General features: G+C 67.3%; 59 protein-coding genes, 2 tRNA genes and 2 pseudogenes. 34 read left to right on the plus strand and 29 right to left on the minus strand.

Features of this window, described 5'->3' with window-relative positions; genetic code table 11:
* The first annotated feature begins 217 nt into the window (after nucleotides 1–217).
* A complete protein-coding gene (gene lysA, locus A5733_RS01715; RefSeq protein WP_076238844.1) occupies nucleotides 218–1,558 on the plus strand; it encodes a diaminopimelate decarboxylase in 1,341 nt (446 codons plus the stop codon).
* Nucleotides 1,559–1,564: 6 nt separating this feature from the next.
* Here the strand turns inward: lysA and A5733_RS01720 are convergent, their stop codons facing one another.
* From A5733_RS01720 to A5733_RS01730, 3 genes are all read right to left on the minus strand, one after another.
* The gene (locus A5733_RS01720) at nucleotides 1,565–1,888 is read right to left on the minus strand and encodes a metalloregulator ArsR/SmtB family transcription factor (RefSeq protein WP_076238845.1); all 324 of its coding nucleotides are present in this window, start codon (nucleotides 1,886–1,888) and stop codon (nucleotides 1,565–1,567) included.
* Entirely contained in the window at nucleotides 1,881–2,330 is a 450-nt protein-coding gene (locus tag A5733_RS01725) for an SRPBCC domain-containing protein (RefSeq protein WP_076238846.1), read from the minus strand. The genes A5733_RS01720 and A5733_RS01725 overlap by 8 nt, the downstream gene beginning before the upstream one ends.
* 84 nt (nucleotides 2,331–2,414) lie before the next feature.
* On the minus strand, nucleotides 2,415–3,008 hold the full coding sequence (locus tag A5733_RS01730) for a TetR/AcrR family transcriptional regulator (protein ID WP_067776753.1): 594 nt from the start codon (nucleotides 3,006–3,008) through the stop codon (nucleotides 2,415–2,417).
* Nucleotides 3,009–3,093: 85 nt separating this feature from the next.
* Between A5733_RS01730 and A5733_RS01735 the strand changes: the two genes are divergently transcribed.
* The 8 genes from A5733_RS01735 (at nucleotide 3,094) to pth (ending at nucleotide 9,204) form a co-directional block, all read left to right on the plus strand.
* Nucleotides 3,094–3,165: transfer RNA gene (locus A5733_RS01735), tRNA-Gln, on the plus strand.
* 155 nt (nucleotides 3,166–3,320) lie between these two features.
* Nucleotides 3,321–4,766, plus strand: coding sequence for a bifunctional UDP-N-acetylglucosamine diphosphorylase/glucosamine-1-phosphate N-acetyltransferase GlmU (gene glmU / locus A5733_RS01740; RefSeq protein ID WP_076238847.1), 1,446 nt, complete (start codon nucleotides 3,321–3,323; stop codon nucleotides 4,764–4,766).
* Between the two features lie 150 nt (nucleotides 4,767–4,916).
* Nucleotides 4,917–5,897, plus strand: a complete 981-nt coding sequence (locus A5733_RS01745) for a ribose-phosphate diphosphokinase (RefSeq protein WP_076238848.1) — start codon at nucleotides 4,917–4,919, stop codon at nucleotides 5,895–5,897.
* Nucleotides 5,897–6,235 (plus strand): arsenate reductase (glutaredoxin), encoded by a 339-nt coding sequence (gene arsC / locus A5733_RS01750; protein ID WP_067776744.1) that lies wholly within the window; start codon nucleotides 5,897–5,899, stop codon nucleotides 6,233–6,235. Before A5733_RS01745 ends, arsC begins: the two co-directional genes overlap by 1 nt.
* A complete protein-coding gene (locus A5733_RS01755; protein ID WP_076238849.1) occupies nucleotides 6,232–6,876 on the plus strand; it encodes an LpqN/LpqT family lipoprotein in 645 nt (214 codons plus the stop codon). The genes arsC and A5733_RS01755 overlap by 4 nt, the downstream gene beginning before the upstream one ends.
* Nucleotides 6,877–6,914: 38 nt before the next feature.
* Nucleotides 6,915–7,787, plus strand: a complete 873-nt coding sequence (locus A5733_RS01760; RefSeq protein ID WP_076238850.1) for an oxidoreductase — start codon at nucleotides 6,915–6,917, stop codon at nucleotides 7,785–7,787.
* Nucleotides 7,788–7,956: 169 nt separating this feature from the next.
* A complete protein-coding gene (locus A5733_RS01765; RefSeq protein ID WP_076238882.1) occupies nucleotides 7,957–8,607 on the plus strand; it encodes a 50S ribosomal protein L25/general stress protein Ctc in 651 nt (216 codons plus the stop codon).
* A 21-nt stretch (nucleotides 8,608–8,628) separates the two neighbouring features.
* Nucleotides 8,629–9,204, plus strand: coding sequence for an aminoacyl-tRNA hydrolase (pth, locus tag A5733_RS01770; RefSeq protein ID WP_076238851.1), 576 nt, complete (start codon nucleotides 8,629–8,631; stop codon nucleotides 9,202–9,204).
* Nucleotide 9,205: 1 nt separating this feature from the next.
* Here pth and A5733_RS01775 read toward each other — a convergent pair whose 3' ends face one another.
* Nucleotides 9,206–10,291 carry a hypothetical protein gene (locus tag A5733_RS01775; protein ID WP_076238852.1) on the minus strand — a complete coding sequence of 362 codons (1,086 nt, stop codon included), beginning with the start codon at nucleotides 10,289–10,291 and terminating at the stop codon, nucleotides 9,206–9,208.
* Between the two features lie 158 nt (nucleotides 10,292–10,449).
* Here A5733_RS01775 and A5733_RS01780 point away from each other — a divergent pair, with 158 nt between their 5' ends.
* Complete coding sequence (locus tag A5733_RS01780; RefSeq protein ID WP_076238853.1) at nucleotides 10,450–10,977, plus strand: DUF6611 family protein; 528 nt, start codon at nucleotides 10,450–10,452, stop codon at nucleotides 10,975–10,977.
* Nucleotides 10,977–11,120 carry a hypothetical protein gene (locus tag A5733_RS27395; protein WP_158070580.1) on the plus strand — a complete coding sequence of 48 codons (144 nt, stop codon included), beginning with the start codon at nucleotides 10,977–10,979 and terminating at the stop codon, nucleotides 11,118–11,120. The genes A5733_RS01780 and A5733_RS27395 overlap by 1 nt, the downstream gene beginning before the upstream one ends.
* Before the next feature lie 81 nt (nucleotides 11,121–11,201).
* Here the strand turns inward: A5733_RS27395 and A5733_RS01785 are convergent, their stop codons facing one another.
* The 4 genes from A5733_RS01785 to A5733_RS01800 form a co-directional block, all read right to left on the minus strand.
* Complete coding sequence (locus tag A5733_RS01785) at nucleotides 11,202–11,429, minus strand: hypothetical protein (RefSeq protein ID WP_231965857.1); 228 nt, start codon at nucleotides 11,427–11,429, stop codon at nucleotides 11,202–11,204.
* A gap of 74 nt (nucleotides 11,430–11,503) precedes the next feature.
* Nucleotides 11,504–11,938, minus strand: a complete 435-nt coding sequence (locus A5733_RS01790) for a DUF4189 domain-containing protein (RefSeq protein WP_067776723.1) — start codon at nucleotides 11,936–11,938, stop codon at nucleotides 11,504–11,506.
* Nucleotides 11,939–12,125: 187 nt separating this feature from the next.
* Nucleotides 12,126–13,763, minus strand: a complete 1,638-nt coding sequence (locus A5733_RS01795; protein ID WP_067776719.1) for a fatty acyl-AMP ligase — start codon at nucleotides 13,761–13,763, stop codon at nucleotides 12,126–12,128.
* A 463-nt stretch (nucleotides 13,764–14,226) separates the two neighbouring features.
* A complete protein-coding gene (locus tag A5733_RS01800; RefSeq protein WP_076238883.1) occupies nucleotides 14,227–15,195 on the minus strand; it encodes a 4-(cytidine 5'-diphospho)-2-C-methyl-D-erythritol kinase in 969 nt (322 codons plus the stop codon).
* A gap of 55 nt (nucleotides 15,196–15,250) precedes the next feature.
* On the opposite strand from A5733_RS01800, the gene A5733_RS01805 reads away from it, so the two are divergent.
* Nucleotides 15,251–16,114, plus strand: a complete 864-nt coding sequence (locus A5733_RS01805) for a serine/threonine-protein kinase (protein WP_076238854.1) — start codon at nucleotides 15,251–15,253, stop codon at nucleotides 16,112–16,114.
* A gap of 98 nt (nucleotides 16,115–16,212) precedes the next feature.
* On the opposite strand, the pseudogene rsmA reads toward A5733_RS01805, so the two are convergent.
* The 3 genes and pseudogenes from rsmA to A5733_RS01820 all read right to left on the minus strand — a co-directional run.
* Nucleotides 16,213–17,111, minus strand: a pseudogene (gene rsmA, locus A5733_RS01810) (16S rRNA (adenine(1518)-N(6)/adenine(1519)-N(6))-dimethyltransferase RsmA); the annotation flags it as partial.
* The gene (locus tag A5733_RS01815) at nucleotides 17,108–18,235 is read right to left on the minus strand and encodes a resuscitation-promoting factor (protein ID WP_076238856.1); all 1,128 of its coding nucleotides are present in this window, start codon (nucleotides 18,233–18,235) and stop codon (nucleotides 17,108–17,110) included. The pseudogene rsmA and the gene A5733_RS01815, both read right to left, overlap by 4 nt.
* A 96-nt stretch (nucleotides 18,236–18,331) precedes the next feature.
* On the minus strand, nucleotides 18,332–19,186 hold the full coding sequence (locus tag A5733_RS01820) for a TatD family hydrolase (RefSeq protein WP_076238857.1): 855 nt from the start codon (nucleotides 19,184–19,186) through the stop codon (nucleotides 18,332–18,334).
* A gap of 24 nt (nucleotides 19,187–19,210) precedes the next feature.
* Between A5733_RS01820 and metG the strand changes: the two genes are divergently transcribed.
* From metG to A5733_RS01850, 6 genes are all read left to right on the plus strand, one after another.
* A complete protein-coding gene (gene metG, locus A5733_RS01825; protein ID WP_076238858.1) occupies nucleotides 19,211–20,770 on the plus strand; it encodes a methionine--tRNA ligase in 1,560 nt (519 codons plus the stop codon).
* 1 nt (nucleotide 20,771) lies between these two features.
* On the plus strand, nucleotides 20,772–22,121 hold the full coding sequence (gene gdhA, locus A5733_RS01830) for an NADP-specific glutamate dehydrogenase (protein WP_076238859.1): 1,350 nt from the start codon (nucleotides 20,772–20,774) through the stop codon (nucleotides 22,119–22,121).
* Nucleotides 22,122–22,217: 96 nt separating this feature from the next.
* Complete coding sequence (locus tag A5733_RS01835; RefSeq protein ID WP_076238860.1) at nucleotides 22,218–23,399, plus strand: NAD(P)/FAD-dependent oxidoreductase; 1,182 nt, start codon at nucleotides 22,218–22,220, stop codon at nucleotides 23,397–23,399.
* The gene (locus tag A5733_RS01840) at nucleotides 23,399–24,313 is read left to right on the plus strand and encodes an RNA polymerase sigma-70 factor (protein WP_076238861.1); all 915 of its coding nucleotides are present in this window, start codon (nucleotides 23,399–23,401) and stop codon (nucleotides 24,311–24,313) included. The genes A5733_RS01835 and A5733_RS01840 overlap by 1 nt, the downstream gene beginning before the upstream one ends.
* Nucleotides 24,314–24,415: 102 nt before the next feature.
* Nucleotides 24,416–25,663, plus strand: a complete 1,248-nt coding sequence (locus A5733_RS01845) for an aminodeoxychorismate synthase component I (RefSeq protein ID WP_076238862.1) — start codon at nucleotides 24,416–24,418, stop codon at nucleotides 25,661–25,663.
* The gene (locus A5733_RS01850) at nucleotides 25,660–26,031 is read left to right on the plus strand and encodes a DUF1330 domain-containing protein (RefSeq protein ID WP_076238863.1); all 372 of its coding nucleotides are present in this window, start codon (nucleotides 25,660–25,662) and stop codon (nucleotides 26,029–26,031) included. The genes A5733_RS01845 and A5733_RS01850 overlap by 4 nt, the downstream gene beginning before the upstream one ends.
* Here A5733_RS01850 and rsmI read toward each other — a convergent pair.
* Complete coding sequence (gene rsmI, locus A5733_RS01855; RefSeq protein WP_076238864.1) at nucleotides 26,021–26,863, minus strand: 16S rRNA (cytidine(1402)-2'-O)-methyltransferase; 843 nt, start codon at nucleotides 26,861–26,863, stop codon at nucleotides 26,021–26,023. The two genes, A5733_RS01850 and rsmI, sit on opposite strands and share 11 nt — an antisense overlap.
* Nucleotides 26,864–26,887: 24 nt before the next feature.
* On the opposite strand from rsmI, the gene A5733_RS01860 reads away from it, so the two are divergent.
* Nucleotides 26,888–28,438 carry a dolichyl-phosphate-mannose--protein mannosyltransferase gene (locus A5733_RS01860; RefSeq protein WP_076238865.1) on the plus strand — a complete coding sequence of 517 codons (1,551 nt, stop codon included), beginning with the start codon at nucleotides 26,888–26,890 and terminating at the stop codon, nucleotides 28,436–28,438.
* A gap of 114 nt (nucleotides 28,439–28,552) precedes the next feature.
* Here A5733_RS01860 and arcA read toward each other — a convergent pair whose 3' ends face one another.
* A complete protein-coding gene (arcA, locus tag A5733_RS01865) occupies nucleotides 28,553–29,761 on the minus strand; it encodes an arginine deiminase (RefSeq protein ID WP_067771327.1) in 1,209 nt (402 codons plus the stop codon).
* Between the two features lie 33 nt (nucleotides 29,762–29,794).
* Here arcA and soxR point away from each other — a divergent pair, with 33 nt between their 5' ends.
* Both soxR and A5733_RS01875 read left to right on the plus strand, forming a co-directional pair.
* Nucleotides 29,795–30,226, plus strand: coding sequence for a redox-sensitive transcriptional activator SoxR (soxR, locus tag A5733_RS01870; protein ID WP_067771330.1), 432 nt, complete (start codon nucleotides 29,795–29,797; stop codon nucleotides 30,224–30,226).
* Nucleotides 30,227–30,260: 34 nt separating this feature from the next.
* On the plus strand, nucleotides 30,261–30,857 hold the full coding sequence (locus A5733_RS01875) for an alpha-ketoglutarate-dependent dioxygenase AlkB (RefSeq protein WP_067771332.1): 597 nt from the start codon (nucleotides 30,261–30,263) through the stop codon (nucleotides 30,855–30,857).
* 3 nt (nucleotides 30,858–30,860) lie between these two features.
* On the opposite strand, the gene A5733_RS01880 is transcribed toward A5733_RS01875, so the two are convergent.
* Nucleotides 30,861–31,535: a DUF5642 family protein gene (locus A5733_RS01880; protein WP_067771334.1), complete on the minus strand. Its 675-nt coding sequence runs from the start codon at nucleotides 31,533–31,535 to the stop codon at nucleotides 30,861–30,863.
* A 29-nt stretch (nucleotides 31,536–31,564) separates the two neighbouring features.
* The gene (locus A5733_RS01885) at nucleotides 31,565–32,227 is read right to left on the minus strand and encodes a DUF5642 family protein (RefSeq protein ID WP_076238866.1); all 663 of its coding nucleotides are present in this window, start codon (nucleotides 32,225–32,227) and stop codon (nucleotides 31,565–31,567) included.
* A 180-nt stretch (nucleotides 32,228–32,407) separates the two neighbouring features.
* On the opposite strand from A5733_RS01885, the gene A5733_RS01890 reads away from it, so the two are divergent.
* Complete coding sequence (locus A5733_RS01890) at nucleotides 32,408–33,118, plus strand: LpqN/LpqT family lipoprotein (RefSeq protein ID WP_076238867.1); 711 nt, start codon at nucleotides 32,408–32,410, stop codon at nucleotides 33,116–33,118.
* A gap of 8 nt (nucleotides 33,119–33,126) precedes the next feature.
* Here the strand turns inward: A5733_RS01890 and A5733_RS01895 are convergent, their stop codons facing one another.
* From A5733_RS01895 to A5733_RS01905, 3 genes are read right to left on the minus strand one after another with little or no spacing between them, the layout of a single operon-like run.
* A complete protein-coding gene (locus tag A5733_RS01895; protein ID WP_076238868.1) occupies nucleotides 33,127–34,128 on the minus strand; it encodes a GNAT family N-acetyltransferase in 1,002 nt (333 codons plus the stop codon).
* A gap of 34 nt (nucleotides 34,129–34,162) precedes the next feature.
* The gene (gene modA, locus A5733_RS01900; RefSeq protein ID WP_076238869.1) at nucleotides 34,163–34,936 is read right to left on the minus strand and encodes a molybdate ABC transporter substrate-binding protein; all 774 of its coding nucleotides are present in this window, start codon (nucleotides 34,934–34,936) and stop codon (nucleotides 34,163–34,165) included.
* On the minus strand, nucleotides 34,933–35,340 hold the full coding sequence (locus A5733_RS01905) for a molybdopterin-binding protein (RefSeq protein ID WP_067771344.1): 408 nt from the start codon (nucleotides 35,338–35,340) through the stop codon (nucleotides 34,933–34,935). The genes modA and A5733_RS01905 overlap by 4 nt, the downstream gene beginning before the upstream one ends.
* 142 nt (nucleotides 35,341–35,482) lie before the next feature.
* On the opposite strand from A5733_RS01905, the gene A5733_RS01910 reads away from it, so the two are divergent.
* A complete protein-coding gene (locus tag A5733_RS01910; RefSeq protein ID WP_076238870.1) occupies nucleotides 35,483–36,940 on the plus strand; it encodes an aldehyde dehydrogenase in 1,458 nt (485 codons plus the stop codon).
* Between the two features lie 25 nt (nucleotides 36,941–36,965).
* Here the strand turns inward: A5733_RS01910 and A5733_RS01915 are convergent, their stop codons facing one another.
* The 3 genes and pseudogenes from A5733_RS01915 to A5733_RS01925 all read right to left on the minus strand — a co-directional run.
* The gene (locus tag A5733_RS01915; protein WP_231965747.1) at nucleotides 36,966–37,520 is read right to left on the minus strand and encodes a hypothetical protein; all 555 of its coding nucleotides are present in this window, start codon (nucleotides 37,518–37,520) and stop codon (nucleotides 36,966–36,968) included.
* Entirely contained in the window at nucleotides 37,517–37,732 is a 216-nt protein-coding gene (locus A5733_RS01920; protein ID WP_231965748.1) for a hypothetical protein, read from the minus strand. Before A5733_RS01920 ends, A5733_RS01915 begins: the two co-directional genes overlap by 4 nt.
* A 210-nt stretch (nucleotides 37,733–37,942) precedes the next feature.
* Nucleotides 37,943–38,149, minus strand: a pseudogene (locus A5733_RS01925) (SDR family oxidoreductase); the annotation flags it as partial.
* Nucleotides 38,150–38,182: 33 nt separating this feature from the next.
* Between A5733_RS01925 and A5733_RS26905 the strand changes: the two are divergent.
* Complete coding sequence (locus A5733_RS26905; RefSeq protein ID WP_231965749.1) at nucleotides 38,183–38,344, plus strand: hypothetical protein; 162 nt, start codon at nucleotides 38,183–38,185, stop codon at nucleotides 38,342–38,344.
* 176 nt (nucleotides 38,345–38,520) lie between these two features.
* Complete coding sequence (locus A5733_RS01930; protein WP_076238871.1) at nucleotides 38,521–38,742, plus strand: YlcI/YnfO family protein; 222 nt, start codon at nucleotides 38,521–38,523, stop codon at nucleotides 38,740–38,742.
* Nucleotides 38,743–38,758: 16 nt separating this feature from the next.
* Here A5733_RS01930 and A5733_RS01935 read toward each other — a convergent pair whose 3' ends face one another.
* Nucleotides 38,759–39,589 (minus strand): helix-turn-helix transcriptional regulator, encoded by an 831-nt coding sequence (locus A5733_RS01935; protein ID WP_076238884.1) that lies wholly within the window; start codon nucleotides 39,587–39,589, stop codon nucleotides 38,759–38,761.
* Between the two features lie 86 nt (nucleotides 39,590–39,675).
* Here A5733_RS01935 and A5733_RS01940 point away from each other — a divergent pair, with 86 nt between their 5' ends.
* Complete coding sequence (locus tag A5733_RS01940) at nucleotides 39,676–40,605, plus strand: SDR family oxidoreductase (protein WP_076238872.1); 930 nt, start codon at nucleotides 39,676–39,678, stop codon at nucleotides 40,603–40,605.
* 49 nt (nucleotides 40,606–40,654) lie between these two features.
* Here A5733_RS01940 and A5733_RS01945 read toward each other — a convergent pair whose 3' ends face one another.
* Nucleotides 40,655–41,314, minus strand: coding sequence for a TetR/AcrR family transcriptional regulator (locus A5733_RS01945; RefSeq protein ID WP_076238873.1), 660 nt, complete (start codon nucleotides 41,312–41,314; stop codon nucleotides 40,655–40,657).
* Between the two features lie 52 nt (nucleotides 41,315–41,366).
* On the opposite strand from A5733_RS01945, the gene A5733_RS01950 reads away from it, so the two are divergent.
* Both A5733_RS01950 and A5733_RS27805 read left to right on the plus strand, forming a co-directional pair.
* Nucleotides 41,367–42,791: a cytochrome P450 gene (locus A5733_RS01950; protein WP_076238874.1), complete on the plus strand. Its 1,425-nt coding sequence runs from the start codon at nucleotides 41,367–41,369 to the stop codon at nucleotides 42,789–42,791.
* A gap of 121 nt (nucleotides 42,792–42,912) precedes the next feature.
* On the plus strand, nucleotides 42,913–43,956 hold the full coding sequence (locus A5733_RS27805) for a hypothetical protein (protein ID WP_233152593.1): 1,044 nt from the start codon (nucleotides 42,913–42,915) through the stop codon (nucleotides 43,954–43,956).
* 96 nt (nucleotides 43,957–44,052) lie between these two features.
* Here the strand turns inward: A5733_RS27805 and A5733_RS01965 are convergent.
* The 5 genes from A5733_RS01965 to A5733_RS01985 all read right to left on the minus strand — a co-directional run bounded on the left by A5733_RS01965 (nucleotide 44,053) and on the right by A5733_RS01985 (nucleotide 48,471).
* Nucleotides 44,053–44,125: transfer RNA gene (locus A5733_RS01965), tRNA-Ala, on the minus strand.
* Nucleotides 44,126–44,179: 54 nt separating this feature from the next.
* Nucleotides 44,180–45,319 (minus strand): gephyrin-like molybdotransferase receptor GlpR, encoded by a 1,140-nt coding sequence (gene glpR / locus A5733_RS01970; protein ID WP_076238876.1) that lies wholly within the window; start codon nucleotides 45,317–45,319, stop codon nucleotides 44,180–44,182.
* A 224-nt stretch (nucleotides 45,320–45,543) separates the two neighbouring features.
* On the minus strand, nucleotides 45,544–46,197 hold the full coding sequence (locus A5733_RS01975) for a GNAT family N-acetyltransferase (protein ID WP_067771364.1): 654 nt from the start codon (nucleotides 46,195–46,197) through the stop codon (nucleotides 45,544–45,546).
* 46 nt (nucleotides 46,198–46,243) lie between these two features.
* Nucleotides 46,244–47,482 carry a gephyrin-like molybdotransferase Glp gene (gene glp / locus A5733_RS01980; protein ID WP_076238877.1) on the minus strand — a complete coding sequence of 413 codons (1,239 nt, stop codon included), beginning with the start codon at nucleotides 47,480–47,482 and terminating at the stop codon, nucleotides 46,244–46,246.
* Between the two features lie 59 nt (nucleotides 47,483–47,541).
* Nucleotides 47,542–48,471, minus strand: a complete 930-nt coding sequence (locus A5733_RS01985) for a UTP--glucose-1-phosphate uridylyltransferase (RefSeq protein WP_067771367.1) — start codon at nucleotides 48,469–48,471, stop codon at nucleotides 47,542–47,544.
* Nucleotides 48,472–48,498: 27 nt separating this feature from the next.
* Between A5733_RS01985 and A5733_RS01990 the strand changes: the two genes are divergently transcribed.
* From A5733_RS01990 to mscL, 6 genes are all read left to right on the plus strand, one after another.
* On the plus strand, nucleotides 48,499–49,098 hold the full coding sequence (locus A5733_RS01990) for a 5-formyltetrahydrofolate cyclo-ligase (RefSeq protein WP_142253755.1): 600 nt from the start codon (nucleotides 48,499–48,501) through the stop codon (nucleotides 49,096–49,098).
* A 61-nt stretch (nucleotides 49,099–49,159) separates the two neighbouring features.
* Nucleotides 49,160–50,989, plus strand: a complete 1,830-nt coding sequence (locus tag A5733_RS01995) for an amino acid permease (protein ID WP_076238878.1) — start codon at nucleotides 49,160–49,162, stop codon at nucleotides 50,987–50,989.
* Nucleotides 50,986–51,864, plus strand: coding sequence for a universal stress protein (locus A5733_RS02000; RefSeq protein ID WP_076238879.1), 879 nt, complete (start codon nucleotides 50,986–50,988; stop codon nucleotides 51,862–51,864). The genes A5733_RS01995 and A5733_RS02000 overlap by 4 nt, the downstream gene beginning before the upstream one ends.
* Before the next feature lie 105 nt (nucleotides 51,865–51,969).
* Nucleotides 51,970–52,305 (plus strand): FmdB family zinc ribbon protein, encoded by a 336-nt coding sequence (locus tag A5733_RS02005; RefSeq protein WP_076238880.1) that lies wholly within the window; start codon nucleotides 51,970–51,972, stop codon nucleotides 52,303–52,305.
* Between the two features lie 101 nt (nucleotides 52,306–52,406).
* Nucleotides 52,407–53,066, plus strand: coding sequence for an SAF domain-containing protein (locus A5733_RS02010; protein ID WP_076238881.1), 660 nt, complete (start codon nucleotides 52,407–52,409; stop codon nucleotides 53,064–53,066).
* A 95-nt stretch (nucleotides 53,067–53,161) separates the two neighbouring features.
* The gene (mscL, locus tag A5733_RS02015; protein ID WP_067771372.1) at nucleotides 53,162–53,635 is read left to right on the plus strand and encodes a large-conductance mechanosensitive channel protein MscL; all 474 of its coding nucleotides are present in this window, start codon (nucleotides 53,162–53,164) and stop codon (nucleotides 53,633–53,635) included.
* An 89-nt stretch (nucleotides 53,636–53,724) separates the two neighbouring features.
* On the opposite strand, the gene A5733_RS02020 is transcribed toward mscL, so the two are convergent.
* On the minus strand, nucleotides 53,725–53,850 hold a 126-nt coding region (locus tag A5733_RS02020; RefSeq protein WP_198938711.1), incomplete at its 5' end, for an MspA family porin.

Consider the following 53,850-nt stretch of genomic DNA (forward strand, 5'->3'; position numbering starts at 1 on the left):
CAGTGATCACTCTCCAATCGAAGGGTGCTCACTTTTCAACCGGAACTACCTGCTCACTTTTCGACCGGAGCCGACACTGCTATCTCACCGCTGAGAACAAACGCCAGGCTCGTGAGGCCGCACCGAAGTAACTGGACCTCGTCAGGATCGGCCCCATCGGCGTCAAGGAACTGTCAAGACCGATGACGCCGGGGCCGCCGGCGCGGACGGTGAAATCATGACATTGCTGGACATCCTGCCGTCACTGCGAGCGACCACCCGACCACGACTCGACCCCAACATCTGGCCGCTCACCACCGGCGTCGACGAACTCGGCCGGATCACCGTCGGCCGGGTGGCCCTGACCGATATCGCCGATCAGTACCGCACGCCGGCCTATGTGCTGGATGAGACCGATTTCCGCACTCGCGCCCGCCGCTACCGGGCCGCCCTGGGCCAGGCACAGGTGGTGTACGCCGGTAAGTCGCTGTTGACGACGGCAGTCGCCCGATGGGCTGCTGAAGAAGGACTGGGCGTCGACGTGTGCTCGGCGGGTGAGTTGGCGACGGCACTGGCCGGCGGGGTCGACCCGGCGCGGATCGTGCTGCACGGCAACGCCAAATCCTGCGACGAACTGCGCGACGCGATCGACGTCGGGGTGGGCCGGATCGTCATCGACTCACCGATGGAGATCACCTACCTGGCCGGGCTGGTGCGTCGGCCGCAGCCGGTGCTGATCCGGGTCACCCCGGACATCGACATCTGTGGGCACCGTGCCGTCACCACCGGTGTGACCGACCAGAAGTTCGGCTTCGCACTGGCCGATCGACGGGCCGCCCGCGCTGCCGCCCGCATCCTGGCCACACCGAACCTCGACCTGATTGGCCTGCACTGCCATATCGGTTCGCAGATCACCGATCCCGCGCCGTATGGCGAGGCCGTGCACCGGCTGATCGGCGTGATGGCCGACATCCGCGCCGAACACGGCGTGCTGCTCACGGAGCTCAACATCGGTGGCGGACATGGGGTCCCGTATGTGCGCGGTGACGCGGCCCTCGACATCACGGCGTTCGCCAACGTCGTCGACGATGCCCTGACCACGGCATGTGCAGCCGAGAGGTTTCCCCGCCCGCGGCTGGTCGTCGAACCCGGACGGGCCATCAGCGCCCGGGCCGGTGTGACGCTGTACCGGGTGCACGGAGTGAAGGCCCAGCCCGACGGGCGCACCTTCGTCGCGGTGGACGGCGGCATGAGCGACAACCCTCGAGTCGCGCTCTACGACGCGAAATACACTGTCGCCCTGGCCAATCGACACCCGCTCGGGCCATCCATGGTAGCCACGGTAGTCGGTAGGCATTGCGAGGCCGGCGACGAGATCGTGCGCGATGTAGAACTGCCCGCCGACATCCACGCCGGCGACCTGTTGGCCGTGGCTTGCACCGGGGCCTATCAACACAGCATGGCCTCGACCTACAACATGGTGGGCCGCCCACCGGTGGTAGCAGTCCGCGACGGGGCCTCGCGGCTGTTGGTACGACGGGAGACGACGGCCGATCTGCTGTCGCGGGACCAGGGATGAGCGCCGTCAGCCGTCGCGCTCGGCAACATCCTTGATCCGGGCCAGGCGGCGTTCCCAACCCGCCGCGATACCGTCGAGCCGTCGCGCCACCTCACTGAGCCGAGCCCCCACCGCCTCGTACTTCACCTCGCGCCCCACCCGCGTGGCTACCACCAGGCCGACATCGGTGAGCACCTTCAGGTGTTTCGCGATGGCCTGGCGGCTGATCGGAAGCTCCTCGGCCAGCGCCGAGGCCGACGCGGGCCGACGCCCGAGCGCCACCAGGACCTGCCATCGGCTGTCGTCGGCAAGTGCCGCGAAAACCTGTACAGGCGAAGCATTTTCAGGCATCGGCGGCAGCCCCCACCAGGTACTCGCGGGCGAGTCCGAGCTCGATCGCCCAGCCGCCACAGTGATCGTCGAACCGGGAACGGCGGTCAGCCTCAGGCTCGTCGAGCGAGGCGAAACCGCTCTCGACAACACGCAGCACCACACCGGATTGCGCCGGGGTGATCCAGAATTCGACAAGGGTGGAGGAGCTGCCCAGGTCGTCGGCGTCGACGTACCACCGGAAGGCCGCATAGCGCGGCGCATCGAGCGCGACAGTCCGCAACGCGAACTTCCCGTGGGTGGGGTCGGTGACGATGGCGATGTCGCCGTCACGATCGATCTGATGCTCGGCGATCTGCTCGTCGTTGATGTACCAACCGGGTTCGCTCACCAGATCCCAGACTCGTTGCGCCGGTGCGTCGATGGTGATCTCACGTTCGATGCGGTCGTAGTCGGTGGTCATGTCGGGTTCCTCTCGGGCCGGATTACTGCAACCCCAGAGTTGCACATGAGGGCCCGTTACTGCAACCCTATGGTTGCAATAGTTCTACTCCTCGTGCAGCACCGGATCGGATTCCAGGTGCGTCAGCCCGTTCCAGGCCAGGTTGACCACGTGCGCAGCCACCACTTCCTTCTTGGGCTCGCGCACGTCGAGCCACCACTGCGCGGTCATCGACACCGACCCGACCAGGGCCTGGGCGTACAGCGGCGCCAGGTCGGGATCGAGGCCGCGGCGGGAAAAGTCGCCGGCCAGGATCGAGGACACCTGGTTGACCGCGTCGTTGAGCAGCGTCGCATAGGTGCCCGAGGTGATGGCGGCCGGCGAATCCCGGATCAGGATGCGGAAGCCGTCGGTGTGTTCCTCGACATAGGTCAGCAGCGCCAGCGCCACCCGCTCGACCCGCACCCGCGACCGGTTGTTGGTCAGCGACGAGGTGATCCCGTCCAGCAGCGCCGACATCTCCCGGTCGACGACGACGGCGTACAGGCCTTCTTTGCCGCCGAAGTGCTCGTAGACCACGGGTTTGGAGACACTGGCGCGCTGGGCGATCTCTTCGATCGAGGTGCCCTCATAGCCCCGTTCGGCGAACAACGACTTGGCGATCTCGATCAGCTGCTGTCGCCGTTCACTGCCGGTCATCCGGGCTCGAGGGGCCCGAACTTCCTTCTCGGGTGCTGCCACGCATATCAGGCTAGACCGTTCGACTAGAGTCTCTCCCGAACATTCCGTCGTGGTGTAATCGGCAGCACCTCTGATTTTGGTTCAGATAGTTCAGGTTCGAGTCCTGGCGACGGAGCGAGGCTTGCGGAGCGACCCGGCAGCACGGAGCGAGGCTTGCCGAGCGACCCGACAGCGTGAGGGCAATTGTCGTCGCCCAGCGTGCACACGATGCGCGCTTGCGACGGCGTGTCTCGAGCAGACACGCACGCTCGCGGAGAGAGGGGAACCCCCGTGTCGACCACCGAGGCCGCAGTCGTCGTACTGGCGGCAGGTGCCGGAACCCGAATGCGCTCGGACACCCCCAAGGTGCTGCATACATTGGGCGGCCGCAGCATGCTCAGCCACGCCGTTCACACCGTGGCCAACGCCACCGCCCGCCACCTGGTGGTCGTCCTCGGCCATGATCGGGAGCGCATCGCCCCCGCGGTCGACGAGCTTGCCGGCAAGTTGGGCCGCACCATCGACGTCGCGATCCAGGACCAGCAGCTCGGCACCGGCCATGCGGTGGCCTGCGGGCTGAGCGCGCTGCCTGACGAGTTCACCGGCACGGTCGTGGTCACCTCGGGCGACGTCCCGCTGCTCGACACCGACACGCTGGCCGGGCTGATCGACACCCACAGCGCGGAAACCGCCGCTGTCACCATCGTCACCACGACGGTGCCCGACCCGACCGGATACGGCCGCATCCTGCGCACGCAGGACAACGAAGTCATCGGCATCGTCGAGCAGGCCGACGCCACTGACTCGCAGCGGGCCATCCGCGAAGTCAACGCCGGGGTCTATGCCTTCGACATCGCCGACCTGCGCTCGGCGTTGAGCCGGTTGAGCTCGAACAACGCCCAGCAGGAGCTGTACCTGACCGACGTCATCGCAATCGTGCGCCAGGACGGCCGCACCGTGCGGGCCATGCATGTCGACGACAGCGCGCTGGTGGCCGGCGTCAACGACCGCGTCCAGCTCGCCGACCTCGGCGCCGAACTCAACCGCCGCATCGTGGCCCGCCATCAACGGGCCGGCGTGACGGTCATCGACCCGGCCACCACCTGGATCGACGTCGACGTGACCATCGGGCGCGACACCGTCGTGCGCCCCGGAACCCAACTGCTCGGCACGACCGAGATCGGCGCGGGCTGCGAGATCGGTCCGGACTGCACGCTGACCGACGTCGAGGTGGGTGACGGCGCGTCGGTGGTGCGCACCCACGCTCAGCTCGCGGTGATCGGGGCCGGCGCCACCGTCGGCCCGTTCACCTACCTGCGGCCGGGCACCATCCTCGGGGCCGACGGCAAGCTCGGTGCCTTCGTCGAGACCAAGAACTCCACGATCGGCACCGGCACCAAAGTGCCGCACCTGACCTATGTCGGGGATGCCGATATCGGCGAGCACAGCAACATCGGGGCGTCGAGCGTGTTCGTCAACTACGACGGCGAGAACAAACACCGCACCACGATCGGGTCCCATGTGCGGACCGGCTCCGACACCATGTTCATCGCCCCGGTCTCGGTCGGTGACGGCGCCTACACCGGTGCCGGCACGGTGCTGCGTGATGACGTGCCACCGGGGGCGTTGGCGGTCTCGGACAATGCGCAGCGCACGATCGAGGGTTGGGTGGAGCGCAAGCGTCCGGGCTCTGCCGCAGCCGAAGCGGCACGCAAAGCGCGCGGCGAGACCGACTGACCTGTTGTGCTGAAGATTGTGGCTACCACGTGGCCTCAATCTTCAGCGTTGACGATCGCAAGTGTTGGCAATCTGGTAACCCGACTACGCACAACCAGAAACGCTACGTACGATTGCTCCGTATCGATCCCCAACCGCGAAGGCAGCCAAGTGGCCACGGACTGGACCGACAATCGAAAAAACTTGATGCTGTTCTCGGGGCGTGCGCACCCTGAGTTGGCGGAGCAGGTGGCCAAAGAACTCGGCACCGAGGTCACCGCGCAGACCGCCCGGGACTTTGCCAACGGCGAGATCTTCGTCCGGTTCGACGAGTCGGTGCGCGGCTGCGACGCCTTCGTGCTGCAGAGCCACCCGGCCCCGCTGAACCAGTGGTTGATGGAACAGCTCATCATGATCGACGCGCTCAAGCGAGGTAGCGCCAAGCGGATCACCGCGATCCTGCCGTTCTACCCCTACGCGCGTCAGGACAAGAAGCACCGCGGCCGCGAGCCGATCTCGGCGCGTCTGGTCGCCGACCTGCTCAAGACCGCGGGTGCCGACCGCATCGTCTCGGTGGACCTGCACACCGACCAGATCCAGGGCTTCTTCGACGGCCCCGTCGACCACATGCGGGGCCAGTCGCTGCTGTGCGGCTACATCGGTGAGAACTACGCCGGCTCGGACATGGTGGTGGTCTCCCCCGACTCCGGCCGCGTACGCGTCGCCGAGAAATGGGCCGACTCCCTCGGCGGTGTCCCACTGGCCTTCATCCACAAGACCCGCGACCCGCTGGTGCCCAACCAGGTGGTGTCCAACCGCGTGGTGGGTGACGTCAAGGGCAAGACCTGCATCCTGACCGACGACATGATCGACACCGGCGGCACCATCGCCGGCGCGGTCAAACTGCTCAAGCAGGACGGCGCCAAGGATGTGGTGATCGCCGCGACCCACGGCGTCCTGTCCGACCCGGCCGCCCAGCGTCTGGCCGAGTGTGGCGCCCGCGAGGTGATCGTCACCAACACGCTGCCGATCACCGAGGACAAGCAGTTCCCGCAGTTGACCGTGCTGTCCATCGCGCCGCTGCTGGCCTCGACGATCCGGGCGGTGTTCGAAAACGGTTCGGTCACCGGACTGTTCGACGGGTCCGCCTAATGGCGCGTATTCTTCACAACCCCAAGTGCTCGACCTCCCGCAAGACGCTGGATCTGTTGCGCGAGAACGGGATCGAGCCTGAGGTGGTGCAGTACCTCAAGACGCCGCCGACGCGTGACGAGATCAAGAAGTTGATCGCCGACGCCGGTATCGACGTACGGACCGCGGTGCGCAAACGCGAATCGCTCTACACCGAACTGAATTTGGCCGACGCCTCCGACGAGGAACTGCTCGATGCGATGGCCGAGCACCCGATCCTGATCGAGCGGCCCTTCGTCGTCACCGACAAGGGCACCCGGCTGGCCCGACCGATCGATTCGGTGCGCGAGATTCTGTGAAACGGCTGCTTGCCACGGCCGGTGCCCTGGCGGTCCTACTCACCGGCTGTGGCGCGAAAACCCCGGACTACCAGTCGATCTGGACGACGAGTTCGACCAGTGCGCCCCCCGATGCAGAAAACCAACCGGTGCCGCTGTGGCAGTACCTGGAGGACTCCGGTGTCGTCGGCGAACCCGTCGCACCCGAGAAGATCCCGCATCTGAACGTCACCATGCCCACCCCGCCGGGATGGCAGCCCTACAACAACCCGAACCTGGCCCCGGGCACCCGGATGATCGCCAAGGGCGACACCTATCCGACCTCGATGCTGCTGGCCTTCAAATTGCACGGCGATTTCGACGTGCCCAAGGCGCTGGAAGAACACGGCTACGCCGATGCGCAGCTATCGGAAAACTTCAAGCAGCTCAACGCCTCCCACGCCGATTGGAAAGGCTTCCCCTCGGCGATGATCGAGGGCAGCTACGACCTCAACGGCAGGCGCATGCAGACCTACAACCGCATCGTCATCCCCGACGACGGACTGCAACCGCCGCAGCGCTACCTCATCCAGCTGACGATCACGACCTACGCCGACGAGGCTGCGGCGCAAGGGCCCGACATCGAATCGATCATCAGCGGTTTCGACGTCGCGAAAAAGTGACCGTGCCGGCCGTGTGCGGGCTGGCCTAAGGTAGCGGCATGAGTGGATGGACCAGCGCCGACCTGCCCTCGTTTCGCGGCCGCCGGGTGATCGTCACCGGCGCCAACAGCGGGCTGGGCCTCGTCACCGCCCGTGAGCTCGCCAGGGCGGGCGCCAAGGTCACCGTCGCAGTGCGCAATCTGGAGAAAGGCACGGCAGCCGCCGAGACGATGACGGGCGGGCAGGTCGAGGTACGCAAGCTCGACCTGCAGGACCTGGCCTCGGTGCACGAGTTCGCCGACACCGTCGAGAGCGTCGACGTACTGGTCAACAATGCCGGCATCATGGCCGTCCCGCTCAGTCGCACCGTCGACGGCTTCGAGAGCCAGATCGGCACCAACCACCTGGGCCACTTCGCCCTGACCAACCTGCTGCTGCCCAAGGTCACCGACCGGGTGGTGACGGTGTCGTCGTTGATGCACTGGATCGGCAAGATCAGCCTGCGCGATCTGAACTGGAAGTCGCGTCCGTACTCGGCGTGGCTGGCTTACGGGCAGTCCAAGCTGGCCAACCTGATGTTCACCTCCGAGTTGCAGCGACGGCTGACGGCGTCGGGCTCGCAGGTCCGTGCGGTGGCCGCGCACCCCGGCTACTCGGCCACCAACCTGCAGGGCCAGACCGGCAACAAGCTCGGCGCTCGGATGATGGCCACCGCCAACCGCGTGTTCGCCACCGACGCCTCGTTCGGGGCCCGGCAGACGCTGTACGCGGTCTCCCAGGACGTGCCCGGCGACAGCTTCATCGGGCCGCGGTTCGGCCAGTTCGGCCCCAGCCAACCCGGCGGACGCAGCCCGCTGGCCCGCAACGTGGCCACCCAAAAGGCGCTGTGGGAGCTGTCCGAGCAGCTCACCAAGACCACCTATCCGCTGTAGCTCCGCCCGCGCGATTTTTGCCGGAAGCATCGCGTTTGCTACCCTGACCTGGCGTCACGGCGAGGGTGGACCTTCTGGACCACCGTTATCGGCGAGAACTTCTCCAGGTGTTGTGCCCTTTGCCGTGCTGACGATTCGACCGCAGTACCGCAAACAGAGGAGCAAGACCATGGCCAAAAGCGCCCCCGCCCCCAACAAGCTGACCGCTTCCGTGCGCACCCGCACCGGCAAGGGCGCCTCGCGCCAGGCCCGTCGTGACGGCAAGGTGCCCACCGTGCTGTACGGCCACGGCACCGAGCCCCAGCACCTCGAGCTCAACGCCCGCGAGTTCGCCGCGGTGCTGCGCCACTCGGGCACCAACGCCGTGCTCACCCTCGACATCGAAGGCACCGAGCAGCTGGCCCTGACCAAGGCGCTGGACATCCACCCGATCCGCCGCAACATCCAGCACGCCGACCTGCTCGTCGTGCGCCGCGGCGAGAAGGTCACCGTCGAGGTCACTGTCACCGTCGAGGGCGACGCCGCCCCGGGCACCCTGGTCACCCAGGACACCAACACCATCGAGATCGAGGCCGAGGCCCTGTCGATCCCAGAGCACCTGACCGTGTCGGTCGAGGGCGTCGAGGCCGGCACCCAGGTTCTGGCCGGCCAGATCGAGCTGCCCGCCGGTGTTTCGCTGGTGTCGGATCCCGAGCTGCTCGTGGTCAACGTCGTCGAGGCCCCGAGTGCCGAGGAGCTGGAGTCCGAGGGTGCCGGCGAGACCGCCGAGGCCCCGGCTGAGGAGCCGGCCGCCGAGGTTGCCGAAGAGTCGGCCGAATAACGCCGTAGGGCATCTGCACTGATGGCCGAGCCGCTGCTGGTGGTGGGCCTGGGGAATCCCGGGCCCGCCTACGCCAAGACCCGGCACAACGTCGGGTTCATGGTGGCCGATGTACTGGCCGCCCGCATCGGCTCGGCCTTCAAGGTGCACAAGAAATCCGGTGCCGAGGTGATCACCGGCCGGCTCGCCGGAAGCCCGGTGGTGTTGGCCAAACCGCGGTGCTACATGAACGAATCCGGTCGTCAGGTCGGCCCGTTGGCCAAGTTCTACTCCGTGCCGCCCGGCCGCATCGTGGTGATCCATGACGAGCTCGACATCGACTTCGGTCGCGTCCGGCTCAAGGTCGGTGGCGGCGAAGGCGGTCACAACGGACTGCGCTCGGTGGCATCAGCGTTGGGCAGCAAGGACTTTCAGCGGGTCCGCATCGGGGTAGGACGCCCGCCGGGCCGCAAGGATCCCGCCGCCTTCGTGCTGGAGGCCTTCACCGCCGCCGAGCGCGCCGAGTTACCCACGATCTGCGAGCAGGCCGCCGACGCCACCGAGCTGCTGATCGCCCAAGGCCTGGAGCCGGCCCAGAACACCGTGCACGCCTGGTGATTCACCACTCGAACGGCCGGTCGAGGACCAGCGTGCGTTCGGCGTCGGGATACCACCCCTGCGGCGCATATTGGTCGGTGTGGAGATAGCACTGCACCCGTACCTCACGACTACCGGGACTGAACGTGAGCAGCCGACTGATCGGCAGGGTCGTGATCGGCATGTGATGGCGACTCAGTGACGCCACATTCATGAAATAGGTTCCGCCCCAAGCCTGCTCGATATGCGTCTTGCCGCCGTGGTTGTCGTCGGGGTGAGTGTGGGTGTGGCCGGCCAACCACAGCGCGACCGCGCCCGGATGGTCGGTGAGGTACCGCTCGAACGCCCCGGAATCAGGCTTGCCGCCGACCCAGTACAGGTACGACGCGCCCTGCGGCGTCCCCTCCAGGAAGGGCCGGTGGTAGTGCTCATGCAGCCTCCCTTCCGAATCCCGACGCACCCCCTCCCACTCCCCTGATGCCACCGTGGTGTCCTTGAGGACGTAGTGGTGCACCGTGATGATGATCGAATCGTGGTTCTGCTCAACCATGTTCGCCCACCACCGAAATGTGTCCTCGGAGACCACCCCGCCGGGGTTGCCGCCGAGGGTGCCGCGACCCACCGTCTGCGACGGCTCGTTGCGGTCACTGAGCATGAGGAACAGCACGTTACCGACGCGGAACGAATACCGTTCCCACGTCCCGGTCACCGGATACCGGCGGGATGTGGCGTCGACGCCGGAATACGGGGTGTGCTCACCGAGCGGGTCGATCCATTTCTGCCACCACCACGCATCCGGTTCGGAAAGCCCGCTGCGGTCGTGGTTACCGCACACCGAGTACACGTCTTCACGCCGGTGTTTACGCATCACCGACAGTTGCCGCCGGACCTCCTGCCCCTCGGCATCGTCGGGCAGGCTGTGGTGCGCACCGGACATGTCTCCGACGTCCACGGCAATGTCCCAGTCGAACGGCGGCCCGCCGTGCGCACCACCGAATTCCGACTGACGGATGGCCTCGGCCAGACTGTGCCGGCCGAACTGTTTGTCCGTACCGACGTGCGCGTCACCGAACGCCCACAACCGAAACTCACCGTCCTGCGTCGCCATCGCCGCTGAACCCTAGTGCCACAGGCTCACTCGAGTCGGGCATTGCATTCAGGCTGATTGCAACGGTGCCGGCCGGCTGTCGTAAGGATCGCCGCGATCGCCGTAAAGAAACCGTTCGGATGCACCCGCGGCCCACATCGGGCCGGTACACCCGAGATATGGACCGCATCCGACTATTGGCTCCACTGCTCGACGGGTCACGCGAGTGGGGCTGTCTCCAGGTCAAGCCCGGTCGCTGGGGTGCGACGTACTACCACCTGGTGGTGTACCCGCCGGGCCTGAGCGTGCCCGAGCGCCGGCTGGTGCGGCTGGCCCGCGGTTGGCCGCTGTGGGGGATGCTGCTGTGGTTGTTGTGCCAACTGTGGCTGATCGGCGAGATATCGCCGTGGGCGGCCTTCGGCGTTTCCACCGCGGTATTCGTCGCCACCGGGCTCGTCGCCCTCGGCCTGTCGGGCGGTGCGTACCACCGGGTCCAGACACTTTGCGTGACAGTGCTGGTCGGCGACGACGATCCGCAGTCACGGATGGCACGAAATCGGTTGATCGCGCTGGCCGCAATACTCCTGCGGGCCGACGAGGACCGCGACCGTGGCGAGATCACCCGGGTGGACCACGAGCTGATCTGGTGGGAGGTCTACAACGATCTACAGACGAATGGCAACGCCGAGGCCCGGCAGGCCGGCTGATGTCAGACCTACTCGAGGTGTTGTCGATGATGAGTGTCCCGGCGGCAATCCTGTTGTCGTTGCGCTGGTATGTGATCCGCCAGAACCGCATTGCCGATGCCGCCGAAACGACGACCGAGCCGCGGCTGCCGTCATCGCGGTGAAGGTGCCCAAAACGCCTCCGCGAGCGCGCATGTCAGAGCAGACACGCACGCTCGCGGCGCTGTGAAGTGAAACTGGTTGTGTCAGCGACGACCGCCGGGCATGCCCAGCCACGGGATGACCGGAATGTTGGCCGGCGGAGCCGTCGTGCCGGGGCGCGCCTTGATCGACGTGCTGCCGTTGGTGGTGCAGATGGTCTTGGTGGCCGTGTCCTGGCAGGTCGGTCGAGCGGACGCCATCGGCGCCGAAATCACCGACACTGCCGCCAGACCCGCCATCACGAAGGCAAACTTCCCGCGACCTGTCATCATGTCCTTCCCTTTCCGGGCTACGACCGCGATACCAGAGTGGTCATGCGCGAAACGCGCTGGCATCCGCTCGCTCATCAGGGGCAGGCCGATACGACAACGGGAGAATCCGCATCGAGCGGGGTGTTGTTCGCCGCTGCCCGGTTGAACGCATCCTGGCGCGCGGCTTCCACGGTGGGCCCTGCGCCACCGGCCACAGCCCAGTTGCTGTCGCTGGCGACAGACACGATGCAGAGGTTGTCGTTGGTCACCTCATCGGCCGTGCAGTCCAGACCGCCGGCGTTTGTGCACGCCGCGATGACTGCCGACGAGGCCTCTTCGGCGGTGTCCCCCGTGGCTGTGAAACCTGCCAGGGTGCCTTCGAATTCACCGGTGCCCACGGCCGCGAAGATATCTTCGGGGTCGCCTTCCACATATCCACCCGGGCCACCCGCCCATGCGGTGCCCGCAGAGATCCCCGCGGCGATAACGCCCGCTCCGAGGATCGCCGAAAGCCATCGGGTATTGACCATTCCGGTCCTCTCCTAGAAGTAGTTCGGCGTCAGAATACACAGGAGAAGCCCAGTTCGCTTGCGGTCCAACGATGACGGGGTGTCATTTCCGAATGAAATGGCGCCCCGCGTGACTGTGCGTGAACAGCTGGCAAATTGCGGCGTGTCGCGCCGCAGACGCGCACGCTCGCGGTGCGAAAGGGGCGGGCTAGCCGGTGACGAGCGAGACCGAATTGGCGCGACGCAGCTTGCCCGACGGCGTCTTCGGGATACTGCCGGGCCCCAGCACGACGACGTTGCGCGGACGCATGTCGACCTCGGAGACCACCTCGTGCGCCACCTGGTGCTCGATGCGACGCACCTCGGCGGGATCCTGCCAGGCGTTGGATTCGACTGCGACAGCGAAGGTTTCGCGTGAGTGCCCGGCATCCAGCCGCACCGCGACGGCGCAGCCGGGGCGTACGCCCTCGACGCGGCCGGCCGCACGTTCGATGTCGGTCGGGTAGATGTTGCGTCCGGCCATGATGATCACGTCCTTGACGCGACCGCACACCACGACGTTGCCCTCCTCGGTGATGTAACCGAGATCGCCGGTGTCATACCAGCCGTGCTCGTCCTGGGCCGGCAGGAAACCGCCCATGGTGATGTAGCCGGGCGTCAGCGACTCCCCGCGCAGTTCGATGACGCCGACGCCGCGAGGCTGCATGACCTCACCGTTCTCGTCGACGACGCGGGCCTCCAGGTCGCGCAGCAGCGGCCCCAGGGACGCCAGCCGCTTGGTGTTGCCCTTGGTGGCGGGTACGGCGCGGCGCAGCGCGGCCAGCAGGTCGGCGTCGACCTCGTCGACCACCAGGCCGGCGTTGCACGGCGAGAACGACACCGCCAGACACGTTTCGGCCATGCCGTAGGCCGGCAGGATCGCCGAGGGCTTGAGCCCGAACGGTTTACCGGCGTCGATCAGATCTTCGACGTCGGCCGGCTCGACGGGCTCGGCACCCGACAGCGCGAACCGCAGCGTGGACAGGTCGTACTCACCCGGCTTGGCCTGGCGGCGCAGCCGCTTGGCGAACAGCGCGTAGGCGAAGTTGGGCGCCGCCGTCATCGTGCCCTTGTACTTGTCGATGAGCTTGGCCCACAGCAACGTATCGCGCAGGAAGTCCATCGGCGTGACCTTGACGAGCTCGGCGCCGAAATACATCGGGATGGTCAGGAAGCCGACCATGCCCATGTCGTGGAAGCAGGGCAGCCAGCTCACCATGACGTCCTTGTCGACGTCGTACTCCGCGCCGATGAACATCGCCTCGGCATTGGAGTGGATGTTGCGGTGGGTGATCTGCACGGCCTTGGGCGATCCGGTCGAGCCGGAGGTCAGCTGCATGAGCGCCAGATCGTCCTCGCCGGTCTCCACCGGGTCGATCGGGTCGGCGGCCAGCAGGTCGACCACCTTGAGCACCTTGATGCCCTTTTCTTCGAGCACTGGGATCGCGACCAGGAACGGCTCGGAGACGATGACCGCGTCGGCCTCGATCATGCCGATCACGTTCATGGTGTCCTCGGCCCACACCGCCAGGTCGGTACGCGGGGTCGGCTGGTGCAGCATCGTCAGGCTCGCGCCGCGCATCCACACGCCCTGGGCGGTCGGGGCGATCTCCACCGGGAAACCGGCCAGCACGCCCACGGCGTCACCGTGGCCGATACCCGCGGCGGCCAGGCCGCCGGCGATGCGCCGGGCCCGCTCGTGAACTTCACCCCAGGTGTGGCGAACCGGCTCGTGCGGTTCGCCGGTCACCATGCCGCGCGTGCTCTCCTGAGCATTGCGGAACATTTTCTCGGTGAATCTGCTCACGACGACCTCCTTGGCTTCCGCGGCACTGACACCGACGGCGCTACGCCCGGTGCTGATGCCCGGTTCTCCATGCTCCGCCCGCTGTGTAACGCTTGTGAGTAGGCGCGCACACACGATTGGGCAGCAGTTATGTCTCGATTCGGTGATGCCGCAGGTCCGGGTACGCGGGTGTGCGACCGCCCGTGATCACGGGTGCCGGGCGCATAAGTCGCATCCGATGCGAAACCGCTAGCATTCACCGTCGATCATCTTAAGAGACCCTTAAGTAACTGGCCAAACCCTCGCCGTAATTGAGGCCTGCGTCACAGTCGGGTCCTCGCGGCATAGGTCGCGGCGCTGCGGGTCGCGTCGTTTTCTACTCAGCGGTCGCTCGGATTCGCCGTTGACCGCCCTGGCGTCGAAAACGGCACCGCAACCGGCACGGAACCGGCACCTCCCCGGCAACACCGCAACCGGCGCACACCTACACCGACGGCGTCGGCGCCGGAACCACGCGGGCACCGCTGACCGGCCCGCTGGCCACCCGCACCGTCCGGCACACCCCGGCCCCGGCCAGTTGCGCCCCGACATCCACCGCGGCGGTCGACGACGGGCACAGGAACGCACACGTCGGTCCCGATCCGGACACGATGCCCGCCAGTGCGCCGGCCTCCACCCCGGCCCGCAGGGTCCGGCGCAGATCGGGATACAGGCTCAATGCGGCCGGCTGCAGGTCATTGCCCAGCAGGGCGGCGAGTTCGGCCGGGTCACCGGAAGCCAGCGCCGCCAGCACCGGTTCTGGTTCCTCGACCCGTGGCGGTCCGCCGGTCGAGGTGTCCGCACGCAGCCGGTCCAACTCGCCGAACACCTTGGGCGTGGACAACCCCCGGTGCGCGAACGCCAGCACCCAGTGGAAGGTGTTGCGGGCCAGCACGGTGGCCAATTCTTCGCCACGGCCGGTGCCCAGCGCCGTGCCGCCGTGCAGCGCGAACGGCACATCGCTGCCCAGCTGGGCGGCCAGCGCGTGCAGATCGCGCCGGGGCACCCCGAGCTCCCACAGCGTGTTCATCGCCACCAGCACCGCCGCCGCGTCGGCACTGCCGCCGGCCATGCCCCCGGCCACCGGGATCGACTTCTCGATGCTGATCGCCACGTCCGGGGCACGGCCCACGTGTTCGGCCATCAGTTCGGCGGCCCGCCACGCCAGGTTGCGCTCGTCGGTGGGCACCGACTCCACGCCCTCCCCCGTCACGGTCAAAGACAGCACGTCGGCGTTGCGCACGGTCACCTCGTCGAGCAGCGACACGGCGTGGAACACCGTGGTGAGGTCGTGGTAGCCGTCGTCGCGCACATCGCCGACGGCCAGGTACAGGTTCACCTTGCCGGGGACACGCACGCTGACCGAACCGGTGGGGACCCATTCGGAGGCGGTACTGCCGTCGGATGCTGACACGGCCACGACACTATCGCCGCCCACCGGTCGTTGTCGGTGAACTTAAGCTGAGACGATGCCCTCTCCCGAGGTGATCGTCGCCGGATACGCCGCGGCGGAAGTCATCGGCCGCGGCGGGTCGGCCGTGGTGTACCGGGCGAGAACCCCCGACGGGCACACCGTCGCGCTGAAGGTTCTCGACGATCAGCACCGCAGCCCCGACCACCTGGCCCGGCTGCAGCGGGTCTTCGACTTCGCCCGCAGGCTCGACCACCCCAACATCGTCACGGTGTACGCGGCGGGCCCGGGCTGGCTGGCCGCCGAGCTGCTCGACGGCGGCACGGTGAACAGCCTGCCGGGCGTTTCCGAGCGGCTCACCGCCCTGACCCAGATCGCCGGCGCGCTCGACCATGCGCACCGGCGCGGAATCGTGCACTGCGACGTCAAACCGGCGAACATCATTGTGGATCAGCCGTTTTCGCGGGCCGTGCTGATCGATTTCGGGGTGGCGCATTCGATGGCCGAGGACGTCGCAGCCCGGCTGGCGCACAACACCTCACGGCTGAGCCTCGACCCGGCCCGCCGGATCACCCGTCAGGCCGCCGCCCCGCACCCGAATGTCGTGGCGTCGCTGCCCTATTCGGCACCTGAACTCCTCGCCGGCCGCGCACCGACGGGAGCCACCGACCAGTACGCGCTGGCCTGCTCCGCCGTCGAGCTGCTGACCGGGTCACCACCGTTTGCCGCCGACGACGCGATGGGCATGATCGATCACCACATGAACAGCCGGCCACCGCGAATATCGCAGCGGTGCAACGGGATTCCGCCGGCGCTCGACCGGGTGGTAGCGACCGCACTGGCCAAGGACGCCGATCGACGTCACGCCTCGTGCGCGGAGTTCATGGGTCTGGTCAACGAGGCGTTGGGCCGCCCAAAGTGAAGAAGATCGCGAGATTGTCGAGACATCTCGCGATCTTCTTCACATTGGGCTCTAAAGGCTAGGCCTTCCGGGTCGCCTCGAGCTGCGTCGCCTCGAGCCGGGCTGCGGCCTCGGCCTGAGCCGCTGCCTCGCCCGCAGCCTCCTTGGCCCGCTGCAGGAGCCGCACGAAGTCGGCGATCCCGAGCGTCTCACCTCGACGCGACGGGTCGATGCTGGCAGCCAGCAGCCGCTCGGCCGACTCGTTGCCCGACCCGGCCCAATCGGCGAACGCATTGCGAGAGGTCTTGCGGCGCTGAGCAAAACCGATGTCGATGAGGCTGAACACCTCGTCGCGGAACGCGGTGTCCGTCGGCCACGGCGACGTCTCGTACCGGTCGATGCGCACCAAGCCCGAGTACACCCGCGGGATCGGCCAGAACACCGTCGGCGAGACCATCCCGTGCCTGCGCACGTTTCCGTAGAAACGCACCTTGGCGCTGGGCACCCCGTAGTCCTTGCCACCGGGCTCGGCCGCCAACCGTTCGGCGACTTCGGCCTGCACCATGACCATCACCGTGCGAATCGACGGGAATTCGGCCAACAGGTGCAGGATCGCCGGCACGGCCACGTTGTACGGCAGGTTCGCCACGAGCGCGGTCGGCTGTTCGGCCAGATCGGACGGCATCAACGTCAGGACGTCCTGGTTGATGACGGTGAGCCGGTTGATCTCGCTGTGTGAGTGATCGGCGATGGTGGCCGGCAGTTGCTTGGCCAGGATCGGGTCGATCTCGACCGCGGTCACCTTCGCGCCGCGATCCAGCAGGGGCAAGGTCAGTGACCCGAGGCCCGGTCCGACCTCCAGCACATGGTCGTTCCGGTTGATCCCGGAAGCCGACACGATGCGCCGAACGGTGTTGGCATCATGAACAAAATTCTGGCCAAAGGCCTTGCGTGGCCGAAAGTCGATCTCTTTCGCCAAGCGTCGTATCTCGGTCCGCCCGAGCAGTCGAATAGTCAGCGCGCCCCAATCCTCCCACTACACACCGGCCAAGCTCCCCAGCCCTGCCGGGCTTGCGTCACCGTAGCAATCGCAATCTGCTCTTCTCTTGTCGCCAAATCGGCCCTCGGAGCATACCGCAGACCGCCCTGTCGCTCCCAGGTGTTCTGGTCGAATTGAACCCCGCCATAAAAACCGTTACCAGTGTTAATGGCCCAATTACCTCCCGCTTCGCACTGCGCAAGGGAGTCCCATTGAGCGCCGTTGGCGACCGGCGGAACTTCGGTGCCCGGCTTTGCTCCGACCCGCAGCACACCATCACGAGCCGGTGTGATTACGACATTGGCTACTGGCAGCCTGCCGGTCTCCACACCGTTCACCTTCGCCACGGCGTAGGTGACGTCCTGGGTGCCGGGTGCACCCGGATCCTCGACGATCTGGCGGCTCATGTTGAGCTCGACGTCTTCGATGCGCTTGTTGCCCGGGGCCAGCGGTATCCGCTCGGTCACCTTCTCGATGCGCTTACGGGTCACCTGGATCTGCATACCCTCGGTGACCGGGGCGGATGCCGACGGCACCACGGTGTCGTTCTGCTCCAGCGGGGCGCCCGCCGCGGCGAGCAGACCGGCCACGTTGGGGGCCGCGAGGTGCACGGTCGAGGGCGCACCGCCGTCGTCGATATGGACCGTCTTGGCGCTCACCACCGGCAGCGCCATCCCACCCAGCGGCACCCGGCTGCCGCGCGACGCCGCAGCGGGAGCCTTGTCGGTCATCTTCAGCTGCGCCAGGGCCTCGTCCACGGTCGAGGCAGTGGTCCAGACCTGCTTGCTGTCGTTACCGTCCAACGACAATTGCAGGGGCCGGCTGCGGCGCAGGACGATGGTGTCGGACTGGTGCACGGACTCGTCGCCGGCAGGGTAAAGATCGTCGCGATCGCCAACGGAAAATCCGTTCTCTTCGACCACGTCGATCACTCGGGACTTCATCGTCGTTACCGTCATCGGCGCGCCGTCGACGCTCAGCGTCACGGTTTTGTGCGATCCGACGGCGTAGCCCCCGGCCGCGGTGAGCGTCACCAGGAGGGCACCCACCACGCCACGCAACAGCGGCGAGCGGGACTCATGAAGTTTGTTGAGCACGTCCATATATCAGCGTTTCTCCCCGGTACGGACGGCATGGTTCACCGCCGGCGGTTGAGGGTTTGATCACAAGACGGTAACGAATCGACCCATGCCCGGCAACTAGGCGCGGCCGCGTCCGTTAAGTCCGTACACCCGCGCCGCAGTGGCTGCGGTCTCGGACGCGACCTCCTCGGCGGGCCGGTCCAGCAACTCTGCGAGTGCCCGCACAGTGTATGGCAGGCAGTACGGCTCGTTCGGGGCGCCGCGGAACGGGTGCGGGGTCAGAAACGGCGCGTCGGTCTCCACCAGCAGCTGCCCCGGCGGGATCAACTTCGCGGCTTCCCGCAGCTCAGCGGCGTTTTTGAAGCTGACCGTCCCGGACAGGCTCAGGATCCAGCCGGCGTCGACGCAAGTGTGGGCCATCTCCGGTCCCGACGAAAAACAGTGGAAGATCACTGTCTCGGGCGGCCCTTCGGCGCGAAGTACGTCGAGCACCTCGGCATCGGCCTCACGGTTGTGGATCATCAGCGGCTTGCCGGTGCGCTTGGCCAGGTCGATGTGCCAGGCGAAGGCGTCGCGCTGCTCGGCCGGTGTGGCGCAGCCCTCCAGCCGGCCCGGCCAGTACATGTCCATCCCGGTCTCCCCGACCGCGACCACCCGCGGATGGGCCGCCAGCGCCTCCACCTCGACCCGGGCCGCATCGGTGAGCGCATTGGCCCGGGTGGGGTGCAGCGCCACCGCGCCGTAGACCCGGTCGTCGGCCTCGACGGCCGTGGTCACCCAGCGCGCGGAGTCCAGGTCGTCGGCGATCGTGACCACCTGGCCCACCCCGACCGCGGCCGCGCGGTCGACGATCGCGCGGACGTCATCGGCGGTCTGCGCGCCGCAGGCGTCGAGATGGGTGTGTGCGTCGACCAGCGGAGCCAACGGCTCCGGGGCTGGCGGCTTCTCCCTGGCTGAGCGTTTGGACCCCACCGCAACACCATAAGGTGGGACCAAATGAGTGAGCCTTCCAACGTTCCGTACTACATCACCACGGCCATCGCCTACCCCAACGGTGCGCCGCACATCGGGCACGCCTACGAGTACATCGCCACCGATGCGATCGCCCGGTTCAAGCGGCTCGACGGCTTCGATGTGCGCTACCTGACCGGAACCGACGTGCACGGGCAGAAGATGGCCGAGGCCGCGGCGGCCCAGGGCATCGCGGCGGCCGAACTGGCCAACCGCAACTCCGACGTGTTCCAGCGGCTGCAGGAGAAGCTCAACATCTCCTTCGACCGGTTCATCCGCACCTCCGACGCCGACCACTACGAGGCGTGCAAGGAGATCTGGCGTCGCATGAGCGAGGCCGGAGACATCTACCTGGGCACCTACGCCGGTTGGTACTCGGTGCGCGACGAGCGTTTCTTCGCCGAGGACGAGACCGTCGAGAACGCCGACGGCACGCGCACCGCGATCGAGACGGGCACCCCGGTCACCTGGACCGAGGAGCAGACCTACTTCTTCCGGCTCTCGGCCTACACCGAGCGGCTGCTGGCGCATTACCAGGCGCATCCGGAGTTCATCGGCCCCGATGTGCGCCGCAACGAGATCGTCAGCTTCGTCTCCGGCGGGCTGAAGGATCTGTCGATCTCGCGGACTACGTTCGACTGGGGCGTGCCGGTGCCCGACCATCCCGACCACGTGATGTACGTGTGGGTGGACGCGCTGACCAATTACCTGACCGGCGTGGGCTTTCCGGACGAGGCGTCCGAGGACTTCGGCAAGTATTGGCCGGCGAAGCTGCACATGATCGGCAAGGACATCATCCGGTTCCACACGGTGTACTGGCCGGCGTTTTTGATGTCGGCCGGGATCGCGCTTCCCGAACGGGTCTTCGCGCACGGCTTCATCAACGTCAAGGGCGAGAAGATGAGCAAGTCGGTCGGCAACGTGGTGGATCCGATCGCGCTCATCGACACCTTCGGGCTCGACCCGGTGCGCTACTTCTTCCTGCGCGAGGTGTCCTTCGGCCAGGACGGCAGCTACAGCGAGGAAGCCATCATCGGCCGGATCAACGCCGACCTGGCCAACGAGTTGGGCAACCTCGCGCAACGCTCACTGTCGATGGTGGCCAAGAACCTCGACGGCGTGGTGCCCGACCCGGGCACGTTCGACGACGACGACGTCGCGCTGCTGAATGCCGCCGACGGTCTGCTCGAACAAGTGCGCGCCCACTACGATGTGCCGGCGATGCATCTCGCACTTGAATCGATCTGGTCGGTGCTGGGTGCGGCGAACCGCTACTTCTCGGCGCAGGAACCGTGGGTGCTGCGCAAGTCGGAGGATCCGGCGGACCAACAGCGGTTCGGTACGGTGCTGTACACGACGTTGGAGGTGGTGCGGATCGCGGCGACGCTGACGCAGCCCGTGATGCCGGACTCGACGGCCAAGCTTCTCGATCTGCTCGGCCGGCCGACCGACGCCCGTGACTTCGACTCCATCGGGACCCGGCTCAAGCCAGGTACCGAATTGCCCGCTCCGACCGGGGTCTTTCCCCGCTACCAGATGGACTGACATGGCTGTACTACACGAGAAACTGCAGGCGATCTACGAAGAAGTAGCGCAACGTAACCCCGGCGAGCAGGAATTCCACCAAGCCGTCATCGAGGTGCTGACGAGCCTCGGCCCGGTGGTGGACAAGCATCCGGACTACGCCGACGGGGCGATCATCCGCCGGCTGTGCGAGCCCGAGCGCCAGATCATCTTCCGGGTGCCGTGGCTCGATGACGCCGGCAACGTGCAGATCAACCGGGGCTTCCGGGTCGAGTTCAACTCGGCGCTGGGCCCGTTCAAGGGCGGGCTGCGGTTCCACCCCTCGGTCTATCTCGGCATCGTCAAGTTCCTCGGCTTCGAGCAGATCTTCAAGAACTCCCTGACCGGCCTTCCGATCGGCGGCGGTAAGGGCGGGTCGGACTTCGATCCCAAGGGTCGCTCGGACGCCGAGGTGATGCGGTTCTGCCAGTCGTTCATGACCGAGCTGTACCGCCACATCGGCGAGTACACCGATGTCCCGGCCGGCGACACCGGCGTCGGCACGCGTGAGATCGGCTACCTGTTCGGCCAGTACAAGCGGATCACCAACCGCTACGAATCCGGCGTGCTCACCGGCAAGGGCCTGACCTGGGGCGGGTCCCAGGTGCGCACCGAGGCCACCGGATACGGCACGGTGTTCTTCCTCGACGAGATGCTCAAGGCCGCCAGCGACACGGTCGAGGGCAAGCGCGTCGTCGTGTCAGGTTCGGGCAACGTCGCGATCTACGCGATCGAGCAGATCCACGAACTCGGCGGCATCGTCGTCGCCTGCTCGGACTCCAGCGGCTACGTGGTCGACGAGAAGGGCATCGACGTCGGACTCGTCAAGGAGATCAAAGAGGTCAAACGGGGCCGGATCGCCGACTACGTCGAGGCCAGGGCCGGGGGCGCCCGGTTCGTCGAGAACCGGACGGTGTGGGAGGTGCCCTGCGACATCGCGGTGCCGTGCGCCACGCAGAACGAGATCAACGGTGACGAGTCCGCCTACCTGATCAAGAACGGCTGCCGCTTCGTCGCCGAGGGCGCCAACATGCCGTGTTCGCCGGAGGCCATCAAGCAGTTCGCCGAGGCCGGTGTGGTGTTCGCTCCGGGTAAGGCGGCCAACGCCGGAGGTGTGGCCACCAGCGCCCTGGAGATGCAGCAGAACGCTTCCCGCGACTCCTGGACGTTCGTCGACACCGAGAAGCGGCTGCAGGAGATCATGCGCCGGATCCACAACCGCTGCCTGTCCACCGCCGAGGAGTACGGCCAGCCGGGCAATTACGTGGCCGGTGCGAACATTGCCGGGTTTACGCGGGTGGCCGACGCAATGTTGGCGCTGGGCCTGGTCTGACCCGTCAGGTGATCTAGGCCACATCCGCCCGGCCGGCTGTCACATCTCGGGCTCGTGCGGTGTCTTGAGGGCACACGCCTTGAGAGGAGACACCCAATGAGCACGCAGAACACCCACGTGGTCGTGATCGGCGGTGGATATGCCGGAGTGCTGGCGGCCAACCATCTGCACAGCACGCCCGGAGTCAGCGTCACGCTGGTCAATCCGCGACCGGATTTCGTCGAGCGGATTCGGTTGCACCAGCTGGCTGTCGGTAACCACGACGCCACCGTGGCCTACGACACCATGCTGGGCGCCGGCGTCCGGCTGCTGGTCGACGGCGCCGAACGCATCGACGCCGAGATCCGCCAGGTGCAACTGACCTCAGGTGCGGTCCTCGATTACGACTACCTGATCTACGCCGTCGGCAGTACCGCCGGAGTACCCGCCTCAGTACCGGGCGCAGCCGAATTCGCCTATCCGCTATCGGAATTCGAGCAGGCACAGCGGCTGCGGGCCCGGCTGCAAGATGTGCCGGTGGCGGCCCCGGTGGTGGTGGTCGGGGGCGGCCTGACCGGGATCGAGGCGGCCGCCGAGCTCGCCGAGGCCGGACGCAACGTCACGCTCGTCACCGACGTCGTCGGCGCCTCACTAGGGACCGGCGGCCGTCGCTCGATCGTCAAAGCGCTGACCAAGCTCGGCGTCACCATCGTCGACGGACCCGAGATCCTGGTGTCGGCGGTCGAGGCCGACGCGGTCCGGCTGGCCGACGGCAACCGGCTGCCCAGCGCGGTGACCGTGTGGACCACCGGCTTCGGCGTGCCCGGGCTCGCCGCGGCCAGCGGGTTGCGTACCGACGAGCTGGGCCGGTTGCTCACCGACGAGACGCTGACGAGTGTCGACGACGCCCGCATCGTGGCCGCCGGTGACGCCGCCGCACCGTCGAGCGTCCCGCTGCGGATGAGCTGCCAGTCGGCGGGCCCGATGGGTATCCAGGCCGCCGACACCGTGCTGGCCCGGATCGCCGGCGCCGAACCCGAGGTGATCAACCAGGCGTTCACCGGTCAGTGCGTGAGTGTCGGACGCAAGGCCGGCACCGTGCAGCTGTGCCACTCAGACGACACCCCGCGCCGCGTCTACATCGGCGGGCGCACCGGCGCATTCGTCAAGGAGCAGGTGTGCCGGGCGACCATCACCTTCCTGCGCAAGGAGGGCGTCAAGGCCGGGTCCTACTTCTGGTTCAAGGGTGACAACCGGGCCCGCCAGCTCGCCGCGGCGCAGCAGGAGAGCCTCCTCTGATGTCCACCGCCGGCGCAGGTAACTCGAACGAGCACGCGCAGCGGTTCACGCTGCTGCGGCCGCTGCTGTTCACCATCGCCTACGAGATCCTCGGAACGGCAACCGAATCCGATGACGTGCTGCAGGAGAGTTACCTGCGCTGGGCCGAGGTCGACCTGGCGAAGGTGACCGACACCAAGGCCTATCTGGCCCAGCTGGTCACCCGCCAGGCGCTCAACGCGTTACGGGCCTCCTCGCGGCGACGTGAGGAATACGTGGGCCCGTGGCTACCCGAGCCGCTGCTGCTCGACGAGCGGGACGGCGCAGCGGATGTGGTTCTGGCCGAGTCGGTTTCGATGGCCATGATGGTGGTGCTCGAGACGCTGACCCCCGACGAGCGCGCCGTGTTCGTGCTCCGCGAGGTGTTCGGCTTCAGCCATGACGAGATCGCTTCGGCGATCGGCAAATCCGCGGCGGCCGTACGGCAGATGGCCCACCGGGCCCGCGAACACGTGCAGGCCCGCCGGAAGCGATTCGAGCCCGTCGACATCGCCGAATCGACCCGGATCACCGAGCAGTTTCTGGCTGCGGCGGCCACCGGCGACATGGACGGGCTGCTGGCACTGCTGGCACCGGACGCGGTCTACACCGCCGACAGCGGCGGAAAGGCCAGTGCGGCCCGGCGCCCGGTGATCGGCGCGCAGAAGGTGGCGGCCATGCTCGTCGGACTGTTCCGGGCCGCCGACCGGATTCCGGGCCTGCGCTTCGAGATGACGGTGTGCAACGGCGAACCCGCGGTGATGATCCACAGCGACGCCGGCCGCGAGGGCGTGTTCACCGTCGAGGTCATCGACGGCAAGATCACGCACTTCTATGCGATGCGCAACCCGGACAAGCTGACCGGCGTCGACGCCCCGCGGGCCATCAGCCGCTGACTTTCCCCCTCCCGTTCTACGGCGAGCAGACGTGAACCCGCAACTTCTCGCCCGAAAAAGTACGGTTTTGCGTCTGCTCGCGGGAGGCCGCAAGCTGGTGGCATGCGGATCGAGCGGCTCGGCGCGCTGGGTGGCGCCCCGGCGGTACTGCGGGGTGTCGCCCGGGCCGCGGCCGCCGCGGGGGTGGCGCCACCGGCCGCGTTGATCGGCGACTGGTTCGGCTCGCGTGCGGTGATCGCCCCGTCGGTCACCACGGCCTCTGTGCCTGCCCACGCGGTGTTCCACGCCCCGGCCTGCGGTTCCCCCACGGACGCCGACGGGGCCGTCGGGGCCGTAGGAGGCGGCTGGTTCGGCTACCTGTCCTATCCGGACCCGGGCCGGGACGAGTCGATCCCCCGCATCCCCGAGGCCGCCGGCGGCTGGTCGGATTGCGTGTTGCGTCAAGACACCGACGGCGTGTGGTGGTACGAAAGCCTCAGCGGCGCAGGCCTTCCCGCGTGGGTGACATTGTCCACCCCGGCGCCCGAGCCGTGTACCGTCTCCTGGATCGCCCCCGACCGCGACGACCACCGCCGCGGCGTGCTGGCGTGCCTGCAGGCCATCGCCGCGGGCGAGGTGTACCAGGCCTGCGTGTGCACGCGGTTCACCGGCCGCATCGACGGAGATCCGATCGACTTCTTCACCGAGGCGGTGGCCCGCACCGCGCCGTCGCGGGCCGCGTACCTGGCCGGGGATTGGGGCGCGGTGGCCTCGCTGTCACCCGAGTTGTTCCTGCGTCGCGCCGGCACCACGGTGGCCTCGAGCCCGATCAAGGGCACCCTGCCCCGCTCGGCGGATCCGGCCGGCCTGCTGACCTCGACCAAAGACGTCGCCGAGAACGTCATGATCGTCGACCTGGTGCGCAACGACCTGGGGCGGGTCGCGGCGACCGGCAGCGTGACGGTGCCCGAACTGCTCGCGGTGCGGCCGGCGCCGGGCGTGTGGCACCTGGTCTCCACGGTCACCGCCGAGGTGCCTGCCCAGCTGCCGATCGCAGCGCTCCTGGAGGCCACGTTCCCGCCCGCCTCCGTCACCGGTACCCCGAAGCTGCGGGCCCGGCAGCTGCTGCGGCAATGGGAGCCGGCACGGCGTGGAATCTATTGCGGGACAGTCGGTCTGGCCTCGCCGGTGGCGGGTTGTGAGCTCAACGTGGCGATCCGCACCGTGGAGTTCGGCATCGACGGGTCTGCCGTGCTCGGCGTGGGTGGCGGCATCACCGCCGATTCCGACGTCGACGTGGAATGGGAGGAATGCCTGCACAAGGCATCGAGCCTCGTGAGGTCTGACACTGTGGTAGTCAATCGGGTATGACCACGCCCGCAGACATTCCCAGCACACTCAACGACTTCCCGTCGGACGCGCCGATCGTGATGGTGAACCTGCTGAAGTTCAAAGAGCCCGACGGGCTGGACAACTATCTCAAGTACGGAGCCGGGGTGGCTCCGCTGCTGGAGCGGGCCGGCGCGAAGGTGCGCTACGGCGGGTCCGCCCCCGCCGTCCTCCTCGGTGAAGACGCCAAGCCCTGGTGGGACGTGATTCTCGTCGTCGAATATCCGAGTCCGGCGGCGTTTCTGGAGATGGTGACCAGCGAGGAGTACGCAGCGGTACACGTGCACCGCGCGGCCGCGCTGGAGCGCGGGGAATTGATCGCGACGTCCAACTGGTCGGTCACGACGTAGCGCGTGCCCGCAGCACGGCGTCGTAGAGCTCGCGCCGCGACGGCGCCCCAGGGTTGGCGGCGATGACCTGAGCACAGGCGTCCTTGACCCGCGTCCCGTCGGCCACCAGTTCCTCGACCTCGGCCACCAGGGCGGGCAGTTCCACGGACGGTGTCCCACCGGCCAACACCACGGTGATCTCGCCGAGCACACCGTCGGCCGCCCACTCCGCCAGTTCGGCCAGACTGCCGCGGCGGATCTCCTCGTGGGTCTTGGTCAGCTCGCGGCACACCACGGCGCGCCGCTGCGGCCCGAGCACCTCGACCGCGTCGCGCAGCGTCTCGGCCAGCCGGCGCGGGGATTCGAAGAACACGCACGTGCGCGGTTCGGCGGCCAGAGTCTGTAGCCAGGACAGCCGGGCGGCGTGTTTGCGTGGGGCGAAACCCTCGAAACAGAACCGGTCCGAGGCCAGGCCGGACACCGCCAGTGCCGTCGTCACCGCCGATGGGCCGGGCAGGCAAGAAACCGGAAGGTCGGCGTCGGCGCAGGCGGCCACCAAGCGGTAGCCGGGGTCATTGATCAAGGGCATGCCCGCATCGCTGACCACCAGCACCGTCGCACCGGCGGCGATCTCGTCGACCAGCCCGGGCACGCGACTGGCCTCGTTCTGATCGAAGAAGCTCACGATGCGCCCCGCCGGTTGCACCCCCAGCGACTGGGCCAGCGCGCGCACCCGCCGGGTGTCCTCGGCCGCCACGATGTCACTCGTCGCCAATGCTGCGATGAGACGCGCCGACGCGTCGTCGGGGCGGCCCAGCGGCGTGGCGCCGATCAACAGTTTGCCGGGTGTCACGCCCGACAGCCTACGATCGCTTGCGTGACCGCCACCGCCACCGAAACGCCGACGGCTGGTCGCTCGGTCCCGTTGATCAGCCCCGCGCCGTTGATCCCGTCCCCGGATTTCGGCCCGACCGACCGCCTGCAGGGCTGGGTGATGACGGCGATCATCACCGCCCTGGCCGCGGTGAGCCGGTTCTTGAACCTCGGCTCGCCGACCGATGCCGGCACCCCGGTCTTCGACGAGAAGCATTACGCGCCACAGGCCTGGCAGATGCTGCACAACCACGGGGTCGAGGACAACCCGGGCTACGGGCTCGTGGTGCATCCGCCGGTCGGCAAGCAGCTCATCGCAATCGGCGAGGCGATCTTCGGATACAACGGACTGGGCTGGCGGTTCTCCGGGGCGCTGTGCGGGGTGGTGATCGTGCTGCTGGTGGTGCGGATCGCGCGCCGGCTCAGCCGCTCCACCCTGGTCGGTGCGATCGCCGGGCTGCTGCTGATCGCCGACGGGGTCAGTTTCGTCTCGGCCCGCACCGCACTGCTGGACGTGTTCCTGGTGGTGTTCGTGGTGGCCGCCTTCGCGTGCCTGATGGTCGACCGCGACGACGTCCGCCGCCGGATGTACCACGCGTTCATGGACGGACGGATCGCCGAGACACCGTGGGGTCCGCGGCTGGGGGTGCGGTGGTGGCGGTTCGGCGCCGGGGTGCTGCTGGGTCTGGCCTGTGCGACCAAGTGGTCCGGCTTGTACTTCGTGGCGTTCTTCGGCGTCATGACGCTCGTGCTCGACGCCCTCGCGCGCAAGCAGTACCACGTGCCCCAGCCGTGGAAGGGCATGCTGCGCCGCGATGTCGGCCCGGCGGCCTACGTCTTCGGGCTGATCCCGTTCGCGGTGTACCTGGCGTCCTACGGACCGTGGTTCGCCTCCGAGACCGGTGTCGACCGCCACGAGGTCGGCCAGTCCATCGGCGAGAACAGCATCATCCCGCTGCCCGACGCCGTGCGCTCGCTGTGGCATTACACCTATGCGGCATACCGTTTCCATGCCGGGCTGACCAACGCCGACGGCAATCACCACCCCTGGGAGTCCAAGCCGTGGACGTGGCCGATGTCGTTGCGCCCGGTGCTCTACGCGATCGACAACCAGGACGTGGCCGGTTGCGGCGCCCAGTCCTGCGTGAAAGCCGTGATGCTGGTGGGCACCCCGGCGATGTGGTTTGTCGCGGTGCCGGTTCTGGGCTGGGCCTTGTGGCGGGCCGTGGTGCGCCGCGACTGGCGCTACGCGGTGGTCTTGGTCGGGTATTCGGCCGGATTCCTGCCCTGGTTCTTCGACATCGACCGGCAGATGTACTTCTTCTACGCCACGGTGATGGCGCCGTTCCTGATCCTGGCGATCGCGCTGATCCTCGGCGACATCCTGCACCAGCCTAACCAGAACCCTGAGCGCCGGACGCTGGGTCTTCTGGCCGTGTGTCTCTACCTCGCGCTGGTGATCGCGAATTTCGCCTGGCTCTACCCGATCCTGACCGGCCTGCCGATCTCGCAGTCGACCTGGAACCTCGAGATCTGGCTGCCGAGTTGGCGCTAGCGCTTCTGGATTGACGGGGCCACACCGGGCCGGCGCCGGTTTCTACCTCTGGGCTGCACAACGCCGCGCACCACGACCCTCAGGTGGAAATCGGCGCGGGAGCCGGGCGAAAGCCTAAACCGGGTCCCGCGCGGCCGGGCACGACATACACCGCGGGCCGCCACGGCCGGTGCCCAGCTCCGAGGCCTCGATCTGCAGCACTTCGATGCCCGAATCAGCCAGCCGCGCATTGGTTTCGGCGTTGCGCTCGTAGGCGACGACCACACCGGGCGCCAGGGCCAGGGTGTTGTTGCCGTCGTCCCACTGCTCGCGTTCGGCGGTCACCGGATCCAGCCCCGTGTCGATCACCCGCAGCCGCTCGATGCCCATCGCCTCGGCGGCGGCCTGCACGAACGGCGCTCCGTCGTCGATCTGGATGCCCGCCTCGGTGCGGTGGATCGTGAACGCCGACAACGAGTCCACGATGTTCGGATACATCACCACCGCGTCCACGTCGACCATCGTGCACACGGTGTCCAGGTGCATCTGCGCCCGCTCCTGCTGGATCGGCACCGCGAGCACGGTATGGGCCAGGTCATCGTCGAACAGGCTGCGCGCCAAGGCTTCCGCCCCGGCCGGGGTGGTGCGCTCCCCGACTCCGACGGCCACCACGCCTGGGGCCAGCAACAGCACATCACCGCCCTCGACCGGGGCCGAACGCGACTCGTAGGCCCGCCGGACGCCGAGGAACCGCGGGTGGTGGGCATAGATCAAATCGGTCAGCGACGTCTCCCGCACCCGGGCCGGCAGCGCGAGGGAGGTGATGGCCACTCGCGGGCCGATCCAGAACGACGAGTCCCGGGTGAACAGCAGATTGGGCAGCGGATCGATCACGAAATCACCGCCGTGGTGCATGAGCCGCACCAGGGACAGCTCGGGCCCCTGAAAAGGCACCTCGTTGAACGTCATGCCGGCCATCAGGATGCGCGCCAGGTCGACTGGCGGCAAGGTGCGAAGATAGGCTGAAAGTTCCTGCGCCAGTGGCACTCCCAGCCGGCGCGCGTCGACAGCGGCCGAGATGCCGTGCATCCGGGCGGCCCCGCTGTGGGCCAGCGCCTCGGTCAGCAGATCGGCCAGCAGCATCACCTCGACGCCGCGCGAGCGCAGCACGTCGGCGAAGGCGTCATGCTCACGCTGGGCCTTGGCCACCCACGGCAACCCGTCGAACAGCAACGCATCGTTGTTGCGTGGGGTCAGCCGCTGCAGTTCGGGACCCGGGCGATGCAGGATCACGGCGCGCAGGGTGCCGACCTCGGAGTTGGAACCGAACGCCGCAGTCTCCACCCCATGACGTTAACTCAACTATGGTTGAGGTGTATGGAGACGCACGAGCTCAGCCCCGGCGAAATGTCGCAGCGCAGCGGCGTGGCGGTGTCGGCCCTGCACTTCTACGAGCGCGAGGGCCTGATCTCCAGCCGCCGGACAACGGGCAACCAGCGTCGCTACGCGCGCGAGACGCTGCGCCGGGTGGCCTTCATCCGGATGTCGCAACGGCTCGGCATCCCGCTGGCCCGGATCCGCGACGCACTGTCCTCGCTGCCCGACGACCGGGTGCCGACCAGCCGGGACTGGGCCAAACTCTCGGCCGGCTGGCGTCAGGACCTCGACGACCGCATCCTGCACCTGCAGCGGTTGCGCGACAACCTGACCGGCTGCATCGGCTGCGGCTGCCTGAGCCTGAAGACCTGCCAGCTGACCAACCCCGGCGATGTTCTCGCCGAGCACGGCCCCGGGGCCTCCCGACTCTAACCTGATCGAACGCTTGTGCGATACACTCGCGCGCATGGAGCTGGCGTTGCAAGGCTCGCTGTTCGAGCACGCAGAACGTCGTCGACTCGGCAACGGCGCCTGGGTTGAGCTGCGCTCAGGCTGGTTGCCCGATGCCGACTCGCTGTTCGAGGAGCTGATGGACACGATCCCGTGGCGCTCCGAAGAGCGGGAGATGTACGACCGGGTGGTCGCCGTGCCGCGGCTGGTGAGCTTTCACCACCTGATCAACGAACCGGTGCCCCACCCCAGGCTCAAACAGATCCGGCGCAGGCTCAACGACACCTTTGGCGGCGAGCTGGGTGAACAGTTCACCACCGCAGGTCTGTGCCTGTACCGCGACGGCAACGACAGCGTGGCCTGGCACGGCGACACCATCGGCCGCAGCCGAACCCACGACACCATGGTGGCGATCGTCGGGCTCGGTGCGACAAGGACTTTCGCCCTGCGGCCGCGCGGCGGCGGTCATGCGCTGCGGCTGCAGCACCGCCACGGTGACCTGCTGGTGATGGGCGGATCGTGCCAGCGCACCTGGGAGCATTCGATCCCCAAGACCACCAGCCTGGTCGGGCCGCGGATCAGCATCCAGTTCCGCCCGCACGACGTGCGCTGAGCGCTAGCCGCGCACGCTGGCCACCGCCTTACCGAGCAACTCGCGGGCCCGCTTCTCGTCCACCTTCGCCACCGGTTTGTCGGGCACCACCAAGGGATTGGCCGTAACGATCACCATGAAGGTGTCGAAACTGGCGACGTAGTTGTAGAGCTCGCCAGTGCGTGGCTTGCCGCCGATGACGGTCTGCACGATGCGGTGGGTGCCCACGGTGCGGGCCCCCTCGATCTGCGGGGCCTCGACCACGTCCACCTGACCGCGAACCCCCTGCCCCAGGTACTTCACCTGCTTGCAGGCCTCACCCGGATCGTTGAGCGGGATCGCCTCGGAAGTCTCCACGGCCATCACGATGAACCGGGTGCCCGCCCCCTCGGCCGTGGTGGCGGCCATGTTGCCCTTGAGCCCCTCGGGGAAGGACTGCCCCTCGGCGAACTTCGCACAGTCGGCCGGCTCGACCTTCACCCCGGGCGGCATCTTCTGCGGCGCCAGCATTTTCGGGTCGATTCCGGTCGGGGCGACATCGGTGACCTTGAACTCCGGACCGAAGTCCGAGCGCACCTTGGAGACGTTGGCGATGTCCGCGTTGGCGGACTCCGACTGATCGGATTGCCCGCAGGCGACCAATCCGGCGGCACAGACGAGGACACCCGCGGTGGCGAGCGAGACTTTGCGGTTCGACATCGCTGGTCAACTTACCCGGCGAGACCGACTCAGCCCCGTAACGCCGAAACCGTTTTCACCAGCAGGTCGGAGGTGAATGCAGAGTCGAGCGCCGGCGTCGGCGCACCCGGATCGGTGATGACGGTGACGAACACGTGGTAGCCGGCCAGATCGGCGGTGAACGTATCGGCATGCGACCGGGTCTCGGTGCCCCCTTCGACGACGGTGGTGACGGCCGTGGACATGCCCACCGTCGTCGCACCCGCGATCTGCGGGGCCGCGGCGGCGGTGACGGTTCCCGTCGAATGCCCGCCCGACACACTCCATCGGTCGCACGGCGCGGGGCCCGGCTCGCCCGGGATGCCACTGCGCTTCGCCACCGCTGCGTACACGATGCCGCCGGGACCCGACGCCGACCATCCGCGGGCGGCTTCGGTGTCGGGAGCCGCCGGCGTCGCGCACTCGGCCGGATCGGCAGCCCACTGCGGACCAAAACCCCACAGCGACACGGGGTTCGCCCGTGGCTCCAGAGCCACCACCTCATATCCGGGCGGCAGGTCGTATCGCACCCGGTCGATGCGGGCCGGGTTCACTGCCACGGCGTCGCCGCGCGACGGTGCCGGCGAGGACGTCGGCGTCGGTTCCGGCGTCGGGGCCGCCCCGCACGCCGCCACGCTCAGTGAAAGAGCCGCCCCGACGATGTAAAGCCGCACGGCGCCTTGATACCACAGCTCTCACCAGGGCCGGGGCAGGGCATCGCCTGGAATCACCGAACACTTGCCTGCGCAACAGGACGCCGCCGGGAACTGCGTCTTTCCCCAGCCGAGGCGCAGGTGAACGTTTATCGTGCCATCAGTTGCGCCTCACCGTGGCGTCCAATCGATTGGAGACCGATGACCACGTCACTGAGGGCAGGCGGAATCCCCGTCGCCGCCGTCGCGTTGGGGGTCATACTCGCCGGGTGCGGCGCGAAGACCGTCGAGGGCAACGCGACCGGGGCCGGTGGGGCCACCGAGACCAGCGAGACCAGTGTCGAGCCCACCAAGACCACGGCCGACGGCACGTCCACCCCGACAGCAGGGCATCAGTACACGATCGTCGACTACATCCGCGACAACGGCATCGTCGAAACCCCGGTGCACCGAGGCGACCCGGGCACACCGGCTTTGGAGCTGCCGATCCCCGACGGTTGGGAGGACGCCAGCTCGTCGGCCCCCGATTGGGCTTGGGGCGCAATAGTATCCACCGACCCGGCGTACGCCGACGATCCGCCGTCGATCATCGCATTGATGTCGAAGCTGACCGGCGACGTGGACCCGGCCAAGATCCTGGAGTACGCGCCGAACGAGATCAAGAACCTGCCGGGATATGAGAACCAGGGCGACGGCTCAGCCGGTGAACTCAGCGGGTACGAGGCGTTCCAGATCGGCGGCACGTACGTCAAAGACGGCGCCACCCGGCTGATTGCACAGAAGACCGTGGTGATCCCCGGCTCCGACGGGTTGTTCGTGTTGCAGTTCAACGCCGATGGCACCGAGGAGCAGATGGGCACGCTGATGGATGCCACCTCCGCGATCGACGAACACACCGTCATCACCCCGTAGCGACGTCCTCACTGGCTCACCGCCCGGATCACCTGCCGCGTAGCGTCTTTGATCTGCGCGGCCAACGCAGGATCGATGCTCAACGAATCGACCGGGGGCACCGCGACGTCGGTGAGCACCACGCCCAGATCCTCGCGTTCCCACACCGCCCCGAGCCGGTCCAGGATTCGCCGCATGGCGTAGTTGTCGCTCAACACCCGCGCGGTAAACCGTTCGATTCCAAGGTAATCCGCCGACACCACTAGGGCGCTCATCAGGAAGGTGCCGATGCCGCGGCCCTGGTAGTCGTCCCCGACGGTGAATGCCACCTCCGCCGTCGTCGCGGCGTGCCCTTCCCGCACCACCCGGGCATCGGCGACGACTGGTCCCAACGCGCCCTCGGTCATCACCCAGACGAAGTGATCGGCGTAATCGACCTCGAACAGGTACTCCAGCAGCGCCTTGGTCGGCTTGCGCACGGATTGGAACCGCCGGTAGAGGGTCTCGCTGGAGAACTCGACCGGTCCGTTCATCGTCCGCTCCACGTCACCGGGCAGCACGGGTCGTAGATAGAACCAGTCACCGCCGCGCACCTGCACCGGGATGGGCGTGATGAACGCCGCCAACCGCTGGCGGGCGATGCGCACCATCCGGTCGAACATCCCGGGCAGGTGCAGGATGGTTTCGAAGGCGTCGCGATCGCCGATCCACCCGGTCACCGGTTCGATGGCCGTCACGGTGGCTGTTCGCGCGGCATCCCGCAGTAGGGCGATCTCACCGACGATCAGGCCGGGCTCCAGCTCGGCGACGACGGCGTGGCCGTCGGGCCCGTCATGGACGACCTGCGCCCGCCCGGACGCGATCAGCATGAACGTCAGGGCCGGATCACCCTGGCGGATCAGCACCTGGCCCGGCGCGGCCGACATCGGCCGCAGCAGCGCGGCCAGGGGCGCCAGCACGGATGGCCGGCATCCGGCGAAGAATTCCAGCGCCGCCAGATCGTCGGCACTGATCTCGGTCAGATCGGCCACGTCTCCCAGGCTACGACGCAGGGCGCAGGCTCAGTCAGGGCTTGGCGAAGCCGGCCTGCCCGAGCGCCTTCTGACCCGCCTCCCCGGTCACCAGGTCGACGAAACGCCGCGCCTGCTCGGCCTGCTCGGACTGCTTGAGCACCGCGATGGGATAGGTGTTGACGGCTTGGGCGGCCTCGGGGAATGCCACGCTGGTGACCTTGTCCCCGGCGTCGGCCGCGTCGGTGACGTAGACCAGGCCGGCGTCGGCCTGTCCGCTGGTCACCTTGCCCAGCACGTCGGTGACCGAGTTCTCCTCGCTGACCGGCGACAGCGTGACCCCGGTGGCCTTCTCGACCTTTTCGGTGGCGCCGCCACAGGGCACCGGCGGGGCGCACACCACCACGCTGAGCCCCGACTGGGCCAGATCGGCAAATGCCTTGATGCCCTTGGGGTTTCCCGGCGCCACGGCGATGGTGAGGGTGTTGGTGGCGAAGTTGACCGGCGTACCCTCGACCAGGCCTGCGGCCACCGCCTTGTCCATGTTCCGGGTGTCGGCGGAGGCGAACACGTCGGCGTCGGCGCCCTGGGTCAGCTGGGTGACGAGGTCCGACGATCCGGCGAACGAGAATTCGACCGAGGCGCCGGGGTTATCGGTTTCGAACTGTTCGGCGATCTCGGTGAAGGCCGATTTCAGTGAAGCGGCCGCGAACACCGTGATCGTCGCGCCCTCTGGAGACGAGGCGTCCTCGGCGGACGTACAGCCACCGATCAGGGCCGTCACCGTCGCTACACCGAGAACGAGGGCGAGCTTGCGGGTTCGGATCATGATTGCCCTTTCGGGGTTTCGACGATCACCGTCGTGGCCTTGACCACCGCGACCGCGACGCTGCCGGGTTCGAGGCCGAGTTCACGCACCGCCTGACTACTCATCAGCGACACCACGGTGAACGGACCACATTGCATTTCGACCTGGGCCATCACCTGATCGGTGAGGACGTCGGTGACCAGGCCGACGAAGCGGTTGCGCGCCGAGCTGCCGATGCCCAGCGGATCCTTGGGTGCCGCAGCGGTATTGGCGCGGGCGAAGGCGGCCAGTGCAGCGCCGTCGATCACCTTGCGCCCGGAGTCGTCGAGATGGGCCGGCAGCGACCCGTCGTCGATCCAGCGCCGCACGGTGTCGTCACTGACGCCCAACAGTTCGGCCGCCTCGCGGACCCGGATGTCTGGCACGTCGACAGCGTATCGGCCGGATATCCCCCAAACAACCGTAAACACGGAGAATTAGCCGCCCCTGAACCGCATTTGCGGTCTTGACCGCCCAGGTGGCGGACTGCTAAGCAGGTGCTCAGCATTCGACGACGAAGGGAACCATATGGCACTGCAGACGGTTTTGGAAGAGCTCCGCAACCGGCCCGGGACCGGCGAGACCATTCCGGTCATCGACCCCGCGACCGAGGAGCAGATCACCGAGTTCCGAGACTGCGGGAGCGACGCGGTCGACGAGGCCGTGGCCGCCGCGAAGGCCGCCTATCAATCCGGGGTGTGGACCGACATCCCCGCCCGCCAGCGCGCCAAAGTGCTGTGGAAGCTGGGCGATCTGATCGACGAGCACGCCAAGGAATTCGCCGAGCTGGAATCGCTGGACGCCGGGATGCCCCCGATGCAGGCCGAGATGATCGTCTCCACGTGTGCGGAGTTCTTCCGCTACTACGCCGGCTGGTGTACCAAGCTCAACGGCAGCAGCTACCAGGTGCAGATGGAGGGCGGCGTCAACAGCAACTACTCCAACCTGCACGCCTACACCACCAAAGAGCCGTACGGCGTGGTCGGCCTGATCTACCCGTGGAACGGCCCACTGTTCAACGCCTGCGCGAAGATCGCCCCGGCCCTGGCCGCCGGTTGCTCCAGCGTCGTCAAGCCCGCCGAAGAGACCCCGCTGTCGGCGGTGCTGCTGGAGCGGCTGATCGGTGAGGCGGGCGTGCCCGACGGCGTGGCGAACTTCGTCATCGGCTACGGCGCGACCGCGGGGGCCGCGATCACCGCGCACCCCGACGTCGAGAAGGTGGCTTTCACCGGCTCGACCGAGGTCGGCAAGCAGATCATGCGGGACTCGGCGGACAACCTGAAGAAGGTGACCCTGGAGCTGGGCGGTAAATCCCCGGTGCTGATCTACGAAGACGCCGACCTCGACATGGCGATCATGATGGCCTCGATGGGCATCTTCGTGCACTCGGGGCAGGGCTGCGTGTGCGGGTCACGAATCTTTGTGCAGCGCAGCGTCTATGAACGCGTCGTACAAGGTATCGCGATGATCGGAGACAACTTGGTGCTGGGCGGCCCCAAGGACGAGGGCGCCATGATCAGCCCGCTGGTCAGCCAGAAGCAGCTCGACCGCGTGCTCGGCTACATCGAACAGGGCAAGCGCGACGGCGCCGAAATCGTCTCCGGCGGTTACCGATTGGACCGCAAGGGCTACTTCGTCAAGCCCACCGTGGTCACCAACGTCGACCCGACCACCAGCCGCCTGTACAAGGAGGAGATCTTCGGTCCGGTCGTCACGATCCTGCCGTTCGACGACGACGATGAGGCCGTCGCGATGGCGAACGACACCAGCTACGGTCTGGCTGCCACCGTCTGGACCACCAACCTGGCCCGTGCGCACAGCCTCGGTAAGCGTCTGCAGGCCGGCATGGTCGGGCTGAACTGCCAGCTGACCTTCGACCACAACGTGCCGTTCGGCGGCTACAAGCAGTCGGGCATCGGAAAGGAGTTCGGTTACGAAGGCATCGACGGCTATCTCAAGACCAAGTCGATCTGGGCGCAGCTGTAGACCGGCCGGATCACACCGCGATACCTCACACCGAAAATGAGACGTCGGCGAGCTCGAGGGCCTTGTCCTCGAGCCGCTGACCCAGATAGATGTCGGCCTGGGTGAGCCGCTCGGAGTACCACCGGATGTCCTCGGCGTGTTCCCGCGAGGCCGTGTACCTGGTGGCCAGCGTGGTCACATCGATGCGACGGGTGTCACGCACCTTCAGATCCTCGGACACATGAAACCCGTCCGCCTCGGCCGCGGCGATCGCGTCGAGCACCTGCGCCACGGCCAACCGGATGTCCCGGCAGCCGTTTTCGGCGATCTCAGCGGCCTCGCGCTGGATATCCCCCTGCTTGCGCACCACCGCGGCATCGGTGGACACCCGCTCGCGCGCAGCTTCGCTGGCCGCTCCGGACCACTCCGACCCCCCGGGTGCGCACATGTTCTGCCGATGCCATTCGAACAGTTCCTCGGACTCGGCGGCAGATTGCCGCCAGCGGGACGCTGCCTCCGCGAGATACGTTGTGTCCCAACCCTCTAGCTGGGAACGGGTCAGCACTTCACTCATCGGTTCGGTGGCAGCAACGTAGCTCACATCGACTCCGCCACGCCTCCGGCGGACTGTTCGTCGATCGCGTCATATCGACCGGCGGCGGCAGACAAATCTCCAGCCTGCGCACTGACGCGTCCCGACTGCATGGTGCGCACAGACACCACCGCGGAATCCATCGCCGCTACCCCGCTGGAACTCGGGTAGCCCCCGGTGCCGGGCCCGGCCGGCGCTGCCGCCAATTCGACAGCAATCATTTCGCTGCTAGTGGCCCCCGCACGAAGCGCCCCCGGGTCCACTCTCAGATCGTTTGCCATAGCAATCCCCCAACTGGCCAATCTGCACCCCGAGGCTAACCGATTTGGCTCCACTTTTTTTGAAGTCGGCCGAGGGGCTGAGCAAGTATGCCATTGGGGACTGGCACCGACAACGACCGGGTACGACTCCTACCGGCCATCCGTTGGCCATCAACCGGCCATCGTCAAGCCCCCACGGACACTGAGTACTTGGCCAGTGATGAGGCTGGCATCGTCTGATGCGAAGAAGAGCACAGCCTTGGCGACCTCCTCCGGTTCCGCGAGCCGGCGGAACGGGATGGCCCTGATCAGGCCCTCACGAACCTGGTCCGGCAGCGGCACGAACATCGGCGTGTCGGTCGGTCTGGGGCAAACACACCCGCCCGGCATCGCTGGCAATGTTGATGATCTTTGCCGTGGCGCCGGCGTGTCAGAGCGCGTCGCGACGCCGGCCCGATCTTCGAGCAGTCCGCGGCCTACGAGATGTTGACCTTCCTGGGCCCCGATGTCGTGGAGGGCTATACCGCCCTGCGGGAAAAACGCCCGCCGCAATTCCCGTCGGCGCAGGACTGAGTGGAGCGGGATCCATCCCCGCACATTTGTATTCGTTTGTATTACAATGTTTCGGTGGGCCACGAGCTGTTCGATCTGCCACTCGCCCCGTCCCGTAACGGCGACCCCAAGCGATGCCGGCCCATCGGCTGCTATCAAGCGTCCAAATATCTCGCTGACGAATACCGGAGAGACAGATGACTCAACCCATGAATCCCGACGAGGAATACGAGTTCTACGCGCAATCAGAGAATCAGGAACCTCAAGGACCGGGACGCCGCCGGCTCACTTCCACCGTGCCAGTTCGCTTTCCACCTGAACTCCTGGAACAGGTGCGTGCTGCCGCGGCGGCCGACGACCGCTCTGTATCGTCCTGGATCCGCCGTGCGGTCGAGCACGAGCTGCGCCATCCCGCTTGATTCGCAGCTCACCTCGTCACGTCGCGCCGATCACCGAGAGCAGTTGCAGCTTCTCGTAGCTCTCGCTTCCCGGCGACGCGGTGTAGACCAACAGCGTGTGGGACTGGTCGGGGTCGAGCAGGATTTGGCAGTTGAGTTCGAGACGGCCGACCTCGGGATGGCGATAGCGCTTGACATCTCGGGGCCTGATGCCGATTTCGTGCTCATCCCATAACCGCCTGAACTCCTCACTCTCGGCGGTGAGCAGTTCGGCGTATCGCGCAGCCTTGGACTCAGGCCCCCGCAGCGTCAGCACACCCCGCAGCCCGGAGACGTACATCCGCGAGTAGAACTCATGGTCTTCGGGCGGATAGATGACGCGGGTGGCCGGGTCGGTGAACCACCGGTACCCGATGCTGCGCGCCGGGCCGGTGTAGCGGCAGAGGTCGCCGACGAGTGCCACACCGAGCGGGGTCTGCCGTAGCGTCTCCCCCAACTCGGTGACGATCTCGGCCGGAGTATCGGTGAGCCGGTCGAAGATTCGCAGCATCCCGGGGCCGATGTGATCCGTGCCCGCGCTGCGCGTCGGCGGTTGGTGCCCGGCCAGCCGGAAGAGATGGTCACGCTCGTCGAGTGACAGATGCAGACCTTGCGCGATCGAGGCGATCATCTGCTCCGAGGGCTGCGGGCCGCGCTCCTGCTCCAACCGCGAGTAATAGTCCGTCGACATGTGGCACAGCGCGGCGACCTCTTCCCGCCGCAGCCCGCTCGTACGGCGACGTTGCCCACGGGGCAGTCCGACGTCCTCGGGCTGTAGGGCCCCGCGACGCCGGACGAGGAACTCCGCCAGCCCGGCCCGATCGATCATGTCTGCCATTTTCGCCCGGGCCGCTTCGCTCAGCCACGGATCGTCAGACCGTGGTTACCGCGGCGCCCGGTCGGCAATCTCGAGTCATGCCACACGACTACGACATCACGATCGGCGACCTGACCGGAAAGCGGGCGGTGGTGACCGGCGCGAGCGACGGTATCGGCCTGGGCATTGCGACGCGGCTGGCCGCGGCCGGCGCCGACGTCGTCATGCCGGTGCGGAACCCGACCAAGGGCGAGGCGGCTGTCGCCAAAATTCGGCAGCAGCATCCGCAGGTCAAGCTCACCCTCGAGGCACTCGACTTGTCTTCGCTGGCCTCGGTGGCCGCGCTCGGTCAGAAACTGTGTGCCGAGGGCGCACCGATTCACATCCTGGTCAACAACGCCGGGGTGATGACGCCGCCGGATCGGCAGACCACGAAAGACGGATTCGAGTTGCAGTTCGGCACAAATCATTTGGGCCATTTCGCGCTCACCGGCCACCTGCTGCCCCTGCTCAAGGCCGGCCGGGCCCGGGTGACGTCGCAGACCAGCGTCGCCGCCCGTAGCGGCGCCATCAACTGGGACGATCTGAACTGGCAGCGGTCCTACGACGGCATGGCCGCCTACCGACAGTCCAAGATCGCAGTCGGGCTATTCGGCCTGGAACTCGACCGTCGCAGCACGGCCGCGGGTTGGGGGATCACCAGCAACATCTCTCATCCTGGCGTGGCGCCGACGAGTCTGCTGGCGTCCCGCCCGGAGGTGGGCCGCGCCGAGGACACCGTCGGCGTGCGGCTGATCCGGTGGCTTTCCGTGCGCGGCCTCGTCGTCGGCACCGTGGACAGCGCGAAGCTCCCCGCGTTGATGGCCGCCACCTCGGGTGAGCCGGGAGGCTATTACGGACCAAAGTGGCCGGGGCACGTCGGCGGTCCGCCCGGTGCGCAGAAGCTCTGGAAGCCGCTGCGGGACAACACGGGCGCGGCCCGCCTCTGGACTACCTCCGAGGAGCTCACGGGTGCCGCGTTCGTGTGAAGCTTCCGATGCCACTTTCGTCACAGCGCCACAGAAATGGCATCGAGACCTAAGTCGAGGAAACCCGACTGCGCGCCACCTGCGCCGCGCCGTTGCCCGTGATCAACCACAGCGTCGTGAGCTGGACGATGAACTCGTCGAGCGTCAGCCGAACGCCCCCGTTGACGAATTGGAGGATGGCATCGGCCGTCCCGCCGACGATGAAGGCCGGCGCCACCTTGGCCAGCGGATCTTTCTCCAACTCGACGCCGTGCACGGTGCGTCCGTGATCGATCAGCACGGATGTGAGCCGGTGCATGACGCCCGCGCGGTGGGCATCCAGCTCAGGTGAGGCCGCGACGCCGCCGAGCAGAACGCGAGCCCGGCGTGGGTCGTCGACCAGCGCTCGTACCGCGGCGGTCACACTCGCCAGGGCCTGGGCTTCCAGGGGCTCCTGCGAGGCGGCGTCCGCCGCGGCCACAGTGACACTGCGCACCCGGTCGGCGATGTCGTCGACGACGGCAGTCGCCAGGGCGTCGAGGTCAGCGAAGCTCTCGTAGAAGTACCGCTTGTTGAGATTGGCCGCGGTGCAGAGCTTCTCGACCGTGGCGCCACGCCAGACGTTTTGCGCCATCACGTCCATCGCCGCATCGAGCAGGCGCGCGCGGCGTTGGGCGCGACGAGCCTGGGCGGACTGGCCCCCGTAGGCACGTTCGGTCGTTGACACCACCCCGACATTCTGGCACGGTTCTGTACCAGATGGTTACCCCGGGGAGGACGCCATGGAACTCTGTTCGCCGGCACACGCGCACCGCCTCCAAACCTTGGGCGCGGCCGTCACCTCCAGATTCCCCAGCGGCGAGCACCCACTGGCCCCGCCGCCACGGGGCTCGAACCTCAAGCCCGTGATGGGCAACTACGGATTCCCGTTCCTCGGCCACGTGCTGAGCTCACTGGCCGACCCGCTGTCCTTCGCCCGCGACCGCTACGAGCGCTACGGGCCGGTGTCCTGGGCCGGCGGGGTCGGCTTCCGCGTCGTCGGCCTCATGGGTCCCGACGCCCTCGAAACCGCCTGGGTCAACCGGGACAAGGTGTTCTCCAGCACGCGCGGCTGGGCGCCGGTGATCGGGCCGTTCTTCCATCGCGGAATGATGTTGCTGGACTTCGACGAACACCGCGACCACCGGCGCATCATGCAGCAGGCCTTCACCCGCAGCGCCCTGGACGGGTACCTGGATTTGATGCGGCCCAGCATCGATCGCACGTTGCACGATTGGCCGTCGACGCAAGGCTTTCCGTTCTACCCCTCGATCAAGCACCTGCTGCTGGAGCAAGCCGCGGAGGTGTTCGTCGGTACCCATCTCGGGCCCGAGTCCGATCAGCTTTCGGCGGATTTCCACGACACCGTCCGCGGCGGGCAGGCCCTCATCCGCGCCGACGTGCCCGGCGGAGTGTGGGCCAGGGGCCTACGGGCCCGCGAGCGGCTCGAGCGCTATTTCGCCGAGCAGGTTCCCAACCGTCAGCGTGGCGAGGGCAGCGATTTGTTCTCGATGCTGTGCCGCAGCGAGGATGAGGACGGCGCCCGGTTCACCCCGGCCGACATCGTCAACCACATGATCTTCCTGCTGATGGCCGCACACGACACCACCGCGATCGCGCTGTCCATGCTCACCTACGAGCTGGGCCGGAACCGGCAGTGGCAGGACGCGCTTCGCGACGAGGCGATCGGCCTGCCCAACGACAGCCCCACGGTCCTCGACTTGGAGGCCTACCCTCTGCTCGATGCCGCGTTCAAAGAGACCCTTCGGATGTACGCCCCGGCGGGCGCACTGTTCCGCCAAACCATCCGCGACACCGAGATCCTCGGCCACTTCGTCCCCCGCAAAACCCAGGTCGCGATCAATGTCTATGCCTCCATGCGGCTTTCCGACTGGTGGCCTGAACCCGACACGTTCAACCCACAACGGTTCGTGAACAACGCCGCGTCGCGCGCCGCGGTAAGCCGCTACGTGTTCGCGCCGTTCGGCGGTGGGGCGCACAAGTGCGTCGGGCAGCAGTTCGCCGACATGACGGTGAAGACCACGATGCACCAGATGCTGAGGCGGTTCGAGTGGAGCGTGCCCGACGACTACCGGCCTCAGCTGACCTGGGGCACCGGGCCGACGCCGGCCGACGATCTGCCGATCACCTTGCGGGCGCGGAGATAAGCGTCAAATGAGCCCCCACGTCGCTGCAGAGATCCATTGAAGCGTTCGGCGTTCGGTCTTGACCGAACACCGAACAGCTGTGCTGAGGCGAGATGGCCGCGCTGCGAGTGCAGAATTCGACATGCTGCGGCGGCGGGTCAACGTGTCTGGCTCGGTCACCGAGTCGGGCGGGCTCGTGTGGGGCACACCCAAGACGTGGGAGCGCCGCAGTGCGCCCTTTCCCGCTGCGTTGGCCGACGATCTGGCCGCGCTCATGGTCGGCAACCGCCGCGACGGTGTGGTGTTCACCAACCATCGCGGCGACGTGTTGCGCAATTCAAACTGGCGGGCACGGGTGTTCGCGCCAGCGGTCGCAGCGTGCCAGTCGACTGACAAGACGTTCCCGATCATGACGCCGCATGATCTGCGACATACGGCAGCGTCGCTGGCGATCAGCGCTGGCGATCAGCGCTGGCGCCAACGTGAAGGCCGTCCAACGAATGCTTCGTCACGCCAAAGCGTCGATGACCCTCGACACATATGCCGACCTGTTCGATACGGATCTCGATGCCGTGGCGGTCGATCTGGACAGCGCAATTCGGGCCGCTGCGGGAAAACCCCGCGCGCAACGCGCCTCCCAACGCTAACGTTCCCGTGCGTGCTCAATGAGACGTGGGTGGACCAGTACAAGCGCCTGCATCGGTCCTACGCACTGCTTTGTCGTGTAGCCGACCAGAACAACACGGAGCCCGAACTTCACCAGCCAGATAATGCGCGTGACGCCTTCTACCACTTTTGTTGTGACGTCTTCCATTTGAAGGACTGGATCATCGAGTGCGAACAAGTGAGCAGTGGTGTGCGCAGCGCGGCGAGGGACTTCCTCCGGAAGAACCGCCCTGAGATCCCCGAGTCAGAGGCAGCACTCGCTGCATGTGCCGACATCGCGAACGCATCGAAACACCTGAAGTTGAATCACGGGAGTTACACCCCGGGTGGGCCCGCTGAGCCAACCAAGCAAGTTCAGGGTGCCACGTTCCCGATGAAGCTGCCGTTTCACTTCTCCGCCAACCACTGGAGGATCAGAGTGGGTGAGGACGAGCGCGACGCGCTCGAGCTGGCGACCGAAGCTGTCGCAGCCTGGGACCGCTGGCTGCATGAGTACGGGCTGTTGCCGCTAGCGGAATGAGTCGGTTCGCAGATCGCTGCGTACCCAACGCATCCCCGGCGACGAAGCGCCCCAGTTAACGAACAAAAAAACCGCTGTTGCCAGCGGTTTTATTTGTGGAGCTAAGGGGAATCGAACCCCTGACCTTCTCGATGCGAACGAGACGCGCTACCAACTGCGCTATAGCCCCTGATACCGGAACGAAAGGCTACCAGCCGTCGGGCCCCAACCGGAAACCGGCCGCTTACTGGCCGGAAGCGCGCGGCAGATCGTAATCGCGGGCCGTCGACGAGTACGACGTGTAGGCCAGGTGCTCGAAGATCGGATCCTCGTCGTCGATGTCGAGCACCACCGCGCCGGGCCGCCGCAGCCGGGCCGGCACCACGTCGAGCTTGTGGTCCTCGGTGCTCTCCACTCCCAGCCGGGACCGGGCCATCCGTTGGGCACGACGACGCCGCAGCTGCTCCTCGATGCGGGTCTGCCGCCGCAGGTAGGCCAGATACAGCACGGTCAGCGCGCCTGCCGTGCCACACAGCCACCAGGCCGACGGGGTCAGCAGGAGGGCCGCGGCCCCCGAGAACAGCATCGTGACGGCCAGCACCGCCAGCACGCGCTTACGGAACCGGAACTTGCGGGCGCTGATCTCCGCGGCCTTGTCGGATTCGAACCGCCGCTGGCGGGTCGCGCTCAGTGACGAGACGGGTGCGCCGGCCCGGTCGTCGTCAGCCGGATCTTCTTCGGCCTCGGGTTCCAAACCGGACGAGTCGGCGACGTATTCGTACTCGTCGTCGGAAAGGTCGTCGAGGTCCTCGGCGTCCTGCCCGTCACCGGGCTCTTCGAGATCCGTTGGGATCTGCTCGGTTTCGGCCTCCGACTCGACCGCCTCAAAGCTCTCGACGGGCTCGGGCTCCGCTTCAGGCTCGGGAGCAGGCTCGGGGGCGCTGTCGAATTCCAAGTCGAGTTCGGGTTGCGCCTCGGCCGCCATCGCGCCGACGGGCAGCGCCCCGGAATCCTCGTCGACGATGTCGACGTCGAGGTAGTCGGGTTCGGGAGTCTCGACACCGACCGCGGCCACCACCACCGTGCGCTGCACGGTGGCATGGATCCGAACCTCGGCCGGGGCCTCGTCCGTCTCGAGATCTTCGTCGAGTTCGTCGTCGAGATGGTCGGCGCTGGGCTGCCAGTCCGGGTCGCTGTGGTGCCCGGCAGCCGGGCCACGACGTAGCCGTTGCGCGTTGCGGCCGCTGTTGAGCACTCGTGTCGCCAGGGCAACGTCGCTGGTACGACGCACCGAGTCGCGCTTGCTGATCAACATCGGAACGAGCACGAAGAGCCAGAGAACGACGAGGGAAATCCACAGCAGTGACTGGGGGATGCTTGGCATGAAGCCTGCTCCTTTCCCCTTCAGGCTAGGTCTGTGACCAGCGCATCCATGGACGGCGCGCCGAGACAATTACACACCTGTAATTCCCTGGATACAAGCACCAACAGTCACATGTGTCACATCGGTAACAGGTTCTAGGCCACGATTGCTCACGAGAATGACGCCAGGGCACTCAAACCGGCGTCGTCGCGACCCTGTGTGCTGTCTCGCGGCAAACAGTGAGATCAGCACCAACTCGCGCGCCCGGCCGAGACCAGCCCCTGCGCCGCCGAATGCGTCAGCTCCTCCAAGGTGATCGCCACCAGAAGGTGGTCGCGCCAGGCGCCGTCGACCTCGAGGTAACGCCGCAGCAGGCCTTCCTCACGAAAACCCACCCGCGCCAGCACCGCCCGGCTCGCGGCGTTCTCCGGCCGCACCGTGGCCTCCACCCGATGCAGCTGCACCCCGGTGAAGCAGTGGTCCAACCCCAGCGCCAGCGCGCCGGTGGCCACCCCTCCCCCCGTCTTGTCGCTGGCCACCCAGTAGCCGATCCAGGCCGAGCGCAACGCCCCGTGGGTGACGTTTCCGATCGTGAGCTGACCGGCGAACTGCCCGTCGAGCTCGATCACGTACGGCAGCATCCGCCCGCGTCGAGCCTCGCTGCGCAGCCCCGAGCAGATCGCGGGCCAGGACGAGACAGCATGGCGGACATGCCAATCCACCCCGCTCACCGGTTCCCACGGTTCCAGATGTGCCTGGTCGGCAAGCCGGGTCCGGCTCCACACCGCAGCATCGCGCAGCCGCACCGGACGCAGCCGCACCACCCCGGCCGGCACCCGCAGCGGCCCGATCGGACCGGGCCAACCAGGGTGAAATCCGTCGGACCGGAACAGGCTCATCCACACCGTCGATTCGTCACACCGTCATTCATCGAATGAAGTCTTATCAGCCGCGCTGGGCCAGGAATGCCACATCCACGGTTTCGCCGGTGCGAACCTCCTCGACCTCGCTGGGAATCACCACCAGACAGTTGGCCTCGGCCAGCGTCGCCAGCAGGTGGGTGGACGCACCGGGCGCCCCGCCGAGTGCCTGCACCAGGTACTCGCCGGTGTCCTGATCGCGCATCAACTGTCCGCGCAGATACCCGGTGCGCCCGGCCACCGAGCTGATCGGCGACAGCGTGCGGGCCTGGACCACGCGACGCATCGGCTGGCGCTTGCCCAGCGAAAGCCGGATCAGCGGCCGCACCATCACCTCGAACACCACCAGCGCGCTCACCGGGTTGGCGGGCAGCAGGAAGACGGGGACGCGGTCGCGGCCGAGCTGGCCGAAGCCCTGCACCGAGCCGGGATGCATCGCGATGCGCGACACCTCCATCTCGCCGAGTTCGGACAGCACACTGCGCACCGATTCGGCGGCCGCCCCGCCCACGGCACCGGCGATCACCACGATCTCGTTCCGATTGACTTGGCCCTCAACGGTTTCCCGGAGCTCCCGCGGATCGGTGCTGATGATGCCGACCCGGTTGACCTCCGCGCCGGCGTCACGACCGGCGGCAGCCAGTGCGTAGGAGTTCACGTCGTAGACCTGCCCGGTGCCGGGAGTACGGGACACGTCGACGAGTTCGCCCCCCACGCACATCACCGACAACCGCGGCCGCGGGTGCACCAGCCCCCGGTCGCGCCCGACGGCGGCGAGCAACCCGACTTGGGCCGGGCCGATGATGGTGCCGGCCCGCACCGCGACGTCGCCGGGTTGCACGTCGTCACCGGTACGCCGGACGTAGGCGCCCGAACGCACGCTGCGCAGGATGCGGACCCGGCTCTCCCCGCCGTCGGTCCACCGCAGCGGCAGCACCGCGTCGGCCAGCGTCGGCATCGGCGCGCCGGTCTGCACCCGGGCCGCCTGGCGCGGTTGCAACCGGCTGGGGGTACGCGCCCCCGCCTCGATCGAGCCCATCACCGGCAGGCTGATCTCGCCGGCACCGTCGCCGACCGACAGCACGTCGACGCTGCGCACGGCATACCCGTCGATCGCCGCCTGGTCGAATCCCGGCATGGGCCGCTCGGTGACGACCTCCTCGGCGCACATCAGGCCCTGTGACTCGGCGATGGCCACCCGCACCGGCCGGGGCGCCACCGCGGCGGCCGCTACCCGAGCCTGCTGTTCCTCGACCGAACGCACAACACGCCTTTCTATCCCGTCTGCGAGCCCTCGGGCGCGGCTACCGGACCAGCGTGTCGCTAGCCCTCCTGACCGGCCAAGCCCAATCGTCCGACCAACCACTGCCGCAACTCGGGGCCGTAGTCGTCACGTTCCAACGCAAAGTCAACCGCAGCCTTCAGGTAGCCGCCGGGATTTCCCAGGTCGTGTCGGGCTCCGCGATGCACCACCACGTGCACGGGATGCCCCTCGTCGATCAACAGCGCGATGGCGTCGGTCAACTGGATCTCGCCGCCCACCCCGCGCGAAACCCGGCGCAGCGCATCGAAGATCGCCCGGTCCAGGATGTAGCGCCCGGCCGCGGCGTACGGCGACGGCGCATCTTCGGCCTTGGGCTTCTCGACCATGCCCTTGACCCGCAACACGTTCGGGTTGGCCGCGTCGGGCACCGTCTCGACGTCAAAGACCCCGTAGGCACTGATCTTGTCGCCGGGCACCTCGATCGCGCACAACACGGTGCCGCCACGCTTGGCCCGCACCTTCGACATGGTCTCCAACACGCCCGTCGGCAACACCAGATCGTCGGGCAGCAGCACCGCGATCGCGTCTTCGTCGGGCGACAGCGCATTCTCGACGCAGCTGATCGCATGCCCCAGGCCCAGCGGCTCGGCCTGCACCACCGACTCGACCTTGATCAACTCGGGAGCTCGGCGCACCTTTTCCAGCATGGTCTTCTTGCCGCGGGCCTCCAGCGTGCCCTCCAGCACCAGGTCCTCGACGAAGTGCGCGACCACACCGTCTTTGCCCTCGGAGGTGATGATGATCAGCCGCTCGGCGCCGGCCTCGGCCGCCTCGGCCGCGACCAGCTCGATGCCGGGTGTGTCGACCACCGGGAGCAATTCCTTGGGGACCGTCTTGGTCGCGGGCAGAAAGCGCGTGCCCAGACCGGCCGCGGGGACCACGGCCGTGTAGGGAATCGGCACTTCAGGCGCCTTATGAGAGGTGCTCATCGTTCACACACTAACGTCAGTTCTGAAATGGTGGAGGGCGTGACCCCGCCGACCAAGACCGAGTTGCGAGCCGACGTTCTGCGTGCCCGACGGGCCGTGCCCGCCGAGATCCGCGACCGCGAGGCGCAGGCACTTTGCCGTTGGTTGCCCGCCCTGGCCACCGCCGGCCAGACGGTGTGCGCCTATGTTCCGGTGGGCTCCGAGCCGGGGTCGGCGGCCCTGTTGGACACCCTGGCGGAACTCGGTGTGCGCGTGCTCCTTCCGGTGGCGCGCAACGACGACGACGGCCGCGCCCGGCCGATGCAGTGGGGTCCGTATCAGCCCGGGGCGTTGGTCGCGGCCGAGTTCGGTCTGCGCGAGCCGCCGCCACCGTGGTTGCCCGCGGGCCGGATCGCCGACGCCGCGACGATCCTGGTGCCGGCCCTGGCCGTGGATCGGCACGGCACGCGGTTGGGCCGGGGCGCCGGGTTCTATGACCGCAGCCTGATCTACGCCGCACCGCAGGCCCGGTTGGTCGCCGTGGTGCGTGACGACGAGCTGGTCGACCAGTTGCCAGCCGATCCGCACGACGTGCGGATGACGCATGCGCTGACGCCGGCGGGCGGGCTGACGACGTTGGGCGGCTGAGCATAGCTTCGCTCATGTCGGGGTATGCGGTTGTCCTCATATGAGAAGAGAGGCGACGGACATGGGCGAAACGCCGGCGTTGAAGAAGGCACTCAGTCAGCGACAGCTCCGGATGATCGCGATCGGCGGGGTGATCGGCGCCGGCCTGTTCGTCGGGTCCGGCGTGGTGATCGGCGACACCGGCCCGGGCACGTTCATCACGTATGCGTTGGCCGGCCTGCTGATCATCATGGTGATGCGGATGCTGGCCGAGATGGCCGTGGCCAATCCGTCGACCGGGTCGTTCGCCGACTACGCCCGCAACGCGCTGGGCAATTGGGCCGGGTTCTCGGTGGGCTGGCTGTATTGGTACTTCTGGGTGATCGTCGTCGGCTTCGAGGCGATCGCCGGGGCGAAGATCATCCAGTACTGGATCGACGTGCCGCTGTGGCTCACCGCGCTGGTGCTGTTGATCGCGATGACGGCCACCAACCTGTTCTCGGTGTCCTCGTTCGGCGAGTTCGAATACTGGTTCGCCGGGGTGAAAGTCGCGGCGATCCTGGTGTTCCTGGCCCTTGGCGGATTGTTCGTCTTCGGGCTGTGGCCGGACAAAGACATGGACTTCTCCAACCTCACCGCGCACGGCGGGTTCTTCCCGCTGGGCGCCACGGCCATCACGGTCGGCGTGGTGACGGTGATCTTCTCGATGGTCGGCGCCGAGATCGCCACCATCGCCGCGGCCGAATCGGCCGATCCGGAACGCGCGGTGGCCAAGGCCGCGAACTCGGTGATCATCCGCGTTCTGATCTTCTTCGTCGGGTCGGCGTTCCTGTTGGTGACGATTCTGCCGTGGAACAGCGAGCAGACCGCGGCCTCGCCGTTCGTCGCGGCGTTCACCGAGTTGGGCATTCCCTATGCCGACCACATCATGAACGCCGTGGTGCTCACGGCCGTGCTGAGTTGCCTGAATTCCGGGATGTACACGGCCTCGCGAATGTTGTTCGTACTGGCCGCCCGTCGCGAGGCGCCGCCGCAGCTGGTGGCGGTAACCCGGCGCGGTGTTCCGGCCACGGCGATCCTCACCTCGTCGGTGGTCGGGTTCGTCTGCGTGATCGCCGCCGCGTTCTCCCCGAACACCATCTTCGCGTTCCTGTTGAATTCCAGCGGTGCGGTGATCCTGTTCGTCTATCTGCTGATCGCGATCTCACAGATCCTGCTGCGCTACCGGACATCCCCGGACACCCTCAAGGTCAAGATGTGGCTGTTCCCGGTGCTGTCGATCCTGACCGCCGTGGCCATCGTCGCCATCCTGGTGCAGATGTTCGTCCAGGGCGGCGACAACCGAAAAGCCTTGACGCTGAGCCTGTTGTCCTGGGCCGTGGTGATCGTGCTGTTCCTGGCCAATCGGTGGTTCGTCAAGCGCAGGCCGGAGACCGACGTGCCGCGCGCCGAAGGGTCGCCGCCGCCACATCGAGTTCTGGTGCTGGCCAACAAGACCGTGGAATCCAGTGAACTTCTCGAGGAGCTGCGCAGCATCGGCGCCGACCGCGACACCGTCTATCACGTGGTGGTGCCGGCCAGTCCGATCGAGACGGGGGTGGCCGCCACCCACGGACCCCTCGACATCTCCGAGGCCACCCGACGCGCCGCCCAGCAGCGCCTCGACCAGACCCTGGGCACGCTGCGCAGCGACGGCCTGCAAGCCGACGGCGAGCTGGGTGACTATCGTCCGCTGCGAGCCCTGTCCCACGGCGTCCAGACATTCCGCCCCGATCAGATCGTGATTTCGACACTGCCACCGGAAGATTCGGTGTGGCAGCGCTTCGACGTCGTCGACCGGGCCCGTGCCGAGCATCAGATCCCGGTCACGCATGTCGTATCGCGGCTCGACACCCAGGAGCATGCGTCGTGACCATCTTGGCGGCGTTCAGCGCCAGCCGGCACAGCAGCGCACCACTGAATCTGGCCGTCCAGATCGCCCGCACCACCGGGGAACCGGTGATCGCGGCGGCCGTGGTGGAGCGGGCCTGGCGGGACGACCCGGTCGAGACGGAGTATCTGGGTTATGTCCGCACGCAGGCCGCCCAGGCCCTGCAGCGGGCCGTGACCGAGTTGCCCACCGACGTCACCCTCAGCCAGGTGGTACACGAGTCCGCGTCCATACCAACAGGGTTGATGGAACTGGCGGATGCCAATCGGGTGTCGGTGGTGTCGGTGGGATCCTCCTCGTCGGGGATGCTCGGGCGGATCACGCTGGGCAGCGTGACCGAACGCCTCGTGCACACCGCACGGGTGCCGGTGGCTTTCGCGCCGCGCGGGTACGCCGAGGCCGGCGGGCGGATCCGCCGGCTCACCGCCGCCTACGGCGGGGAGGCCGACGTCAACGGCCTCATCCCGGCCACCGCCACCTGGGCCGAGGACTGGTCGGCCGGCCTGCGCATCGTGTCGTTCACCGTCCGCAACACCGCGGCGTTCTACGGATCGATCGAATCCTCGGCCGAGGAGTTGGTGGTGGCGCAGTGGTCCCGGCGCACCCGGGCCGAGATCACCAGACAGCTCAACGCGATTCGCGACCGCATGCCGATCGACGATGCCGAGGTGGTGGTGGGCGCGGGTCATGACTGGGCCGCCGCGGTGCAGAGCGTGCCATGGCAACCCGGGGACCTGCTGGTGCTGGGCTCCGGCGCGGCGGCTCCGAGCCGACAGGTGTTCCTCGGCTCGGCCGCGGGCAAGATCCTGCGCCATTCCCCGGTGCCGGTGATGATCGCGCCGCGTTATCCGGGATAGCGGGACCGCTCGACGGGAATGCCCGGGAATGACCTAGCCCACCTAGCGGTTCTAGCACTTGAGCCGGTAGAGTGCTAACAAGTTTGACCAACTCGGAGGGTTTTCGTGCCTACCTATTCCTACGCATGCACTGAGTGCGGCAATCGGTTCGATGCGGTGCAGGCCTTCAGCGATGACGCGCTGACCACCTGCCCCAAGTGCTCGGGCAAGCTGCGCAAGCTGTTCGGCTCAGTGGGAGTGGTGTTCAAGGGCAGCGGCTTCTACCGCACCGACAACCGCGAGTCGGGCAAGAGCTCGTCCAACGGCTCGTCCAAGAGCTCCGAGAGCAGCTCGTCGAGCACGTCCTCCGACTCGTCGTCCTCGTCGTCGAGCAGCTCGTCATCGAGCACCTCGTCGTCGTCGAGCAGCTCCAGCCCGGCCCCGGCCGCCGCGTCGAGCTAGCGCCCAATTCACCGGGCTGGGTTATCCACAGGGCTGGGTTATCCACAAGACGGCGAACATCGCCGTTCCCCCGTCGGTCCGGTCGCGCTTAACGTGGCGCCATGGCCGAGTCTCTCAACCCACCGCCTTGGCGTCGGCTGACGGCTGCGCGGCCTGATTGGACCCGTACGGTGGCCGCGCGCCGCGTGGCTGCCGCCGGGCTGGTGGTGTTGGCAGCTGTCGCGGCCCTACGCTCCGATCCGCATGGCGACTACTCCGATGTTGCCGTCGCCGCTCACGACCTGACCCCCGGCGTCGCGCTGACCAGCGCCGACGTGCGGTTGGAGCGACGCAGTAGCGCGTCGGTGCCCGACGGCGCACAACGCGACGTCGAGGCGGTGCTCGGCGCGACGCTGACCGCGCCGGCCCGGCGGGGCGAAGTGCTCACCGATGTTCGGCTACTGGGGTCGCGGCTGGCCGAATCGACCGTCGGGCCCGACGCCCGCATCGTGCCGCTGACCCTGGAGGACACCGCGCTACTGGATTTGATCCGCGCCGGCGACGTGGTCGATGTGCTGACGGTCAGTACCGATCGGGACGACGAGAAGCCGGCCCGGCCCGTCGTGGTCGCCTCGGGCGCGGTCGTGGTGCTGGTGTCGGAAAAGGGCCGCGCAGCCGGGGCCGGCAGTGATCGCGTGGCCCTGGTGGCGCTGCCCGCGCGCTCGGCGAATGAGGTGGCGGCCACCAGTCTGGTGCAGGCCGTCACCTTGACAATTCACTGATTCCTCAGGCGCACAACAACCGCGGGCCTGCCTGTTACTCCGTTACTGTTTGCTTGTCGCACCCAGTACACCCCACTGCAGGAAGGGTCCGAAGTATGTTGAAAGGCTTCAAAGAGTTTCTCTCCCGTGGCAACGTCATCGATCTGGCGGTTGCTGTGGTCATCGGCGCCGCCTTCACCGGGTTGGTCACCGCGTTCACGGAAAAGGTGATCCAGCCACTCGTCGACCGCGTCGGCGCCGGCGGCGACCGGGAATACGGCATCCTCAAAATCTCCCTGGGCGGCGATCCCGAGCAGTTCGTCGACTTCAACGCCGTGCTGTCAGCGGCCATCAACTTCCTGATCGTCGCCGCCGTCATCTACTTCGTCATCGTCTTGCCGTACAAGAAACTGCGTGAGCGCGGCGAGGTGGAACAGGCCCAGGACACCGAGTTGAGCATCCTCACCGAGATCCGGGATCTGCTCGCCGAGAACGCCAATGGGTCCAGCGGTAAGCACGAGCATGTCACTGGTCCGGGCACCGGCCCGAGCCCGGACACCGCCAAGCACACCAGCGCCGACCGGACCTGAACACAAGCCGACAGATACAAAAGCGGCCCCCGGATGTTTCCGGGGGCCGCCTTTGTCAACTGCTCAGTTCATGAGCTCAGTTCATATGCTCAGTTCATGTTCCAAGGCTCGCCGTAGGTGGTGACGCTGTCACCGGTGGAGGCGATCAGCCGGGCGAACGGCCGCAGCAACACACCACCGGCCGCACCGGTCACCGTGCCGTGGGCGTTGGACAC

This window comes from Mycobacterium sp. NS-7484, from assembly GCF_001953975.1.
GTDB lineage: Bacteria > Actinomycetota > Actinomycetes > Mycobacteriales > Mycobacteriaceae > Mycobacterium.

What these genes read in the sequence shown, in the direction of transcription:
- soxR (WP_067771330.1), top strand. Translation starts at nt 29,795, where the DNA reads ATGGAGACGCACGAGCTCAGCCCCGGCGAAATGTCGCAGCGCAGCGGC.
- mscL (WP_067771372.1), top strand. Translation starts at nt 53,162, where the DNA reads ATGTTGAAAGGCTTCAAAGAGTTTCTCTCCCGTGGCAACGTCATCGAT.
- A5733_RS01890 (WP_076238867.1), top strand. Translation starts at nt 32,408, where the DNA reads ATGACCACGTCACTGAGGGCAGGCGGAATCCCCGTCGCCGCCGTCGCG.
- A5733_RS01995 (WP_076238878.1), top strand. Translation starts at nt 49,160, where the DNA reads ATGGGCGAAACGCCGGCGTTGAAGAAGGCACTCAGTCAGCGACAGCTC.
- A5733_RS02010 (WP_076238881.1), top strand. Translation starts at nt 52,407, where the DNA reads ATGGCCGAGTCTCTCAACCCACCGCCTTGGCGTCGGCTGACGGCTGCG.
- A5733_RS01975 (WP_067771364.1), bottom strand. Translation starts at nt 46,197, where the DNA reads ATGAGCCTGTTCCGGTCCGACGGATTTCACCCTGGTTGGCCCGGTCCG.
- A5733_RS01850 (WP_076238863.1), top strand. Translation starts at nt 25,660, where the DNA reads ATGACCACGCCCGCAGACATTCCCAGCACACTCAACGACTTCCCGTCG.
- A5733_RS01990 (WP_142253755.1), top strand. Translation starts at nt 48,499, where the DNA reads ATGGTGGAGGGCGTGACCCCGCCGACCAAGACCGAGTTGCGAGCCGAC.
- lysA (WP_076238844.1), top strand. Translation starts at nt 218, where the DNA reads ATGACATTGCTGGACATCCTGCCGTCACTGCGAGCGACCACCCGACCA.
- arsC (WP_067776744.1), top strand. Translation starts at nt 5,897, where the DNA reads ATGGCGCGTATTCTTCACAACCCCAAGTGCTCGACCTCCCGCAAGACG.
- A5733_RS01880 (WP_067771334.1), bottom strand. Translation starts at nt 31,535, where the DNA reads ATGTCGAACCGCAAAGTCTCGCTCGCCACCGCGGGTGTCCTCGTCTGT.
- A5733_RS01875 (WP_067771332.1), top strand. Translation starts at nt 30,261, where the DNA reads ATGGAGCTGGCGTTGCAAGGCTCGCTGTTCGAGCACGCAGAACGTCGT.
- A5733_RS01765 (WP_076238882.1), top strand. Translation starts at nt 7,957, where the DNA reads ATGGCCAAAAGCGCCCCCGCCCCCAACAAGCTGACCGCTTCCGTGCGC.
- A5733_RS01985 (WP_067771367.1), bottom strand. Translation starts at nt 48,471, where the DNA reads ATGAGCACCTCTCATAAGGCGCCTGAAGTGCCGATTCCCTACACGGCC.
- A5733_RS01935 (WP_076238884.1), bottom strand. Translation starts at nt 39,589, where the DNA reads ATGATCGATCGGGCCGGGCTGGCGGAGTTCCTCGTCCGGCGTCGCGGG.
- pth (WP_076238851.1), top strand. Translation starts at nt 8,629, where the DNA reads ATGGCCGAGCCGCTGCTGGTGGTGGGCCTGGGGAATCCCGGGCCCGCC.
- A5733_RS01920 (WP_231965748.1), bottom strand. Translation starts at nt 37,732, where the DNA reads ATGATTGCTGTCGAATTGGCGGCAGCGCCGGCCGGGCCCGGCACCGGG.
- A5733_RS01720 (WP_076238845.1), bottom strand. Translation starts at nt 1,888, where the DNA reads ATGCCTGAAAATGCTTCGCCTGTACAGGTTTTCGCGGCACTTGCCGAC.
- A5733_RS01780 (WP_076238853.1), top strand. Translation starts at nt 10,450, where the DNA reads ATGGACCGCATCCGACTATTGGCTCCACTGCTCGACGGGTCACGCGAG.
- A5733_RS01930 (WP_076238871.1), top strand. Translation starts at nt 38,521, where the DNA reads ATGACTCAACCCATGAATCCCGACGAGGAATACGAGTTCTACGCGCAA.
- A5733_RS01840 (WP_076238861.1), top strand. Translation starts at nt 23,399, where the DNA reads ATGTCCACCGCCGGCGCAGGTAACTCGAACGAGCACGCGCAGCGGTTC.
- A5733_RS01725 (WP_076238846.1), bottom strand. Translation starts at nt 2,330, where the DNA reads ATGACCACCGACTACGACCGCATCGAACGTGAGATCACCATCGACGCA.
- A5733_RS01760 (WP_076238850.1), top strand. Translation starts at nt 6,915, where the DNA reads ATGAGTGGATGGACCAGCGCCGACCTGCCCTCGTTTCGCGGCCGCCGG.
- A5733_RS01845 (WP_076238862.1), top strand. Translation starts at nt 24,416, where the DNA reads ATGCGGATCGAGCGGCTCGGCGCGCTGGGTGGCGCCCCGGCGGTACTG.
- A5733_RS01835 (WP_076238860.1), top strand. Translation starts at nt 22,218, where the DNA reads ATGAGCACGCAGAACACCCACGTGGTCGTGATCGGCGGTGGATATGCC.
- A5733_RS27805 (WP_233152593.1), top strand. Translation starts at nt 42,913, where the DNA reads ATGCTGCGGCGGCGGGTCAACGTGTCTGGCTCGGTCACCGAGTCGGGC.
- A5733_RS01910 (WP_076238870.1), top strand. Translation starts at nt 35,483, where the DNA reads ATGGCACTGCAGACGGTTTTGGAAGAGCTCCGCAACCGGCCCGGGACC.
- A5733_RS01815 (WP_076238856.1), bottom strand. Translation starts at nt 18,235, where the DNA reads ATGGACGTGCTCAACAAACTTCATGAGTCCCGCTCGCCGCTGTTGCGT.
- A5733_RS01785 (WP_231965857.1), bottom strand. Translation starts at nt 11,429, where the DNA reads ATGATGACAGGTCGCGGGAAGTTTGCCTTCGTGATGGCGGGTCTGGCG.
- A5733_RS01805 (WP_076238854.1), top strand. Translation starts at nt 15,251, where the DNA reads ATGCCCTCTCCCGAGGTGATCGTCGCCGGATACGCCGCGGCGGAAGTC.
- A5733_RS01950 (WP_076238874.1), top strand. Translation starts at nt 41,367, where the DNA reads ATGGAACTCTGTTCGCCGGCACACGCGCACCGCCTCCAAACCTTGGGC.
- A5733_RS01790 (WP_067776723.1), bottom strand. Translation starts at nt 11,938, where the DNA reads ATGGTCAATACCCGATGGCTTTCGGCGATCCTCGGAGCGGGCGTTATC.
- metG (WP_076238858.1), top strand. Translation starts at nt 19,211, where the DNA reads ATGAGTGAGCCTTCCAACGTTCCGTACTACATCACCACGGCCATCGCC.
- glpR (WP_076238876.1), bottom strand. Translation starts at nt 45,319, where the DNA reads ATGCCAAGCATCCCCCAGTCACTGCTGTGGATTTCCCTCGTCGTTCTC.
- A5733_RS01730 (WP_067776753.1), bottom strand. Translation starts at nt 3,008, where the DNA reads ATGACCGGCAGTGAACGGCGACAGCAGCTGATCGAGATCGCCAAGTCG.
- gdhA (WP_076238859.1), top strand. Translation starts at nt 20,772, where the DNA reads ATGGCTGTACTACACGAGAAACTGCAGGCGATCTACGAAGAAGTAGCG.
- A5733_RS01940 (WP_076238872.1), top strand. Translation starts at nt 39,676, where the DNA reads ATGCCACACGACTACGACATCACGATCGGCGACCTGACCGGAAAGCGG.
- A5733_RS27395 (WP_158070580.1), top strand. Translation starts at nt 10,977, where the DNA reads ATGTCAGACCTACTCGAGGTGTTGTCGATGATGAGTGTCCCGGCGGCA.
- modA (WP_076238869.1), bottom strand. Translation starts at nt 34,936, where the DNA reads ATGATCCGAACCCGCAAGCTCGCCCTCGTTCTCGGTGTAGCGACGGTG.
- A5733_RS01775 (WP_076238852.1), bottom strand. Translation starts at nt 10,291, where the DNA reads ATGGCGACGCAGGACGGTGAGTTTCGGTTGTGGGCGTTCGGTGACGCG.